A 57,671-nucleotide genomic window follows, 5' to 3' on the forward strand; every position below is an offset into this window, starting at 1 on the left:
GCCGCCCGCTGCGGCGGAGCCGCCGCCTGCCGCTGCCTGCGAACCTTGCGGCAGCGGCAGGCCCATGACCGGATCGGGCACGACGTCGATCCGGTCCTGCGGAACGCCCATCCGCGACAGCAGCGCCGCGGATTCGTCATCGCGCACGGACACGTACGCGCTGCGGGTCATCACATGCCGGATGAGGCCGTCCATCCGGCGGTTCAGCACGGGGCCGATGCCCTGCGCGTAGATGAACACCGGCTTGCGAAGCAGCTGGGCCAGCTTGATGATTCCCGTATAGTAGGGAATCGTCTTGCCGCCCGTCACGTCCTGCAGCAGGCTGCCGCCGCCGCTGATGAGGCCGTCGCAGCCGGCGATGGCTTTCATCAGCTCCAGCGGCTTCATCCGATGCACGGCCTTGACGCCATACATTTGCGTTGTCCAAGCCGGATCTCCGGACAGCACGACAGGATCGATCTCGACGCCCTGGGCTTCCCCCTCGGCGCGAAGAGCGAGCAGGATCGACTTCAGAACCGCTTCGTCGCCGCTGTTGCGGAAGCCGTAGTAGCCGGAGATGACGATTTTCCTGCGCATCGGGGAGACAGCTCCTCCGGACTTAGCCATTCGCAGCCCTCTCCCGCGGCCAGAATCTTCTTACGAGCGTTTCCCCGATCTGCCATGCGGCGATCAGGATCAGGCCGATGACGACTCCGATGCCGAGGCCGAGCAGGATGCGGATCAAGGAGATGTGGATCGGCGTGTGGATATGCGCGAACGTGTCGACCATGGACAGCTGGCCCATGGAGCCTACAATTAGCAATACCCAGGCGGCGCGGTAGCGAAGCGACAGGAACAAGCCGAGCACCATGAGCGGATGCGCCAGCAGGAATTCCTTGAAGCGGGGCCGCACTCCGAAAGTTCCTTCCAGCGTGTTGCGGAACACCAGCTCCAAGGAAGTAGCCGTTCCGGAATTGCCCGTGCGCGACAGATAGTACAGCCCGGCAGCGCCGATGACGGCGACCGCGACGCACCAGAGAATCGTGATCTGCAGCCCGAGCACCCGCCGCAGGCTGAGCCAGACCGATTGGCCTGTGAACAGGAACAGGTAGACGGCGGTCAAGCCGATCGGCGCCAGGTGGAGCAGGCTTACGCCGCGGAACTGCTCCAGCACGAGGCTGTACGTCATGCTGTTGAGCAGCCCGATTACGATCGGGATGGCCAGCATGCTGATCAGCGAGGTCACGGCCAGAATGCTCAGCGCCATCGTCAGGCGCCGTCCGGCCGAGAGGCCGCGGAACACCCAGCGTGTGCCGGCTTGTCCGAGTCCACCCAGCATGCCGCTCCAAGGCGACACCTGGAACGAGCGGTCCGTGCCTTCGCCGGCCGCGGAATTCCATTCGCCTCCTACCGGCCGCCGCTGTCCTTCCGTATGGGAGCGGATCCGGTTGATCGCCCAGATCATCGCCAGCGTCGGAGCGCTGATCGCGGCCCCGAGCGCCAAGCCCTGCTCCATGAGCGAGCTGTTCAGGACGTAAAGCCCGGCGCTGCCGGCGAGGCCGAGCAGGAAGACGATCAAGGCCAGGCCGTTGAAGAAGGCTCCGGCAAGCAGCGCGATCAGGCTGATTGCCCCCAGGGCGACGACCGCTTTGAGAGCCTTCATCCAGCTTGGATAGGAGCGCTCGAACGCGTGGGCTTCCCCTGAAGGAAATCCGAACGAATCCAGCTTGGCGATCGCTCCGTCCGGCCCGTCAAGCGACTTGTAGAGATTGTCCATCGGATCCGTGACGGTCCCTTTGTCCAGGTTGGCGGAGGGAGCCGCGTTCAGATAGAACATGCGGATGTTGCGGTCTTTGGCCGCAAGCAGGAAGCGGTCGGCGATGACGTCCGGCTTCAGGGCGGCAGCGTCTTTGTCCGAGAGGGAATAAAGCCGCGTAACGTTATAGTGCGTCAGATAGGCCAGCGTATTCAGGCCCGACTGGGGTTTTTTGAGATTTTCGATGGCGGTGATTCCGATTCCGTACTCATTCAGCTTCTGGGCAAAATGAGTCAACGTCTTGTCGGCCGCCTGATCGGCGAAGCCGGTGACCGCTCCGCCGTCGAACAGGATGCGGGTGACGCCGAGATTTTTGAATCCGGCCAGCAGCGCATCCATGCGCTCCGTGTCGTAAGGGATCCGGTCCGAAAGTCTCGGCAGCAGGCGGAAGCCGGCGTCATGAAGCTCCGTCAGCGCCAGCGGATCGGGAGCCATCGATTTCAGCACCGCTCCGGCCATCGGCGTCTCCAGCACGAGGCCGCGCTTGCCATCCAGGTCCCACGGACGCACGGCGATGCCGTCGCTTTCGAAGCGTTCGCGGATCATCGGCTCCAGAGCAGCCTGCTCCCTGGCTCCTTCAAACAGCAGGTACGTATAGTTCTGTCCTGCAGGCGAAGGCTTGCCCTGCAGCAGCGCCGCTTCCGCCTCGCTGTACAAGCCCAGCCTCCCTGCGTTCTCGAGCTCGTCCAGCCGGCTCTCGAACACCGAAAGCGTGCCGACGCCGTGAGACTTCAGCTTTTGAAGCTCGCTTTTGATATAGTCGACCGGACGGCTTTGATAGGACGCCACCAGCACGAGATCCGAATAATCGAACACGTACTCGACCTGCTTGGAGGTCTTCTCCATCTGCCACCGGTTAGCTCCGATGGGAATTGCCGCGATGACGCCGATCAGCGCCAGCACCCACATGATTCTGCGGGCCGCGCGGTTCCACTGCTGCCACTTCAACACGTTCCAGTTCGCCCCTTATCCACTCATACTTGAAAAGCCGGGCAGGGCGGGTAGACATCACCCGCCCTGCGGCTCTTTATTGAACTTCAGAGCCGGCTCCATGACGGGCCCGGCTGCTGCACTGCTATTGCCTGCGGGGACGGCATCAAGCCTGCCGGCTCCCCGGCCCGGATCTGCCCGTCTATAGGGTACAGAGCAGGTCAGGCCATCGCGTCCACGCGCTGCATGACGGAGCTTCGCAGCGCGTTCAGCGCATTCTCCGCAGACGGCAGGGAGTCCCCGCGGACCGCGAAGTAGACTTTGATCTTGGGCTCCGTGCCGGACGGCCGCAGCGTGAACCAGGAGCCGTCCTCAAGAATGTACTTCAGCACGTTCTCCTGCGGCAGGCCGTCCAGGCCGAGGCTGTAGTCGAGCACCTGCGACACCTTGATTCCGCCGGCTTCAGTCGGAGCTTCCGAACGGAAGCTGTCCATGATGGCCCCGATCTTCTGGACGCCGTCCAGTCCCTTGAGCGTGCGGGACTCCAGGCCTTCCAGATAGTAGCCGTACTCTCCGTACAGCTCCAGCAGCACGTCATACAGCGTCTTGCCCTGCTGCTTGTAGAAGGCGGCCGCTTCGGCGATCAGCATCGCCGCTACGACGGCATCCTTGTCCCTGGCGTAGGTGCCTGTCAGGTACCCGTAGCTTTCCTCGTAGCCGAACAGGAACGTATGCGAGCCCGTCCGTTCGAATTCGGTCATTTTCTCGCCGATATATTTGAAGCCGGTCAGCGTGTTGATGACCTCTGCGCCGTTGGCCTTGGCGATGTCCGCGCCCATCTCGCTCGTTACGATCGTCTTGATGACGGCGCCGTTTGCAGGCAGCTCGCCTCTTTCGCGCAGCTGGCTGAGCACGTAGTGGACCATGATCGCGCCGGACTGGTTGCCGGAGAGAACAACGTACTCGCCTTCGTTGTTCTTCACGACGGCGCCCATCCGGTCGGCGTCAGGGTCGGTGCCGATGATGATGTCCGCGCCTTGCTCCTGCGCCTGCTTGATCGCCAGCGCGAACGCCTCGCGCTCCTCCGGATTCGGACTCTTCACTGTGCTGAAGTAGCCGTCCGGCTGCTCCTGCGACGGCACGACGGCGACCGACTCGATGCCGATCTCCTTGAGCGCGCCGCGGACCGGATGGTTGCCGCTTCCGTGCAGAGGCGTGTAGATGACCTTGATGTCGCGTCCCGCGCCGCGCTTGAGCAGGTCGCGATTGAGGCTCTGCGCCGCCACGGCTTCGATGAAGTCCCGGTCCGCGTCCTCGCCGAGCCACACGAGCAGCCCTTGCCGCTCCGCGTCTTCGCGGGCCATGCGCTTGATCTCGCCGAAGCTCGCCACCTTCTGGATCGCCGCGATCGCCTGCTCGGCCTCATGCGGCACGAGCTGGCAGCCTTCCGGACCGTACGCCTTGTAGCCGTTGTACTCCGGAGGATTGTGGCTGGCCGTGATGACGACGCCGCCGCTCGCACCGAGCGCGCGCACCGCGAAGCTCAGCTGCGGGGTCGGACGCAGCGAAGGGAACAAGTACGTCTTGATGCCGTTGCCGGCCAGCACGAGCGCGGCTTCCAGCGTGAACTCCGGAGAGTTGTTGCGGGAATCGTGTGCGATCACGACCGAAGGCTTGTCCGTCTGCCCGAGCAGCCAGTTCGCCAGACCCTGCGTCGCCTTGCCTACCGTATAGGCGTTGAGGCGGTTCGTACCGGCTCCCATGACGCCGCGGAGGCCGCCGGTGCCGAATTCGAGATCGCGGTAGAACCGGTCGGTAATCTCCTTTTCGTCCCCCGCGATTCCCCTCAGCTCTTCTTTGGTCGCCTCGTCGATCGTCGGATCCTCGAGCCAGGACTGATAGCGTTGTTGCGCAAGTTCTGTTACGGACATGGACTCATCTCTCCCTTGATCTCTGCATGGTCTCACTTAATAAAGCAGGCCCGGTCCGAATATCCTCGTTTTGTTGACGAATTCGGGCTGCCTTTTGTTTTGGCCTTTTGCTTTTCAGCGATAGAAGCCTACTTCGGATCCGTAAGCGCGAACATGATCTCGCCTTCGGCCACGACCTTGTCCCCGACCTTCGCCGTCGCCTGGCCTTTGCCGATAATGCCTTTCAGCCGGGTGATGGTCACCTCAAGCGTCAGCGTATCTCCCGGCACGACCTGGCCGCGGAAGCGGAAGCCGTCGATGCCGGCGAACATCGCGATTTTGCCGCGGTTCGCTTCCACCTTGAGGATAGCGACCGCGCCTACCTGCGCCAGCGCCTCGACGATCAGGACGCCCGGCATGACAGGGAATCCCGGGAAATGCCCGGCGAAGAAAGGCTCGTTCATCGTGACGTTCTTGAGTCCGACGGCCCGTACGCCTTCCTCGACCTCAAGAATGCGGTCGATCAGCAGAAACGGCTGGCGGTGAGGAATAATCTCCATGATTTCATTGATATCCAGCAAAAAAATACCCCTTCCGCGGGCGAAAGCGCCCTTGTTCGTCAATCGCCGGCCGGGCTGCATGGAACCGGGGCCGGCGGGCTACACTATTCATGTCCTGAGCGAGCCTGCAGGTCGCAAAGGTTGAGATAGGAGGGCAGGAAGCGGACTGAAGCGCCGCCGACTGTCCTTTTTATTGCGCAAAAAAAGGGTCGGAATTCCTCTTTCTGCCGCTGAATGCCTATGTATATCTTCGTTATTATACCTCCGCAGTTCCAAAAAAAAAACCGCCGCCCTTCCTATTTTCCACCATTTGCCTACATAATTCGCATCGATATGCCGTTAAAGGAACTATCATGGTTTGCAAAGGAGTGTCTTTCGTTGTCCTACCGCGTTACCAATCGTCCGCTGCTGTCCCTGCTGCTCGCGGCCGTCCTGGCGCTTGCGCTGCTCGCGCCTGCCGCGCATGCCGAAAATACGGTCACCTCGGTCAAGCTGACCGAAGGCTCCAAGCTTTCCCTCACGTTCGGGGACGACCCTTACGCGCTCGCGCTGTGGGCGTCCTACTCGGGCTCTTCCGCGACCAAGGATGTCAGCGCCTCGGCCGTATGGTCGACCTCCAGCTCATCCGTCCTCAAGGTCACGGGAGGCGTGCTGACGCCCGTAGCGGCCGGAACCGCGACGATTACCGGCAAGTACAGCGGCTATTCCGCATCGATTTCCGTTACGGTCACCTATCCTTATGCCAAGCTCCAGCTTCTGACGGAGGACGGCAGCGCCGCTCCATCCACCCTGAAAGCACAGCTCGGGGACGACCTGACCTTCGGCGTTGTCGGCAAAAACGGGAATGAATCCAAGGATCTCGCCGACGAAGCCGTCTGGAGCAGCTCCAACACGGCGGCCGCTACGGTCGAGGACGGCAAGGTCACTCTCGTCGCGGCAGGCACATCCGTCATCAAGGCTTCCTACCGAGGCGTGTCCGCCTCCATTACGTTAACCGTGTCTTCCCCCTATCAATCGCTCGCGCTGTCGCCAAATTCTCTCCTTGATCTTACGGCGGGCGACGAGGCCAGATCCTTGACCGCGACAGCTGCGCCGGCAGGCGGCGGCACGCCGGTCGATGTGACCGACGATGCTTCCTGGACGACCTCGGCGGCAGCCGTAGCCAAAGTGGACAAAGGCGTCGTAACGCCCGTCGGTCCCGGAACCGCGACGATCACCGCTTCTCTATACGGTTCCTCGACCACCGTCAGCGTCGTCGTGCGCGCAGCCCACGAAGCGCTGAAGCTGAGCGCCTCGGCGGAGCTGAATCTGCTGCTCTCCGACAGCCCGCTTCAAGTAACCGCGTCGGCTCTCGATCCGAACAAGGAGCCGGCCGATGTGACAAAGGCCGCCGAATGGAGCTCCAGCGACGTCTTCACCGCTACCGTGTCCGACGGACTCGTCACGCCGAAGGCAGCCGGCTCCTCCGTCATCAAGGTGGAGTACAAGGGTCTCTCCAGAACGTTGAACGTCACCGTCTACCCGACCCTCCTTTCGATTGAGGCCGGCTCCGAACCCCTGACAAGCATTACGGGCGACAGCGGCAAGCTGCCGGCGGTCACCGGCAAGACGCTGGACGACTCCACGATCGCTGTCGACAAGCTCGTCAGCTGGACATCCGGCGACTCCGACGTCATTGAGATCAAGGATGGCAAATGGTCCGCCAAAAAAGCCGGCAAAGCCGTTCTGAAAGCCGCGGTCGGCGGCCTCTCGGCCGAAGTGGAAATGGCCGTGGGCCTGAAGCCGCTGGCGCTTCTCCCGGAGCAGCAGACAATCAGCCTAATCATCGGCAAGGACACTCCGATCCCGCCTCTGAACGTAACGTATACGGATGGAACGGAAGAAGACGTCACGGCCAAGGCCGAATGGAAAACGACCGGCAGCTCCTTGCTTGTCAAAGGAACGACGCTGCGCGGACTGACCGCTGCGCGGACGTCGCTGACCGCCTCCTACCAGGGCAAGACCGTCTCTCTTCCTGTCGTGATCGAAGAAGAGCTGAGCAAGCTGGCGGTGGAGGAATCCTCGCTCGTGCTGAATCCCGGCAAGAGCAAGACCGTCAAAGTCACCGGCACGTTCAAAAGCGGCTCGACGAGCTCGCTCGCCTCGAAAATGACCTGGACCGTCGACAATGACGATATCGCGAGCATCAAGGGCAGTTCCGTCAAGGGCCTCAAGCTCGGAACGGCCAAGCTCACCGGAACGTACCAGGGCAAGAGCATCACCGTGACGATCGCCGTCAAGCCGAAGCTGAAGAGCCTCGTCCTGTCGGACAAAACCTTGCAGCTTGCACCCGGAGCTTCCGCGCCGCTGAAGCTCAAGGCGTTCTACGACAACGGCACGCAGGCGGAAGTCACCGCGGCGGCTGTCTGGACTTCCAGCAAGGAAGCCGCGGCGACCGTTACCGCAGGCGGAGCCGTCACCGCCGCCGCCAAAGGCACGGCTACGATCAAGGCCGCTTTTGAAGGCAAGACCGTAAGCGTAAGGGTCACCGTAAAATAAAGCCGCATATACAAAAGCCGGAGCGAAAGGCGCAATGCCTTTGCTCCGGCTTTTTTTTGCCGTGGCCTTGAATCGGCGGCCGCAAAAAAATCCGGCCCCGAAAGGAGGCCGGATACATCTAGGAATCCGCGAAGATAAGGTCGTAAATATGCTTGTAGACGCCAAAGTCGAATGCATCGTCCATGCTTCCCTTGCCCAGGACGACGAAGCCCAGATAAAGGCCGCCTGTCAGCGCGCCGACGAACAGCGCCAGCACGATGACCTTGCGGGCGAACCACCACGCGGTGAACCGGCTGCGCCGCTTCGGCTTTGCCTTGGATTTGGTCTTGGCTGCTGCCGGAGCGTCCGGCGAAGATGGTTCTGCCTCCCGGTCCAGGGGAGCTTGGCTGTCGCTCGGCCGGAAATTGTCGGCCGGACGGGACGCCGCCCCTCCTCCCGACATGCGGGTGTGGGATTCATTCTGCACCATGGTCATCATCCTATTCCTCCGGAAGAGAATCCTTCCGTAATCTATTGCGCGGCAGATTCCCACCGCGCCGCAGCATGGAGGAACAGGAATCTAGCCGCGCATGTTGTTGGCCATGCCCAGCATCGAATCGGCGGAGGTCAGCGCCCTGGCGCTCAGCTGATAAGCCCTCTGCACGTTCAAAAGCTCGGTCATCTCATCCACGACGTTGACGTTGGATTGCTCGACATACCCTTGGCGGACAGCGATTCCGCTGTCGGGACCGGCTGCGGCGTCGGTAAGCACGTCTCCCGCCGCAATTCCGTCCGGGACGACAAACAGGTTGTCCTCCACCGGAGTGAGCAGCTCGGGTCGAGCTGGAGATACAAGGCTCAGCTGCCCGAGATTCTCGCGGGTTCCATCCCCATGCACGCCTTCCACGACGCCTTCGCCGCTGATCTGCAGCGTGACGCCGGCCGGAACGACGATCGGTCCAGGCTGGCCCGCGCCTCCCCGAGTGCCGAGAACAGGATACCCCGCTTCTGTCGCCAGTATCGTATCACCGTTGCCTCTCACCGTCAACTGGAAGGCGCCGCTGCGGGTATAGGCCGTTTTGCCGTCCGCCTCCACCTGGAAGAGCGCATTTCCTTCGATCGCCAGATCCGTAGCGGTGCCGGTTTCCTTGAGCGAGCCTTGGGTCATGTCAGGTCCCAGCTGCAGGAAACGGGCGCCCCAGCCCTGGTTGTAGCCCATCGGTCCGATGCGGCCGTCCTTGCGGAACGCCTCGGGCTGCTGCTTGGCGTTCGTGAGCAGATCCTCGAACGTGCCTTGCTTGCGTTTATAGCCTGCCGTATTCACGTTGGCGATATTCTCGGCCAGCAGGTCAAGCCGCTGCTGCAGGGCGTTCATCGTCACCGACGCATTGATTATCGATCCGTTCATCTACCGTTCCTCCTCACACCTTGCCGACTTCGTTGACGGCCTTCTCCAGGCTCTTGTCGTAATACTGGACGACCTTCTGATTCGCCTCGTAGGCTCTCAGTGCGCCCATCATATCCACCATCGCCTGGGTGGCGTCGACGTTGGAGCGCTCCGTATACCCCTGACGGACTTCCACACCGTCCGCCGCCGTCGCCGGAGCCGCCCCGCCCTGCCCGTCAAGACGGAACTTGCCGTCTCCCTCGCGGATCAGGTCCTGAACGCGGTCGACTCGCGTGATCAGCAGCGATCTGCCCGTAGCAACGCCGTCCGCATCCGTGAAATCATAGGCGCCGTTCAGCTTCAGCGAATCCATGGAGGTCCCGGCCGGGAACGTCACCGGGCGGTTGTTCTTGCCGAGCACGGCCGAGCCGTCCGCCGTAAGCAGGGAACCGTCGGCCGCCAAGTGGAATTGTCCGCCTCTCGTGTATCGGGTCTGTCCGTCCGCATCCTGCACGGTGAAGTAGGCCTGCGGCCTGTACGTCACCGTTCCGTCTTCGGCGACGGATTTGCCGGAAGCGTCGAACACGGTGCCCGCCACCTCGATATTGGAGGCGATGGCGAAGTCGGATGCCCGATCCGTCTTGTCGAGATCGCCCTGCACCTGCAGCGCGATGCTTTCCTCCGCCAGCACACCGGTGCTGAGGCGTCCGATCCGGCGCGACGGCTCATTGTTCTTGCCGGTCATGGACAGCAGCATGTCCGGAAAGGAACGGTTCAGCGCATTGCTCTGCTTATATCCCGTCGTATTGAGATTGGCGATATTCGTCGTTACCGTGTCATGCACGCGCTGCTGGGCTACCATGCCTGCCGCTGCCGTGTACAATCCTCTGAGCATCCGGTTCTCCCCTTGCCTGTATGATGAAAGATGAAAGGATGAAAGTCTTATTGTTATATCGGCAGCGGCTGCCCATCCATGAAGAGCGGCCCGCCCTTCGCGCTCCGCAGCTCCGGAAGGAGCGGCTCGCGAGGGGCGGGCCTTCGGTCGCCGGACTCTAGAAGCGCGCCTTCTTGCGCGACATCCGGTCCAGATGGTCCAGCATGAATCCGGTGCCTTTCACGACGCAGTGCATCGGGTCTTCGGCGACGAGCACCGGCACCTTGAGCTCGTCCGCCATGAGCAGATCCAGCCCGTCCAGCAGGGCGCCTCCGCCGGTCAGAATGACGCCGCGGTCGATGATGTCCGCAGACAATTCGGGAGGCGTGCGCTCCAGCACGGACTTGGCGGCAGCTACGATGGAGGCGACGGAATCGTGCAGCGCTTCCCGGACCTCCTCCGAGTGGATGGAGATGGTCTGCGGAAGCCCCGTCACCATATCGCGGCCCCGGATATCAATGGCCTCGCTGCGTCCGCCAGCGTATACCGATCCGATGCGCATTTTGATGCTCTCGCTTGTCCTTTCTCCGACCAGAAGCTTGTACTTCGCCTTGATGTAGCGGGCAATATCGGAATCGAACGTATCGCCGGCTACCTTGATCGAGGAAGAAGTCACGATGTCGCCCATGGACAGGACGGCCACATCCGTCGTGCCCCCGCCGATATCGACGACCATATTGCCGCTAGGCTGATAAATGTCCATGCCGGCACCGATCGCGGCCGCCTTGGGTTCTTCTTCCATATAAACTTCTTTGGCTCCGCAGCGTTCGGCTGCCTCCCGGATCGCTTTCTGCTCCACCGATGTAATGTTGGTAGGAGCGCAAATGAGAATACGCGGACGGCTGTACCAGCTCCGTCCGCCGATGCGGTCGATGAAAGCCTTGAGCATCATTTCCGTAATTTCGAAGTCTGCGATGACTCCATCCCGAAGCGGGCGGATGGCGACGATATTTCCCGGTGTCCGGCCGACCATCCGGTACGCCTCGTCTCCGACGGCCAGCACCCGCTTGGTGCCGGTTTCAACGGCGACTACGGACGGCTCGTCGAGCACGACGCCCCTGCCTTTTACATGAATGGACACGTTGGCGGTGCCCAGATCGATTCCGATATCCTTGCTCAGCATACGTCCGAAGTCCCCTAACGAATAATGTGGAAGTTCATACCCCCATTATTCGCTAATAACCTCGTTTTTCCTCTGATTTTGTCAAAAAATTTTACCAAAAGGCCTCCCGTGAAAGGGGAGGCCGGAATGCGGCCGTTTTTACCTTTTTCCTGCAGCCAGCACCTCGCGGCGCTTGGTGCTTTTCTTGTACTTGATCTTGGTCGCCTCGCCGCCCCTGAGATGGCGGATGGACTTGTGGTACTCCAGGATGTGCTTCACTTGATCGGCCAGATCGGGATTGATTTCCGGCAGCCGCTCGGTGAGATCCTTGTGTACCGTGCTCTTCGATACCCCGAACTCCTTGGCGATCGTGCGCACCGTATGCTTGGTCTCCACGATGCACCGGCCAATCTTGATGGTCCGCTCTTTGATGTAATCGTGCACGTTCCCGCCTCCCTAACTCGTTTTAAGATTGGTACATTATATGAGAGGGGCGGGTAGATATTCTTTGTGGCCAAGCACTAGGTACTAAATCCGTCCAATTTGTTCGCAAATGGCCTTCCGGCGGACAGTCCGAGCCATGAAAAAACAATCCGGCTCCCTTGCAGAAAAAGAGCAGGCTGGCAGCCCGAAAGCGGCATGAAGCCGGTCAGGCGCCAAGGCTTGCCGCCGTCGGCTGGCTGAGCAAAGCCGCACGCCGGACGAAGCAGCGGTCTTTTTCATCGGCATAAAAAAATCCCTGAAGCCGAGGCTTCAGGGATGAGGAACCGCTTATTCGGAATCGTCGCCCGATGCGGCGCTGCTGTCCTGGCTTGCTGCCGGAGCGAGCGCGGGCAGGACCGAATTCGGATTGACATGCTCGTTGTTTTTGAGAAGCGCGAAGTGCAGGTGTACGCCCAGATCTTTCTGCAGCTCGTTTTTGCCTGCCTTGCCGATTACCGTGCTTTGCTTGACGTCGTCGCCTTGCTTGACCGTCACATCGGTCAAGCTTTGGTAGACGGAGACGTATCCGCCCGAATGGGTGATCTCCACGACCGTGCCGTTGGTCGGCTGATCCTGCACCAGCGTCACTTTGCCGCTCAGCACGGCCTGCACGTCGAACGGCTGGTCGTCGCTGCGGGCCAGGTCGATGCCGGTGTTGGCGGAGAACGTGTTGCCCTGCTCGACCATCGCGGCATCCTGCTCGGCAGGAGTCGCGGCGGCATCGAAGTAGCCGCGCTTCACCGTGACGTCAGCCGTGCTGGCTACCGGCCATTTTGCCGTCTCGCCAGGCACCGGCTTCACGGTCACCGGCTCCGGCTGCTGCTCTCCGCCTTGCGCCACTGCAGTCGTATCGGGGATCTCGGTTGTCGAAGTCTTCTTGTCGTCTCCCTGATAGAGCCACATGACGGTTACGATGATTGCTGCCGCGGCGACGAACAGTGCCGGAGAGATCCACTTGCGCGACAGGGTCTTCTTGTAAGCTGAAGATGGAGCGGAGTTTCTTCCTCCCAGATTTGGTTTAGGAGGCTCTTGCTTTTGGTTTTTTTGATCTTGTTCATTCATTTTCTATCACCTCACTAGCCATTGTTGCCGGATCAGCTAGGTTTATACGTAGGGCGATAGAGAATTTGCGAGGAGGGAGGAAGATTCGCCTCCTAGCTGCTCATGCGGGGGAGATCGTTCTCCCTCACGACCGCGGTTCCGGTATAGTAGTGGGACAGAATCTGATAGGCGTTGCTGCCCTTCTTCGCCATGCCGTCGGCGCCCCACTGGCTCATCCCGACACCGTGCCCATAGCCATAGGTCGTAATCTCGATATTTTTGCCGCTGATCTTCCAGGTGAATTGGGAGGAGGCGAGTCCCAGCTTCTCCCGGGCTTCGCGGCCCGTGAACGTGGCGTCTCCCGCCGCCAGCTCGCGGATCCTTCTGCCGTCCGTCGTATCGAGCACCCGCAGGCTGCGGACCGGCGTGCTGCCGCTGAGGCCGAGCTTCCGGTAAAAGGACGCCAGCGGCATCGTCGTCGTCTCCTTGTACTCCGGAGACAGGGACTTGTCCCACGGGCTGGCCACGCTGCGGAGATAGGGAAGGCTGGCGTCCCAGTAATCCTCTGAATTTTCGGTATAACCGTTGCTGGTGGAAAAGAACAGAGCCTGAATCGGGCTTCCCTGATAGGTGACGATTTCTCCCCTCGTCCCTTGGACGGCTTCGTTCAGCTTCGTCAGATTCGCCTCCCGCTCCTTGCCGCTCCAGCGGGCCAGCAGCTGCTTCATCGGGATGTACACCTGATGGGCGGTCGTATCCGTGACATCCGCTCCCTTCACCGGCACGCCGCTGACGTCGCCGGAAGCGAGCCGCCGGACGATATACGTGCGGGCGGCGATCGCCTGCGCCTTGAGCGCTTCCGGCTCGAAGGAGATCGGCATCTCGCCGGCGATGACGCCGCGGATATAAGTCTCCATCGGCACCTTCTCGATGCGCTTCTCCTTCGTCACATAGACGCGCACCTGGGTCAGATCCAGCGCCGTCAGCTTCTTCGGCCCGGTAGAAGGCGCTGGCGCCGATTCCTCCGTTCCGGCCGGAGAACCGCCGCCAGCGCCTGCGCCGATTCCGGATCCTTCCCCCCCATCTGCCGGTCCTGCAGTCCCGCCGGCCGATTCTGCGCCGCTTCCGGATGCTTGTCCCCCATCTGCCGGCCCCGCAGCCCCGCCGGCCGCTTCGTCGGCGGCTGCCTGGCCGGTCTGCCGGGCGGCAGCGCTGCCGCCCGGCAGCTCCTGGCCGGATAGTTCCGGCACCGGAATCAAGGCTTGCTCCTGCCGGGCATTCGTCCGGCCATCCTGCGACTTGGCGACGATAAATCCCGGAATCAGAATCGCCGCCGCCGTAAGGACGCTTACGGAAGCCAGCGCCATTCCCGACATCCCCTGTCCTTCCGCTGCTCTGCCGAAAGGCTTTCCTCGCAGACTCGTCTTCCTCGTTCCTGTCGCGCGCTTCTTCATCTTCGATGAATTCCCTCCTCTATTACCCTGCCAAGGCAAATGCTCACGACCCGTCTCTAAAGACTATGAGCCGAGAAACATAGAATAGAACCGCGATAGGCCGCTTGAGAGAGAAGTCCCGCGAGAAACGAAAAAGCGATGCCGGATGGCATCGCTGCTGAAAGCCCTGCTGTCGGGCCGAGCCTGACGGCCTTTGAACATGCTGCCATGCAGCCGTAAGATCAGGGCTTCCAGGTAAAGAGATTAAGAAATGCCGTGCATTCCAGCCGGCTCCAGGCTTCAATCCTGTTGCTCGTCGGCAGCCGCTTCAGCTCCCGCTCCGCCAGCCGCACGCTGGAGGCAGAAGGAGAAGGAGCTGCCCCGGCCCTGTTCGCTGCGGACCGCGATGCGGGATCCGTGCGCATCCAGGATATGCTTGACGATCGACAGTCCGATGCCTGTGCCGCCGCGCCCGGAGCGGGCTTCATCCGTCTTGTAGAACCGCTCCCAGATGCGCTCCGTCTCCTCCGGCGACATGCCGATTCCTTCATCCCTTACCGTCAGGCAGGCTTGCTCCTCCTGCGCGTCGAGCGTCACATAGACGGTCGACCCTTGCGGCGAGAACGCCATGGCGTTCTGGATCAGATTGACCATCACCTGCTCCAGGCGGTGGGCGTCGCCTACGACCATCACCTTGCCGCTGCCGACGGCAAGGCCGTCGCCGGCTCCCTCGTTTCCCGTCCCGCTCCATGCCCCCTGAGCCTGGCCAGGACCGTCGCCGGCTCCCTCGTCTCCCGTCCCGCTCCATGCCCCCGGAGCCGGGCCAGGCTCGGAATCGACCCGCCCCTTGATCTCGTACCGGACTCCGTGATGCCGGAAGGTGGATTCCATCCGCGCCAGCAGCAGCCTCACCGTCTCGGCCAGATCGAACTCCGCGGGCTGCACGTCGAATTGGCCGGACTCGATCTTGGACATGTCGAGCAGATCGTTCACAAGCTTCATCAGCCGAACGGTCTGCTCCTGGGTAATCCGCAAATAGCGGTCCGCCTTCTCCCCCGGAATCGTCCCGTCCAGAATCGCCTCCACATAACCGTGGATGGAAGTCAGCGGAGAGCGGAGATCATGCGAGACGTTGGCGAGGAAGTCGCGCCGGGTCTGCTCCAGCGCGCCGAGGTCTACGGCCATGCGGTTTAGCGAGCCGGCCAGCCGGCCGAGCTCATCGGGGGAAGCATCGCGGATCGGCGTATCGAAGTCGCCCTTGGCGAAGCGCTCCGCTCCGAGGCTCATGCGGCGGATCCGCGTCGTCATGTAGCGGGAGAACAGCCAGGAGAATACGGCCGATACAGCCAGCGCGACGGAGATGGCCAGCCAGCTCAGATTCTGCCAGCGGCGGAAGTCCCGCTGAAAGCCGGTCGAGAGCGAGACGACATAGCGGTCGATGGAAGGCACGTACTGGGAGCTCACGATCCATTTGCCGGACTCGTTCTCGATCATCTGGGAGCGGAACTGGCCGCTGGAGCCGATATTGGCCTCGCTGATGATGGACTTGATCTCGCTGGCGGGCAGCGGCACGTCTCCGACCTGCATATAGCGGCCGGTGCTGTCGATGACGAGAATGCTCTTCATCTGCGGCGGCACGACGACTTTGAGCGCCGTGCTGACCATGCTCTCGGTCCATCTTTCGGATGCGGCCGTTTCCAGCAGCTTGACCGTCCGCCGCAGCTCCGCCCCTTCCATGCCCTGCTGCCGGTCGAACATGTCGCGCCGGACCAGCTGCGTCGAAACCAGGTTGAAGACGAGGAACGTAACGCCGAGAATCGAGAGAGAAATGATCAGCACTTTGGCGAAGATTGTATTCAGCCCGAGCCTTGCGGCCAGACGGCTCATGACTGGACCTCGAACTTGTAGCCGACGCCGCACACGGTGGCGATGCGCCAGGACGGATGCTCGCCGATCTTGTCCCGGATGCGCTTGATATGCACGTCGACCGTATTGGAATCGCCGAAGTAATCCATGCCCCAGATCTGCTGCAGCAGCTCCTCGCGGGTGAATACTTTGCCCGGCCGGGAAGCCATGCAATAGAGCAGCTCGACCTCCTTGGGAGCGCTCCCGACATCCTGCCCGCGCACCGTCACGCGGTATTCGTTCACGTCGACGACGAGATCCGGGAACACCGCCTGTTCCTTGTACAAGGTCGGATGCGTCCGCTTCAGGACGGCCCGGATCCGGGCAAGCAGCTCCTTCGGGTCGAACGGCTTGACGAGGTAATCGTCCGCTCCCATGGAAAAGCCCTTCAGCTTGTCGTAGCCGTCCCCTTTGCCGGTCAGGAAAATGATCGGCACCGTACTGGTCTGCCGGATTTCCTCGCAGACGCTCCAGCCGTCGCGGCCAGGCATCATGATATCCAGGACGACGAGATCGGGGATCTGCTCGTAGAACTTCCTGAGCCCGGCAGCGCCGTCGCCCGCCGTCGCGTACTGAAAGCCGTATCGCTGCAAGTACAGCTCCAGCAGATCGCTGATCAGGGAATCGTCTTCTATGATCAGGATATAAGGCATTTTCATCTGGCTACCTCCGAGAGCGGAATGTGACTGTCTATCCGTTGGTATGGGAATCAATCATGCCGGAGCGCGTCCACCGGCCGCAGCGACGCGGCTTTGTTGGCCGGGAACAGCCCGAACAGAACTCCGACCGCAGCGGAGAACAGAAACGCATAGAGGACGACCTGAAGCTCGATCTGCGTCGCGGTGGCGAAGTAGGCCGTCATGATCAGGCAGGCGCCATAAGCACAGGCGATGCCGAGAAGCCCTCCGAGGCTGCTGATGGTCACCGCTTCGACGAGAAACTGGAACAGCACGTCGCGCCGCTTGGCGCCGAGAGACTTGCGGATGCCGATCTCCCTCGTCCGCTCGGTGACGGATACGAGCATGATGTTCATGATGCCGATGCCGCCGACGACGAGTGAGATGCAGGCGACTCCCGCCATCATCGTGGACATCGTCTTCGACACGGAGGTGACCGTCTCCTTCAAATCCTCCTGGTTCGTCACGCGGTAGGCGTTCGTATTGCCGCGGAAGATCTCGGTCAGCTTCGTCTCCAGCTGCGCGGTCACGGCGCTCATCTGATCCACCGTGGCGACCTTGAGGGAGACGGTGCGGACGCCGGCGGACTGGAACATGCGCTGCGCCGTCGTAATCGGAATGATGATCTTCTCGTCGTTGGAGCCCGTCAGGGAAGTGCCCTTGGGCTCGAGCAAGCCTACGACCTTGTATTTCACGCCGTTGAGCAGGATCGTCTCGCCGACCGGGCTGACTCCCGCTCCGAACAGCTCCTCCGAGGTGTCGACCCCGAGCACGGCGACCTTGTTGTACGCCGTCAGATCGATAGGGGCAATGAAGCGCCCGCTTTGGGGATGGAAGCTCTGCACATCTTCATAATCGGGAGTGACGCCCTCGACGGTCACCGCGGACTCGGTCTGCTTGCTTCCGTAGCGGGCCGTCACGCTGCCGCTGACGGTCGGAGACAAGCCTTCGATGCCGCCGACGCCGTCGCCGAGCGTCTCGGCTTGCGGCAAGGAGAGGGTCGTGTCGCTTCCCCTTCCGGTAATGTTGACCGACAGCATGTTGGTGCCGAGCCCCTTGAGCTGGCTGCTCACCTCGTTCGCCGAGCCCTGGCCCATCGCCACGAGCGCGATGACCGTCGCGACGCCGATCAAAATGCCGAGCATGGAGAGCACGGTGCGCAGCTTGTTAGCCAGTATGCTCTTCCAGGCCATGCGAATTCCTTGCGAAAGCTTCACGTCCGCCCCCCCCTTTCCTCGCTCAGCAGTCCGTCCTTCATGAATACGGTCCGCTTCGCCCTGGCAGCCACATCGAGATCATGCGTGATGAGGACGATCGTATGGCCCTGGGAGTTGAGCTGCTCCATGAGGCCGAGCACATCCGCTCCCGTCTTCGTATCCAGCGCTCCCGTAGGCTCGTCGGCAAGCAGGATCGGCGGCTCGCCAGCGAGTGCGCGGGCGATCGCGACCCGCTGCATCTGGCCTCCGGACAGCTGGTTCGGCCGGTGATGCATCCGGTCCTGCAGGCCGACCTTGGCCAGCGCCGTCTCCGCAGCCGCCTTTCTCTCCTTCGCGGCGAGCCCGCGATAGACGAGCGGCAGCTCGACGTTCTCGAACGCGCTGAGGCGCGGGAGGAGATGGAAGCTTTGGAAGATGAAGCCGATCTTGCGGTTGCGCACCTCCGCCAGCCGGTTGTCCGACAAACCCTTCACCTCGATGCCGTCCAGCCTGTAGCTGCCGGAGGTCGGCGTGTCGAGGCATCCGATCATGTTCATGAGCGTGGACTTGCCGGAGCCGGACGGGCCGATGATGGCGACGAAGTCTCCGCGGGGAATATGCAGATTCACTCCATTCAGGATCTGCACTTCCTCTCCGGCCATCCGGTAGGATTTCCGGACGTCGCGGATGGACAGGAGCGCCTCTTCATGCCGTTCGGCCGAAGCGGCATCGGCTCTGGTGCCATCGCCTATCCGCTCCTCCAAGGCTCCGTCTCCGGCCTTCCGTTTGTCCCTCTTCATCGGGTTCCCCCTCCTCCGGTACGGGTCGAGCCGGCTCCGCCCATATTGCCGCCGAAGCCGCCCGTACCCATTCCGCCTCCGAAGCCGCCCGCTCCCATTCCGCCAAACTCGCGGGCTCGGGTCGTGCCGCTCTGGCCGGTGGATCCTCCGACGGTGCCGGTCGGCAGCGCGATCAGCACCGTATCGCCTGCGGACAGTCCCGACTTGATCTGCACGTACGTGTCATTGGCAAGCCCGGTCGTCACTTCCTTGAGCTGGCCGCCCAGCGTCATCCGGCTCATCCGGGATTCGGAGCCGGCTCCCGCTCCTGCAGCCCCTGCTCCCGCGCCGGCTCCTGCAGCAGCTCCAGCTCCTGCTCCGGCTTTGGCGCCTGTTCCCGACCGGCTGCCCTGCCCGGAGGCGCCTTCCGTTGCCCATTGGCCGCCGGAGCCGTTCCTTCCGCCTGTCCAGGACTGGCCGGCTCCGCCTTGACGGTTGTCGCCGGACTGGCCGCCCGGAACGTTCCCGGCTCCTTGGCCGCCTTCGGTGCCGGTTCCGATCGCCAATGCCCCTTCCGTTCCTTGAGGCACCCGCACATAGGATTTTCCTCCGAAGGTCACCACCGCATCGACCGGAACCAGGACGGCATTTTCAGCCGATTCCGTCACGATCTCGGCCGAGCCGGACATTCCGGCCAGCACGCCGGCCGCCTCCGCCATGGACAGCGTGACCGGATACGTAGCGACTCCGTTGCTGCTCACGCCTTCTTTGGCAATGGAAGTGATTTTACCCGTAAAGGTTTTATCGGTCAGGGCATTAAGCGTAATTTCGGCCGTCTGCCCGATCTTCAGCTTAGGAACGTCAAGCTCGTCCGCGTTCACCGCAAAAGTCAGCTGCGAGTAGTCCGTAATGACAGCCGCATCTGCGCCGGCATTCGTGTTGTCCCCGACCGTAAGCGATACGGTCGTGACGGTTCCGCCGATCGGCGCCTTGATATCATGGTTCTCGGCGTCCGCTTTCTGCAGATCGGCAATCTCGTTCTCCGTCTGCTGCAGGCTCAGCCTGGCCGAGTCGAGATCGAGCTTCGTCTGCGCCTGCTTCGATACGTCGCTTTCGCTCCAGTACTGCTCCTTCAGGTTCTGGATCTGCAGCTCCTGCTTCTGCTTGTCCAGCTGCTTCTGCCGGATCTGCAGCGAATTGTCGACCGTCTCGAACTGAGCCAGCACCTGTCCTTTCTTCACGACGTCGCCGGCGGAGACCAGCACTTTGCTGACTGTCCCCTGATAGCCGGCTTTCACGGTCGCCGTAGCGGCCGCGGCTACCGTTCCCGTCCCCGACACCTTCACTTCCAGATTTCCCTGCGAAGCCTGCACGCTCCGGGCTTCCGCAGCGGATGCCGTGCCTTCGATTCCCTTCGACTGCAGGAAATAGTATACCGCTCCGCCGCCGGCAATGACCATGAATCCCAATATGAGCAGCCACTTTCTCATTGTTTCCCTCGCCTCTCCTCCGGATCATTTTCCATCCGAATCGTAGCATTCCAGAATGAACCCAGAATGAACGTCTTCCCTGAGCAGGCAAGGGATCGATCCCCCAAGGATCGCCGCAAATAAAAAAAGAGCCCCGATAGCCGGCGCTCCACTCCCTTTCTCTATGCGGGACGGCTGCTGAAGCAAGCCCTCCCGATGCTGCCGATTGAATCTCAGGCCATGGACGCCTCGACGTCCTCGACCTTCACCTGCCGCTTGCTGCTGTAGCTGTCCTCGTCCTCGGACGCGGCGGCAGCCGCCACCTGGACCTCTTCGACTTCGCGCTCCGCGGTCTTGCGGATGGAAGCGAGCACGACCGGCTCCAGCACTTCCTCGGCGGCTTCTTCCTCCGACGTCCGGTAGATGTCGGCGCCCAAAGCGGCTAGCTTGCCCGCGATGTCTACATAACCGCGGTCGACATGATGCAATCCGCCCACTTCGGTCTCTCCGTCGGCTACGAGGCCGGCACAGATCAGCGCAGCTCCGGCTCGAAGGTCCGTCGCCGTCACTTTGGCGCCCGACAGCGGCACTCCGCCCGTGATGATGGCCGTACGGCCGTCCACCTTGATGCTGGCGTTCATCTTGCGGAATTCCTCCACGTGCATGAAACGGTTCTCGAACACCGTCTCGGTCACGACGGAAGTTCCTTCCGTGACAAGCAGCAGAGCCATCATCTGGGACTGCACATCGGTCGGGAAGCCCGGGTGAGGCAGCGTCTTGATGTCGGCGCCCTTCAGCGGACGATCCGCAATGACGCGAATGCCGTTGTCCTCTTCGATGATTTGGACGCCCATCTCCTGCAGCTTGGCGATTACGGGTCCGAGATGGTCGCCGATGGCGCCTTCTACGAATACGTTGCCTCCGGTGATCGCGCCGGCGATGAGGAATGTGCCCGCTTCGATCCGATCGGGAATGACCGTATGCCGGGCGCCGGTCAGCTTCTCGACGCCTTCGATCCGGATGACTCCCGTACCGGCTCCGCGGATGCGGGCTCCCATGGCGTTGAGATAGTTCGCGAGATCGACGATCTCGGGCTCTTTGGCCGCGTTCTCAAGTGTAGTCGTTCCTTCGGCGAGCGCTGCGGCCGCGATGATGTTCTCCGTCGCGCCTACGCTGGCGACGTCCAGGTAGATCTTCGCGCCCTTGAGCCTGCCCGGGGCAACGGCTTCGATAAAGCCTTGGCCCATCGTGATCTCGGCGCCCATCGCCTCGAATCCCTTGAGGTGCTGCTCGATCGGGCGGGTGCCGATGGCGCAGCCCCCTGGAAGGGAGATGCGTACACGGCCCAGACGGGCAAGCAGCGGCCCCATGACTTGGATCGATGCCCGCATTTTGCTGACCCATTCGTAAGGAGCCTCGTAGGAGGTCAGGTTCTCCGCCGAGATCGTCATGGTTTCGCCGGAGAGGTCAAGCTTGGCTCCGAGCGTCTCCAGCAGCTGGCGAATGATCAGGACGTCATCAAGGAGGGGAACGTCGTTAATGACGCTTTCTCCTTCCGTTGCGAGTAGCGAAGCGGCCAGAATGGGAAGAACGGCGTTTTTCGCCCCGTGCACACGCACGGTTCCTTCCAGTCTGCGGCCTCCGCGAACGACAATTTTACTCATAATTCCGTTCCCTCCGGACGCTGCAATTTCTTTTGCGCATATCATGTATTTGGTAAGGATCATATCTGACGGCAACGAGTGTCTGGCATTGGATGGCTTGAAAGGGTTGAAAGGTCAAAAAAGGTGAAAAAGGCAGGAATAAGCCAGATTACCACAGACCATATTAACACTCGTCTACAGAAATCGACAAGCGTTATTTTTATCCCGAATATTCGTCAAAATAAGGGGACTTTAGCCCGGGTCTCTTTCCTCGTGCATGATCGCTCAAAGGATATCATTCGCAGCATGTCTCCGGATTGGTTCCGTCTTATGCGTTATTGTCTGCAAATGTCCGATTCGTTATTCGACGGATAGCTTAGAGCAGCTTCAGCATGGATGTCCAAGACCAGTAATCCAGGATGAAGCGGGCGAACGAGTGCCCGATCACAACGGCAAGAACCGCAATGAAAACGCGGGCTCTCGGGCTTCTCGGCTGCTTGAACCAAGTGTCCAGCTTGAGCTCTTGCAGCAGGTACCAGGCAAGCAAGATGCTTCCGATCGTCACGGCGATGGAGAACAGTCCGTTCCATCCAAGCGACGACCATACTTGATTACTGTTCATTAATAACCCCGTTCCTTTGCCCGTAAACGGCAATAAATTCCTCGGCTCAATTCTATCGGCATAGCAATGTGACTTTCGCCATTTTTCGCCTTTATGCGACGGAAGCAGCCCTAATCGATCGTTCGGGAAAGGAAATCGGCGCAATGCATCTCCTATATCCATCGGAACTTGAGCGCTCCATTAAAAGTCCCATGCTCTTCCGTGTATGTATTCACGGCTTTCCTCTTTTGCCGCCGGAAGCGGCATGCTCAGCCGCCGCGCGTCACCTTGAGCGTATAGTAGCCTGTTGCCGGCGCCGCAGCGTCTTCCCCCGCATCCCATACCTTGATTTCGTAGGTGCCTGGGGTGACCGGTATAAGCGGACTTGTTTCCGCTACGCCTTCCCCGTTGCTGTCCACAGCCAGAGCTTCTCCTCCGGCCCTGCGGTAGGAGAAGGCCGGATCCATCCGCATCGTGCCTGCCTCCACCTGCAGCCGCATCGTGCCTTTCTTGGCGACCCGGATCGAATACCAGTCCACATCCGCCGCTTGATGGAAGGTTCCTTGAAATTCGAGGGAACAGTCGGCCAAAGGATAGGCTTTGCCAGCCGTATCATTGCTCTCCCCCTTGTCGGGCAGCATGCGCAGGCGCGTCGAAAGCAGATAAGGCACCTGCTTCGCACCGCTTCCGGGCTCGAGCCGCAGCATCAGCCGGTTCGTTCCTTTTCTGACGTGCCATTCAAGCTTATGGTTGCGGAGCTTCAGCGGCATTTTCTTGACACTCCCCGCTTCCTCCAGCTCGATCCGGACGGCGGACGCGCCGGCGCCGGGAGAAGTGAGCTGGGTATAGTCCAGGCTGACGATGCCGTCATACGGGCATTCCAGTCGGTACCAATCCCGATCCCCGGTTCCGGAAAGCTGTCCCGACAGCTGCTTGCCCAGAGGGAGCGCCGCGGCTGTCTTGGCCGAGTCGTCCGGTTCATGCGGATCAGCCTTGTAGCGGTCTGCAAGAGCGGAATCGATTCTCAGAAGGCCGTAGCCGGCTCCATAGTCGAATCCCTTTGCTCCCTCGTCTTTGGCCGTCTGCCGCAGCATGGAGCGGATCTGATAAGGCTTGAGAGACGGGTATTTCGCCCATAACAGCGCTGCTGCGGCCGCAGCCTGGGGAGCAGCCATGGAGGTGCCCTCCACGTAATGGTATCCGCCGCCCGCAGCGGTCGTATACACCTTCCACGGAGCAGCGATGTCCAGCTCCGGCCCCTGGTTGGAGCGCGAGTCCGGAAGTCCGTCGGGGCCGACTCCTCCTACGGCCAGCACAGTCGGATAAGCAGCCGGATACTTCACGGCGGCGCGGCTGCCGAAGCGGCGGCCGTCATTGCCTGCGGCGGCAACAAGAAGCACGCCCTTCTGTTCGGCCAGGGCGGCGATATCCCTCATGTATGGCGAGGAATGGTAGAGACCTACGGACAAGACAACGATGCGCGCTCCTTCCGAAATGGCCTTGCGGATGCCTTCGCCAAGCTGGCGTTCGTCGCCATAGCCGTTGCGGTCGAGAGCCTTGATCGGTAGAATGCGGGCTTTCCAGATGACTCCCGCCACTCCCTTGCCGTTGTTGCCCGCTGCCGCAACGACGCCCGCGACGCTCGTTCCGTGGCCGTTGTCGTCCCGCGGAGGCTCATCCGGCTTCAGCAGATTGATGCCCGGAAGCAGATTGGGCTGAAGATCGGGATGATCCAGATCAACGCCTGTGTCTACGACCGCGATTGTAATGGAGGTCTGCTCCGTGACCAGCTTCCAGGCTTTGTTGGCTCCGATCTGATGGAGGAAAGCTTGCTTCGCCAAGCCGGGATCGTTCGCCTTGGGGGCAGCCGGACCTTCTTGCTGGATCCGGGCCTCGTCGTCCGGCTTCGCCGCCATGCCGCTTGCGCTGCCGGGCGGCATGGACGGGGCTGCCGCCAGGGTGACGGCCGCAAGAAGAGCCGCGGCATGGCCGCATCTAAGCGCGCGGCTATGGGCGGCGTGAGCTTGAATCCTTGCTTTCATAAGCCTCAAATCCTTTGCTCGTATCTATCCTATGACGCCCGCGCGCATCTATCCCTGCTTTTCCGCCGTTGATCGAGGAAGCAGCGCGAAGCGCATGATGTGATGAAGGAATTCACTCGCTTAACCATTCTATCAATAATTCGGGCCGCAAGGCGCTATTCCTGTAGCGTTCACAAAATGGATACAACAACAGGCCCTCCGGAAATCCGAAGGGCCTATTTGCACTTGCTATTATCCCGGAAGGCGCTTGCGGCTACGCCAAAAACTTCTCCAGCATCCAGCGGTGCTGGTCCAGCTGCTCCACCATGCCGGTCAGAATATCGCTCGTCGCCGCATCGTCTTCTTCTTCGGCCGTCTCGGCAGCTACCTTCATGTCCTCGGCAAGGGTATTGAAGTCGTCGATCAGATTCCGCACCATCGTTTCGGCATCTTCTTTTTCCGTCGCCTCCTTGATGGAAGACAGATCCAGCATGCCCTTCATGGTGGATACCGGCTTGCCGCCGATTCCGATCAGGCGCTCCGCCGCTTCGTCGAACATAAGGGTAACGGCATTATAGAACTCCTCGAACTTGACGTGGAGAGTATAGAAATTAGGACCGGTCACATTCCAGTGGAAGGAATGGAGCTTCATGTACAGCACGCCCATCGAAGCTACTTGACGGTTCAGCGCATCCTGCGTCTTCGTATTCTTTGCCGCTTTGCCGCGGCTGGCGGTTTGAGTTGCCATTTTTTACATTCCCCTTCCGAATATTCATTTCCCTGCAATCAGGCTTCATGTCTTCTCATTACCCCATCCGGGCCGGGACAAACAGGCACGCCTGAAATCAGCTTGCGCAGCATTTCTGTTCCTTATCCGGCCGGACGCTTTTTTGAGCCAGGGGCATGTCATCCGCACACGTCCGTCCAAGCCTGGAGGCATAAGGTAGGGGGAGAGGTGATCAAGCAGGATGCCAACAATAAAAAAATACATCAAAACCTATAATTCCCGCACCCTTTGGGGAAAACTTCGAGTGAGCCGGATGCTGCGCAGGGATCCGGCTACGGCGCACTTTGTTCCACGGACGGCCGATTTTTCCCGCAAGCAGCTGAAGAAAATGGCTTCGCGCTTTGAAATTCTGTATATCAAGCCGAATATCGGCTCTCTCGGCATCGGAATCCATAAGCTTCGCCGCCGCAATGGGGGCGGATATCAGCTCACCTCCGTGATTTCCCGCAAACAGATTTCCCGCGCGTTCGGAAATCTCGATCAGGTGTACGAACATATCCGGAAAACCCGGAAATTCGGAAAGCTGATTATCCAGCGCGGCATTCCGCTCGACCGAATCGAAGGGAAGCCATACGATATCCGCGCCATGGTGCAGCGCAAGCCCAATGGACCCTGGACCTGCACGGCTTTGATAGCTAAAGTGGCGCTGCCCAATCGCATCGTGACAAACGCCCATCAGGGCGCCAAGCTTTACCAGCTGTCCAGGCTGTGGAAAATGCAAGGAATGCGAGCCGCCCCTGCCCTCGCCAACAACGAGTTCATCGAAGAGTCGGCGCTGAAGATATCCAAGTCGCTGTCCCGCCGTTACGGCGGCATGCGCGAGATGGGAATCGACTTCGCGATCGACCGGAGCAAAAGGCTGTGGGTGCTGGAGGTCAATACGAACCATCCCCAGTACGGGGCGTTCAAAAAAATCGACCGGGCCGCCTACAACCGGGTCAAAAGCTTTGCCCGCAGCTATGGACGCAAGGACGATTGAATCCACCGCTGGCCGTCTCGGTCGGCGCCTTCCCGACGGTCGTTCCGCATGCTTCATTTTACGGCGTTTGCTGTAAATAAAGATCAGAAGAACCTCCAGGAATCAACTGCAATCAGGCGGCTGTTGTCAGACTCGGCGATCTGCGGCGCGTCCTGCAGCCGGTCGCAAATGTCCCCCGGCCGTACATTTCAATTCGTACCAGGAAAGGTGGAGATGGTCCATGTCGGATGCCATGAATGTCAGCCGGCTGCTGGAGCTGCTGGAAGCCCGCAAGGGCGAGGATGTCGATATCGTCAAGCAGGAAGACGGAGATTGGGATAAGGTCCGCATGACGTTCAGCGGAGCGGAGCTGCTGCATAATCCTTCTCCGGATGATTATGTGTCGGGAACGATCCTGCTGCTGCACGGTTCGGCCAGCATCGTCACCGACAAGGGCCGTGAGCCCGTGCCTGGCGACTCCTATGAAATTCCGCTCCAAGCGGATGACTCCCTCATCGAACAGGACGGAGAGATCCGGGTGCAGACGAAGCGGGCGACCTATTCCATCCAGCCGTCCGTTTCAGCCGGCTGAACCAAAAAAAGCTTTGGGCCTGCTCGCGGCCCAAAGCTTTTTTGGTTCAAATTGGCTTCGCCCGCTGTGCCTTCCAATCCCGCAGCCCGCCCCAGCGGGTCTCGTAAGCGCGGCATGCTCAGGAGAGCGGCAGTAACGGCAAGTACGCCCGCGGTAGAAGCACCTCCGTCATAATCGACCCGCTTGGGCCAAACCAGTCTGCTGTTACAACCAAAGGTTCGTTACATGCAAAAGGTGACGGTCCATTTAGCGGCCCCGCCGGCCGAACAAGCTTCTCAGCAAGCCTTGCGGCCTTCCTCCCGAAGCCGCTGCCGCCGGCCGCTGCTCCGCCCCAAGCAGGTCGTCTCCCGCGAGGAGGCTGACCGCATTTTGCATGAAATAAGCTTTGTAGTCTTCCCCGAGCCGTTCGGCGATGGCGGCATAGGCGGCCGCCAAGCGGAATCCGCGGCGCTCCGCATGATGCGCATCGGAGGAGACAAGATGGACGAGACCGGAACGCATCATCGACCAGGAAGCTTTCTCGATCGATCTTCCGTACAGACCCAGCAGCGAATGCGTCGTCACTTGTCCCCAAGCCCCGAGCGAGATGAGCTCTTCCAGAAGAGCGGGCTCGCGCATGGCCTGCTCGTTGCGTTCAGGATGGGCTATGACAGGCCGCACCCCTTGAAGCGTCAGCTCATAGACCAGCTCGGCCATTCCGGAAGGTATCTCCGCGGTCGGCATTTCAAGCAGCATATAAGGGGTATCCGCAAGCGTCAGCAGCTCCCTCTTCTCCCAATTGTCGAGCAGCTCCGCATGGACCCGGATTTCTTGGCCCGGATGCAAAGCAATCGGAATGCCGTGCTGCTGCAGCAGCTCTCCGGTCCGCCGCGTCAGCTCCCGCACGTCGGCTGCCGCATTCCAGTAAGCTCCGTTGGCGTGATGAGGGGTAGCGACGATATCGGTGATGCCTTCAAGCTGCGCAGCTCTCGCCAAGGCGAGCATTTGCTCCTCGTTCCTGGCTCCGTCGTCGATGCCGGGAAGGATGTGGGTATGGATATCAATCATTCCTTGAGCACTCTCCCCGTTGTCATGGATGTAAGGATGTAGGGATTCGTATTGACTTGCTAGGACGTATTGACTGCGATGGCTTTATAGACGGCAACGACTTATTGACTGCGATGGCTTTATAGTCTGCAACGACTTATTGCCAGCATTCAATATCTGCAATGGCAGTCCGATAGCGGCGAATTTAACGTTCTAGCCATACGAGCCTAGGGATCGCTGTAACCGTATAGGTATCTTCATTTTCGAGAATTGCCGTTGATTCTAGGGCTCAAAGGCTATTGGTGAACTCCGTATTGCATGAGATGAAGCTGCTCCTCATGCATTATCATACTTGATTACAGAGACGATCGTCATCCACCCTTGGCTTCATTGTCATCGGACTTTCGGTCAAACATCCCCTGCCGCAGTCCTTAACTCTCTTTATCTCCATTGGCGTCATGCTTAAGAAAGCTGAATATCCCGGTCCACATGCCGGCCAGGATGAACAATCTGCCCAAGAAAGAAGTGGATTCGGATTCCGAAAAGCCCGTCCCCATCAGAACCCCGCCGCCCGCGACAAGCAGGAAGCAAAAGAGCAGATTGTCCCTTATGGACCTCTTTGAATCGAGGCCGTGAATCCGTGCCGTCAATAAAGCTGCCGCCAACATGCTCATAATAAAAAGTGTCCCTACCCTCATTTCCCCTGTCCTCCCCAGGCGATTTCGCCGGTATAGCCGGAATCGATTCAGATCCCAGTAGATTCCATTATAAGAGAATAAAAAAGCCCCTCCTCCGTTATCGTGAGATAACAGGGGAGGGGCTTTGATGACGGAATCAACCTCTGGTGTTCAGACGGTTGAGCGCACGTTGAAGCGCAAGCTCCGCACGATGATGATCGACGGTTTCCTTGTTGCGGTTGCGAATGCGCTCTTCAGCGCGCTTCTTGGCCAGCTCTGCGCGGTCCACATCGATTTCGCCCGGAAGCTCGGCGCTTTCGGCCAGAATGACGACTTTCTCGTGACGAACCTCGGCAAAGCCTCCGCTCACCGCGATGTTTTCATAATTGCTGCCGATTTTCGCCGTTACGGCGGATATCTTCAGAGGCGTAACCGTAGGAACGTGATTAGGCAGAATGCCCATCTCGCCCTCTACTCCGCGGATGATGACCATGTTCACATCCTTGGAATATACGGTACGCTCCGGCGTAACGATTTCAAGCAGTAAGGTGCTCATACGATAACCTCCATCCGCCGAGGATTAAACCTCTTGAGCGAGCTTCTTCGCTTTGGCAACGGCGTCTTCAATCGTTCCGACGTTATGGAACGCTGGTTCCGGAAGATCATCATGCTTGCCTTCAAGAATTTCCTTGAAGCCCCGGACCGTATCCTTGATTCGTACGGACAGGCCAGGCATGCCGTTGAACGCTGCTGCAACGTGAAGAGGCTGCGACAGGAACAGCTGGACGCGGCGTGCGCGAAGCACGACAAGCTTGTCTTCCTCGGACAGTTCGTCCATGCCGAGAATCGCGATGATATCAAGCAGCTCTTTGTAGCGCTGAAGAAGCTTCTTCACGCTTTGAGCCACTTGATAGTGCTCTTCGCCGACGATTTCCGGAGTCAGGACGCGCGAGGACGAAGCCAGCGGGTCGACAGCCGGGAAGATACCCATAGCGGCGATGTTACGCTCCAGGTTGGTCGTGGAATCCAAGTGGGCAAACGCCGTGGCAGGGGCCGGGTCGGTGTAGTCATCGGCTGGAACGTAGATCGCCTGGATCGACGTAACCGAGCCGTTCTTGGTGGAAGTGATGCGCTCCTGGAGCTGGCCCATCTCGGTTGCCAGCGTCGGCTGGTAACCTACCGCGGACGGCATGCGGCCGAGCAGCGCGGATACTTCGGAGCCCGCTTGGGTGAAGCGGAAGATGTTGTCGACGAACAGGAGCACGTCGCGGTTTTCTTGATCGCGGAAGTATTCCGCCATCGTCAGACCGGTCAGGGCTACGCGAAGACGCGCGCCTGGAGGCTCGTTCATCTGGCCGAATACCATGGCCGTTTTCTCGATAACGCCGGATTCGCTCATCTCGTGATAAAGGTCGTTGCCTTCACGAGTACGCTCGCCTACGCCGGCAAATACGGAAATACCGCCGTGCTCGGAAGCGATGTTGTGGATAAGCTCCTGCATCGTTACCGTTTTGCCTACGCCGGCGCCGCCGAACAAGCCGACTTTGCCGCCCTTGGCGTACGGAGCCATCAGGTCGATGACCTTGATGCCGGTTTCCAGAATTTCCTGCTGCGTGGACAGATCCTCGAATACCGGAGCTTGACGGTGGATCGGCAGCGTGATGCTGCGGTCTACGTCCCCGTTGTTGTCGATCGGATCGCCGACAACGCTGAATACGCGGCCGAGCGTGGCCGGTCCGACCGGCACGGTGATTGGCGCGCCGGTATCAACAGCGGCCGTACCGCGCACGAGGCCGTCCGTGGAGGACATCGCGACGCAGCGAACTGTGTTGTTTCCGAGGTGGGTAGCCACTTCGAGAGTCAGCTTCACGTCTTTTTCGGAAGAGTTCTGGGCCTTTTGTTCAATCTTAATTGCGTTCAGGATTTCTGGGAGATGGCCGTTGTCGAATTCAACGTCGACAACCGGTCCCAGTACCTGGACAACGCGACCGTTGCTCATGGGGGTCCCTCCTGTAGTAAAGATAGTTGCACGTGCATCTATGAAGCAGGCCGCAGCCTGCTCTTCTGCGTGTGATTATTGCTGGGCGCTTGCTCCGCCGACGATTTCCGCGATTTCTTGGGTGATCGCAGCCTGACGCGCGCGGTTGTAAGAGAGCGTAAGCTCGCCGATGAGCTTCGTCGCATTCTTCGTCGCATTGCCCATTGCCGTCATCCGGGCGCCGAATTCGCTCGCCTTGCCTTCGAGAATCGCGCTGTACACGACCGTCTCGGCATACTTGGGCAGCAGAACGCTGAGCACGGATTCCGCATCCGGCTCGTACTCGTACTGCGCCGCGGAACCGGTGAACTCATCGGAGCTCAGCGGCAGCAGCTTCTTCATCGTCGGAATCTGGGAAATGGCATTGATGAAGCGGTTGTAGACGATATAGACCTCGTCATAACGGCCTTCCTCAAAGCCTTGAACGGCTTTGTAGGCGACCGGCTTGATATCGCCGTATTTCGGGGAATCGGAGATGCCCGTCACTTCCTCGGCGATGTTCATGCTGCGGCGCGTCAAGTAGGCGCTGCCCTTGCGGCCGACAACGAGAATTTCGTACTCGTCCTTGGACCGGTGTTTCTCGGCGATCGTATTGGACAGCTTGCGCAGTACGTTGATGTTGTAACCGCCAGCGAGTCCGCGGTCCGACGTCACGATCAGGTAAGCTGTGCGCTTCACCTCGCGAGACTGCAGCATAGGGTGACGAATGCTGCCTGCGCCGGCGGCGATGCTGGAGACGACTTCGCGGATCTTGTCCGTGTAAGGACGGGCCGACAATGCCGCCTCCTGCGCGCGGCGAAGCTTCGCCGCAGCGACCATTTCCATCGCTTTGGTGATCTGCTTCATATTCTGCTTGCTCTTGAGCGAGCGCTTGATCTCCCGCATGCCTTTTGCCATTAGTACTCACCACCTTACTTATCGGCCCCATGCCCATAATCAGGCACGGGGACCGGCATCATCATTCCTTGCTATTAAACCGAACGGGAGAAGCCTTTCTTGAAGTCCTGGATGGCAGCTACAAGAGCTTTCTCGTTGTCGGAGGAGAGGTCTTTGGTATCGCGGATGGAAGTCAGAATCTCCGGCTTGTTGGCATCCACGAAGCTCAGCAGCTCGTCCTCGAAACGGCGGACGTCCTGAACCGGGATATCATCCACATGGCCGCGCGTGACTGCGAACAGGGAGACAACCTGGCGCTCCAGAGGCATAGGCTGGTTGATGCCCTGCTTCAGGATTTCCAGCGTGCGCTCGCCGCGGTCGAGGCGGGACTTGGTTACTTTGTCCAGATCGGAGCCGAATTGGGCGAATGCCGCCAGCTCGCGGTACTGGGCAAGGTCAAGCTTGAGCGTGCCGGCTACCTTTTTCATCGCCTTCGTTTGAGCGGAGGAGCCTACGCGGGATACGGAGTTGCCGACGTTGACAGCCGGACGCTGGCCGGAGTAGAACAGGTCGGATTCCAAGAAGATCTGTCCGTCCGTGATGGAGATGACGTTCGTCGGGATGTAAGCGGAGATATCCCCGGCTTGCGTCTCAATGAACGGAAGCGCCGTAAGGGAACCGCCGCCGAGCTCGTCGTTCAGCTTGGCCGCGCGCTCCAGCAGACGGGAGTGCAGGTAGAAGACGTCGCCCGGATAGGCTTCCCGGCCCGGTGGGCGGCGAAGCAGCAGGGACAGCTCGCGGTAAGCGGCGGCTTGCTTGGACAGGTCATCGTAGATGACGAGAACATGCTTGCCGTTGTACATGAAGTACTCGCCCATGGAGCAGCCCGTATAAGGAGCGATGTAAAGCAGCGGGGACGGCTCGGAAGCGCTCGCCGTTACGACGATCGTGTAATCCAGCGCGCCTTGGCGGCGGAGGGATTCGACAACCGTACGAACCGTGGATTGCTTTTGACCGATAGCGACGTAGATGCAAACCACGCCGTTGCCCTTTTGATTGACGATCGTATCGATCGCGATTTGCGTTTTGCCCGTCTGGCGGTCGCCGATGATGAGCTCGCGCTGGCCGCGGCCGATCGGAATCATGGCGTCGATCGCCTTGATGCCCGTCTGCATCGGCTCGAATACGGATTTACGGGCCATGACGCCCGGTGCCGGCGATTCGATCGGACGGCTAGCCGTCGTCGCGATCGGACCGTTGCCGTCAAGCGGCTGGCCCAGAGCGTTGACAACGCGGCCCAGAAGAGCGTCGCCTACAGGAACTTCCATGATGCGGCCCGTACGCTTCACTTGGTCGCCTTCACGGATGTCCGTGTACGGTCCAAGGATAACGACACCGACATTGCTCTCCTCAAGGTTGAGCGCCATGCCTACAACGCCGTTGGAGAACTCGAGCAGCTCGCCGGCCATAGCGTTCTCAAGGCCGTGCACGCGAGCGATACCGTCGCCGACTTGGATAACCGTTCCGACCTCGTCGACTTGGATCTCGGATTTATATTGTTCAATCTGCTGCTTAATCAGCGTGCTGATTTCATCAGGTCTGATGCTCAATTTCTTCACCCCTGTCTACAGTGCTTGGGAATTGATTTGCTTGCTCAGGCGGTCCAGCTTGGTGGAGAGGGATCCGTCATAGATCTTGTCTCCGATGCGGACCTTGATGCCGCCCAGAAGGGAAGGCTCGACGACCTGCTCGCCGATGATGCGCCGTCCCGAGATGACTCCGAATTGCTGGAGCACCTTCGCGAGCTCGGCTTCGCTGAGCGCGACTGCCGTATAAACGGTCGCGCGGGATTCGCCGGAAGCTTCGTCGGCAATTCGGCCGTAGGCTTCGCTGACGCTGCCGACCGCCGACTGGCGGCCGCGTTCGATCAGGAGCGTGACCGTATTCAGAACAATAGAGGACACGCGGTCCCCGATTGCTTTTTTGATGATGTCAAGCTTGACGGACGGCTCGATGCCAGGCGTCGACAGGAAACGGGATACGTCTCCGTCGGATGCCAAGGCTCCGGCGATCAGCTCAAGCTGCTGGCGCACTTCCGCCACCAGGTTTTGCGTGCTCGCAACATCGTACAGCGCCTGCGCGTAACGTTTTGCGATTACTGTGTCGCGGCTCATTTGCTTCCTACCTCTTTGAGGTAGTTGTCAACGATCTGCTCCTGCGATTTCTCGTCGATTTGCTTCTCGACGATCTTGGATGCAATCGCGACGGACATGCTGCCGACTTCGCTGCGCAGGGAAGCGATGGCTTTGTTCTTCTCGCTCTCGATGTCGCGGACGGCATCTTCTTTGAGGCGGGATGCTTCGGAACGGGCCGTATCGATGATGCTGTCGGCCTGCTTCGAGCTCGTGATCCGAGCCTTTTCGATGATATCGTTCGCTTCTTGGCGGGCTTGCGCCAGAGCTTGCTTCTGAGCTTCCATTTCGGCGGAAGCTTCCTTGCGGCTGTTCTCGGCCGCATTCATCTGCTCAAGTACCATTTGGCGGCGCTGTTCCATGATTCCGAACAGAGGACCGAACGCATACTTGTTCAGCAGCCAGTACAGAATGAGGAACGCGACGATCGCGTACACAAAAGACTCCCAATGCCAGGCCATGACCGCTCTCCTTTCACTTGCCATTCACATACATGCGAGCGCAGCCCGCTGCCTATCAGGCGGGGCCGCCGCTCGAATTACCGGATGCCGCATGAGCTCGAAGCTTTGGGCAATCTCCGATTTTATGACGATGGCGTGGAGGGCAATGCCTTCCCCGCCATGTCGAGTTCAGCAAGATTCTGCTGCTATTAGCTGAAGAATGCGAGGAAGCCGATAACGACGCCGATGATCGGCACGACTTCGACGATACCTACGCCGATGAACATCGTCGTTTGAAGCTTGCTGGCCGCTTCCGGCTGGCGGGAGATGCCTTCTACCGTTTTGCTGACGATAAGACCGTTACCTACGCCCGCGCCTACTGCGCCGAGACCAACTGCGATTGCTGCTGCCAATACTTCCATTGTTTAAAATCCTCCTCTAAATTGGGTGAGTGTGGGTTATTTCAACACCGACCGAAGCCGTGCGGTGACGTCCTCGAAATCAGTTCGGACTGCTGTGGATCAGTGCGCGCCGTCTTCGTCGTGAATGGCGGCTTGCGAGATGTACACCATGGTGAGGATCGTGAACAGGAACGCCTGGATGGCGCCTACGAAAATACTGAAGCCTTGCCAGATGATCATGAACGGCGTACCGATGGCGCCAAGCATGAGGATGGTGGCGATCAGCACCTCGCCCGCGAAGATGTTCGCGAACAAACGGAGAGCCAGCGTGACCGGCTTCGCGATCGTCTCGATGATGTTCAACGGGAAGAAAATCGGGTAAGGCTTGAAGTAATGCTGGAAATAATGCTTGGCGTTCATCTTCACGCCGAGGAAATGGACAAGCAGGAAAACGATGAGCGCGAGGCCCGAAGTCACGGAGAGATCCGCTGTAGGCGATTTCCACCATGCCAGCTCCGCGTGTCCGCCGTGGTGGGCGAGCGTGTCCGCCGTCACTCCCCACATCGGTTCGTGGATTTCAGTCACGATGCCGAAGGGAAGACCGAGCAGGTTGGAAACGAAGATGAAGAGAATCAGCGTCAAGCCTAGGCCAAGAAACGGACGAACCCGGTTCAGCGGCATCGTGCTTGCAATGGTCGAATGAACGAAGTCCACCGCCCATTCCATGAAGTTCTGCGTCTTGGAAGGATTGGCCACCGACAATTTTCGCGTCAGCAGCTTGACCAGAACGAACGTCATGACGGCCGATACCGTAATCGCGATAAATGCTGAAACGTCGATGTTGAGCCCGTTCCAATGGTAAATCGGAAATTCATGCATACCTTATATTTCACCCCTTTCCACGGCGTCGCCGGAGATTGACAAAGAAAGCGCATACCAGTATAACAAAAGGCACCGCAAAACATGAAGCCAAGGCGGAGGGAAGATTGAAATAGTCCGGCTTGCGGTACGCGATCATGACGACGAGCAGCACCATCGCGATTCTGCCGGCCATTCCGGTGCCTGTCTTCCTGGGAGCCTCCCCGGAAGCCATGACCCCGATCCACTCCACCCGCCTGCGAAGAAGAAAGGCATTGAACGATCCTGCCGCTATGCCAAGCAGGCAGCCAGCGGCAACCGTGCGCCAGTCCGGAATCAGAACCCAGATCAGCAGCAGTGCGGCTGCAAGCAGCATGACCGCGGACTTGGTCATCTTGAGCACTTCATTCATTGCTGTCCTCCAGAACCTTTCTGACAATAAAGATGACGGAAACAATTCCTGCCGCCAGTCCGGCGAACACCCCGACGATGATCCAGCCTGGAGTTCCCCCGTAACGTGCTGCGAGCCAATAACCGATGTAGGTGCATATGGCGACATCGATGCCGAGCGCGCCTACAAGCGCAAGCGCCTTCAGCGGGTCTTCTCCCTTGCTCTTTCTGGCCATGGTTTGTCCCCAATCAACCCTCATTATTTTATCCAAGCAATCGAAGGTTTGTCAATTTTGATAATAGCAAACTTTCCGTGAACTTGGGCAAAAAAACCTTGAAATGACGGGATTTTTCGCTTTGGCAAACCATACAGTTGAACTGTATGCTGTGCCGTTGTTGGAGTTGACGCTCTTCTCTCGAAAACTATGAACGTTGTGTGAACGGCTCCGGTCTCTCGCCTCTGCCAAAATGATGCAGGATCGCGGCGACGATTCTCTCCGACGCAGCCCCGTCTCCGTACGGATTGGCCGCCTTGCTCATGCGCTCGTACGTTCCCTGGTCGGTAAGCAGCGCGCGGGTCCGTTCATAGACGCGGGTCTCGTCCGTGCCGACCAGCTCCAGCGTTCCCGCCTCGATGCCTTCCGGCCGCTCGGTCGTATCGCGCAGCACCAGCGTCGGAATGCCGAACGAAGGCGCCTCCTCCTGCATGCCGCCCGAATCGGTGAGCAGCAGATACGTATGCGGGAAGAAATTGTGAATCTCGAACACGTCCAGCGGCTCGATCAGCTTGATCCGCGGGTGGTCGCCGAGGATCTCCTGCGCCGGTTCTCGCACGGCCGGGTTCGGATGCACGGCGTACACGATGGCGATATCGTCGAATTCATCGGCGATGCGCTTGACGGCGCGGAAGATGTTGCGATGCGGCTCCCCTAGCGATTCGCGCCGGTGGGCGGTCATCAGGATGAGGCGCTTGCCGGCAGCCCAGTCCAGCATCGGGTGGGTGAACTCCGGATCCACCGTATACTGGAAGACGTCCGTCGCCGTATTGCCGGTCACATAGATCGCGGATTCCGGCTTGCTTTCCCGGCGCAGATTGCCTGCGGACCAGTCCGTCGGCGCGAAGTGCACGTCCGAGAGAACGCCTGCCAGCTGGCGGTTCATCTCCTCCGGGTACGGGGACATCTTGTTCCAGGTGCGCAGGCCCGCTTCGACATGGCCCACCTGGATCTGCTGCAGGAACGAAGCGTAGCTCGCCAGGAACGTCGTCTGCGTGTCTCCGTGCACGAGCACGATATCCGGACGGGCCTCCTTCAGCACGGGCTCGATCCCCTCAAGCACGCGGACGGTCGTCTCGGTCAGCGTCTGGCGGTCCTTCATGACGTTGAGATCATAATCCGGCTTGATGCGGAAAAGCTCCAGCACCTGGTCCAGAATCTCTCGGTGCTGGGCCGTCACGCAGACGATCGGCTCGATCTGCTCCGAATGCTTCTGCAGCTCCAGCACAAGCGGCGCCATCTTGACTGCCTCCGGCCTCGTGCCGAAGACGGTCATCACTTTCAGCTTCTCCATGCGGTTCCTTCTCCCCCTTACTTCGTTCCGAACATCCGGTCGCCGGCGTCGCCAAGGCCCGGAATGATGTAACCCTTCTCGTTGAGCTTCTCGTCTACGGCCGCGGCGTAAATGTCGATCTCGGGATGCGCTTCCTGAACGGCGCGAATCCCTTCCGGAGAAGCGATCAGCACCATCAGCTTGAGCTGGGTGCAGCCGCGCTTCTTGAGCGCCTCGATGGCGGCGTTGGCCGAGCCGCCGGTCGCCAGCATCGGATCGACGACGATGAGCAGCCGCTCCGTCGCGTCTGTAGGAAGATTGATGTAATATTCCGTCGGCAGCAGCGTGTCATGGTCGCGGGAGAGGCCGATATGCCCTACCTTGGCGGCCGGAATCAGCTTGAGGATGCCGTCGACCATGCCCAGGCCGGCGCGCAGAATAGGCACGATGCCGAGCATCCTGCCGGACAGTACTTTGGATTCGGCCACGGCGACGGGAGTTTCCACCCGGATCGTGTCCAGGGGCATTTCCCTCGTGATCTCATAGGCCATCAGCGTGGCTACTTCGTCGACAAGCTCGCGGAAGTCTTTCGTCTTGGTGTCTTTGTCCCGAATATACGTCAGCTTGTGCTGGATAAGCGGATGGTCGCATATGACCAGATTGCCCATGGGGGTTGCCCTCCTGAATTTCGCTAAAATTTGCTTTTCTCCGACAGCAACGGAGCATAATCCCAACTATTATAGCATTCCCCAAGGGCGAGCGCATCAAGCATTGTAGAAGGCAAAATATCGCTGCCCAAAGCAGACGGCTTCAGGCAGCCCCTGCCCTTGCCTCCTCGGCTGCGCATTTCCTGCGCCGGCCGGCCCGGATCCGGTTGCATGGCAGGCATGCGGAAAATAACGAAGTTCGGCTTCTCAGGGCAAGACGGCTGACCCGCTGTCCATGCAAATAACCCCGTCCAGCGGAAAATCCGCCGAACGGGGCTTTTTTTGCCTATTAATACTTGATATCGGTATAGAGCGGGAAGCGGCCTGTGAGCTCGCGCACGATGCCTCGCGCTTTCTCCAGGACGGCCTCGTCCTTCGGACTGCGGAGGGTCATGTCGATGACGTCTGCAATCGTGCGCATCGCGTCTGCGTCCATGCCGCGCGAAGTCGCGGCCGGCGTTCCGATCCGGATGCCGCTCGTGACGAACGGGCTCGTCGGATCGAACGGAATGGCGTTTTTGTTCACCGTGATGCCGACGGAATCGAGCACATGCTCGGCTTCCTTGCCCGTAATGTTCAGGTTGCGGGTATCGAGCAGCATGAGATGGTTGTCCGTGCCGCCGGAGACGATGTTCAGGCCTTTGCCCGACAGGGAATCGGCCAGCACCTTCGCGTTGTCGATGACGTTTTTGGCGTAGGTTTTGAATTCAGGCTGCAGAGCCTCGCCCAGCGCTACGGCTTTGGCCGCGATAATGTGCATCAGAGGGCCGCCCTGCGATCCCGGGAAGACCGCCTTGTCGATGGCGGCCGCCCAGGCTTTGGTCGTGAGGATCAGGCCGCCGCGCGGTCCGCGCAGCGTCTTGTGCGTCGTCGTCGTCACGAAATGCGCGTGCGGCACCGGGCTCGGATGCAGGCCGGCGGCTACCAGGCCGGCGATATGCGCCATGTCGACGAAGAAGAGCGCGCCGACGTCCTTGGCGATCCGGCCGATCTTCTCGAAGTCGATGATGCGCGGATAAGCGCTCGCCCCGGCTACGATCATGCGCGGGCGATGCTTGAAGGCCGCCTTGCGGAGGTTGTCGTAATCGATCGTGAACGTGTCTTCCTCGACGCCGTATGCGACGAAGTTATAATAAAGGCCGGATGCGTTGACCGGGCTGCCGTGCGTCAGATGGCCGCCATGGGCCAGGTTCATGCCGAGAACCGTATCGCCCGGCTTGAGGGCAGCCAGGTAAACCGCCATGTTGGCCTGAGCGCCGGAATGCGGCTGGACGTTGGCGTGCTCGGCGCCGAACAGCTCCTTCGCGCGGTCGCGCGCGATGTCCTCCACGATGTCGACATGCTCGCAGCCGCCATAGTAGCGCTTGCCCGGATAGCCTTCAGCGTATTTGTTCGTCAGAACGCTGCCCATCGCTTCAAGGACGGCTTCGCTGACGATGTTTTCCGATGCGATCAGCTCGATGTTGTCGCGCTGGCGCTGCAGCTCGAGCCCCATTGCCTTCAATACTTCAGGATCCTGCTTGCGGAGATTTTCCATGTTGGATCAAGTCCTCCCTCATAATGGATGCATCAGTGATCAGAACATCAGTCATTGGAATATCTGTGATTGGAACATCTGCGATTGGAACATCTGTGATTGGAACATCAATGGTTGGAATAACGGACTCGAACATCAGGGATCAGACATCAGGGATCAGACATCAGGGCCTAAGAATACTGTGCTTAAGCCATTCGTTCTTTCAGCGTTTAGAACCTCAGCGCCCAGGACAGGCTCGCCCTTCAGTCGCAGCTGCCGGCGGAGCCGGACAGCTCCTCCCCTGCCGGCAGCTCGTAGACGGCGCGCGAGCCCCCGATCAGCTTCGGCCGGGTGAATGCCATCGTCACGCGCGCTTCGCCGATCTGCTTCAGGGAAGGACGCAGAGGCACGGCGACCCGGCGCAAATGCATGCCGATGAGCGTTTCGCCGATATCGATGCCGGCATGGGCCTCCACCGTCTCCACGAGGCATGCATCCGCCAGGCGACGGTAGGCGTAAGCGGCCATCGAGCCGCCGGCGCCAGGCACCGGCACGGCGGCGACCTGCTCCAGTCCGAGCCTCTCGGCAACGGCACGCTCCAGAACGAGCGCCCGGTTCAAATGCTCGCAGCACTGGAACACCGGCGTGAAGCCGATCTCCTTGCGCGCCGCCTCCACGCCGGCAAAAACCGCCGCTGCCGCATCCGTGCTGCCCGAGGTTCCGATGCTCCTGCCGAGCACCTCGCTCGTGCTCACTCCGAGAACGAGCAGCTGCCCTTCCCGCAGGCGTCCGCCGCCGGCGAGCTCGCGCACAAGCGTTTCGACCCCGGCGGTTATCGCCGCCTCCGGCTTCGATCCATTCGTCATTCCAGCATCCTCCTGTCTCCGCCCCTCTTCCGTCTCCGCTGCAAGCGGCTCCCGGAACGAGGGACAAGTTCGCCGTTTCGGTTCTATTATACCGGACCGAAGGCCTTTTAGACGAGACTACCCAAAATGACAAAGAGAGCAACGCGCGCAAAAAAGTTTGCGTGCTTGCTCTCTGCCCAGGCGACCGGCCGTATGTTCCGATGCTCCATCGTGGTTAATCCCACTTCGTCGCCAGTTACACCGGAAACCGTTGTTTCTTGCCTTCATCATAGCTTACACGAAAAGGGAAAGTCAATGATGGATAAGCCTTCTGCAGGGCCTCTTTTTCCCAATGGATGCAAGTCCGGAAAAAGAAGCGGTTCCGCTGCCCATCCCGCTACCCCTCATTCCTTTCGGATGGCCGGGATTGGAATTCCGGACGCTCCAGCAAGCCCGACAGCGCCTCGCGGATTTCCTCCGCGCAGCGGGCGTAATCCTCGTAGGAGCCTCCGTACGGATCGGCGATGTCCGGATGGGGAAGCTGGCGCTCCAGCTCCCGGATCCGCCGTTCCAAAGCGTCGTCGGGACGGCGGCCAAGCGACCGGGCGATCATTCTTTCGCTGTAGTGCCTGTCCAGCTCTCCGCCCGCTCCGTCCCGTCCCGGCAAGGAGTATTCCTTCAAGGTATGGACTTTGCCGGAAGCCTCCGGCCAATGCCTCAGAAGCGCTTGCTTGTGGGAGGAAGTCATCGTCAGCACGAGATCGGCCCATTCAAGCAGGCCTTCGCTCGCAGGCGTCGATGAGCCCTTATGAGCGATGCCGCTGTTTTCCAGCACCTGAAGCGCATGGCGCGATACAGGCAATCCGTCCACGGTCGATACTCCCGCTGAGCGGACTTCAAGCCGCAGCCCCCTCTCGGCCGAAAGCTCCCTCAGGAATGCCTCCGCCATCGGGGAACGGCATGTGTTTCCGGTACAGACAAACAAGATGCGCATGGACTCCCTCTCCTTTTCCCTTGAGCGGCTTCTCCTGCCGCCGGGATGTCCCTACAGCAGGAAGAGGATGCCGAAAGTAAGTAAAATCGCGCCGCCCGCCGCTTCCCCGTAGCTCCCCAGGCTTTTTCCGATGCGCCGGCCGGCCAGCAGTCCGGCTACCGACATCAGCCCTCCGGCCAGTCCGAACAGCAGGATGGTGAGAATCAGGTCGGCCGCGAACATGCCCAGCGAAATTCCGACGGAGAAGGAATCGACACTGACGCTCAGAGCGAACAGCAGCATGCCTCCCGCGGTCCTGTGGTCCGCGAAGGACGGCGACTCGCCATCGCCTCTCCAAGCGGCGAGAAGCATATGGCCGCCGAGCAGGATGAGCAGGATTCCCGCAGCCGCCGTCGCCACGTGACCAAGCAGAAACCTCATGTAATGGCCCGTGTACAAGCCCAGAAGCGGCATGACGACATGGAAAATGCCGATAATCAGACTCAGCTTCAAGATGTCCCGGATCCGGATGCCCCTCATTCCGATGCCGACGCCCAGCGAAAAGGCATCCATCCCGAGAGCTAGCGCCATGATCAATAAAGTGAGCAGCTGTCCTTCATGCAGTCCCGCTTCCAACATTTGCGCAATCTCTCCTTACCTACGCTGGCTTGTTCTATCCAGCTTATGCGGACAAGGAGAGAGAATATGACCTGTCCCGGAGAGGCGGACGAGGCGGCACGCAGGAACTGCTTGCAGAGCGGGACGAGGCGAGGCGAATGATCCTGTCTCGCTGCGCGGGACGGGGTCAGAAGCATGGTAATGGCTCGCTGCGCGGGACGGAGTCAGATACGCCAAAGACATAGCTCGCTACGCGGGACGAGGTCAGATGCTTGGACCTGGATCGCTGTGCGGGACAGGGTCAGATGCATAGACCTGGATCGCTGCGCGGGACGGGGTCAGATGCTTGGACCTGCTCGCTGGGCGGGACGGGGTCAGACGCATAGACCTGGCTCGCTGCGCGGGACGGGGTCAGGCGCATAGTCAGCCATTCGCAATTGAGCACATAGCGGAGAACGCGCCGTTTTATCGGACATATGTTCCGCTATTTTGCCCCAAAGCCGGATTCCTTGCATTTATCGGACATACGTTCCGCTATTTAGGAAGAAACCCGCTGTTTTCAATGTATTTCCTGGAAATAACGGATCCTATGTCCGTTAAAATTACTTTAACGCACAATTTGCCCGAAATAACGGATTGTATGTCCGATAGCCGATGAATCTTCAGGAAAAATAGATCGCACTATGGTCAGCCCGCATCGACCTGCCTGCCGCCGGCGGCCTTCGCCAGCCGGTTAAGAAGTGCAAGACCGATGCCGTCCGACGGGCAGGCTTCGGCCCAAATCCGCTCGGCTCCAAGCTCGTCGAACTCTCGCAGAACGGCGTAAAGCGATCGGGCCGCGCTTTCCAGCTTCCCCAGTGAGCCGCAGGCCAGGACAGCATCGGCCCGGTACGAAGCCGCCGTCTCCTCGTAGGCGAGAACGCCGGTGCGCAGCCCCAGTGCAGATGCCGCATCGGCCTCGGCTTGGATATAGGCGCGCACCGCTTCCGCCGAGCCCGATACGAGGGTCATCTCCCCGCGCGGCGCATAGTGGGCGTATTTCATGCCGGGCGAGCGGGGCGCCGTCGGCTGGGAGGCAGCGGTCTCGGAGACCGCAGACCCGGACGCCGGCTGCCCAAAGGCCTCGATGCCGGCTCCGGCATCGAACTCGACGGCGTATCCCGCCGCTCGAAGCTGCTCCGGCGTTACGCCGCCGGGCCTCAAGATGCGGACCGACCGCTCTCCGACAGCCTCGACAACCGTCGATTCCAGCCCGACTCCGGTCGCTCCGCCGTCAAGCACGCCGCCGATCCGCCCGGCCAGATCCTCCAGCACATGCGAGGCCGCGGTCGGGCTTGGCCGCCCCGAGCGGTTCGCGCTCGGCGCCGCGACGGGACAGCCCGCTTCGCGGATCAGAGCCAGCGCCAGCGGATGGTCCGGCATGCGGACCGCGACGGTATCCAGCCCCGCCGTCACGCGCGGCGACACCGCATCCGGAAGCACCGGAAGCACGAGCGTCAGCGGCCCGGGCCAGAAGGACTTCATCAAACCGCGCTCCGTCTCCGTCAAGCTTGCAGCGAGGCCTTCCAGCTGCCGCTCATCGGCGATATGGACAATCAGCGGATTGTCGGAGGGCCTCCCTTTCGCTTGGAACACGCTTTCTACCGCCGCCGTGCTGCGGGCATCCGCGCCGAGGCCGTACACCGTTTCCGTCGGAAAGGCCACCGTTCCGCCCGACCGCAGAAGATCGGCCGCTTCCTGCAATTCTTTTGCCGAAACGGCTCCCGCCGCTCCGCTTCTCCAATAAACCGTGCTTGTCGTCGTCATTCGGTTCCATTCCTTCTCATCCGGGATTGCCGCGGAAGCCCCCGGCGATATAGCTACAGTATACCTCTCGCGCCGCCGCGTTACCAACCTTCCGATACTGTCCGTCCATGCGGACCCAAGGAGGAACTGGAGACGAAAATACCCTTGCAAAGACTCCACTCATCCGGTCACCGCCTCGTCACTTCGAATACATCAGGGAACGCTTTCCTATTGATTCAACTAGAGTCGGTCATCCCCTTAGGGGCCTCCACTGTCGTTGAGGCTTCTGCTTCAAAGATTATTGTCTCCGCCGTTCGCAGGCAAGGTTCAAAGCATCCTCGCTTACGTATTCGGAATAGCTGCTTACCATCTCTAAGTGTGACAAATGCGCTTCTAACATTTTTTATAATTCCATTAATCAAGTATTACATTTTGCCTTTTTTTCCGATGTATAAAGATGATGAATAAAATCAAAATATGGAGGTTAGTGTTTTTGAAATTAAAAAAGAAATATTTAGTTTCTGTTGTCCTGCTCCTTGTAGTGATTTTCGCAATACAGAATGTTTATGCAGCTAAGAGCGACGCGTCTACTAAAGTAGTTCAAGGTATGGAGGGAGAATCACTGCCACCTGGAACGACGATAACGAGTAAGAATACTTACAGTAGCTATTGGCCGGGAAATGCTATTGATGGAGATTTATCAACTAGATTTAATGCGGACAGCGGCAACTCAACTTTAGAAATAAAGTTCCCTGGATTACTTGAGATTAATTTCGTTCAGATGGCTATCAACAATAACCCTCCAGTCGATAACCGTTTTACTATATACGGTTTAAATAATGGTAACTGGGTTCAAATTGCAGATGCCGTTAGAAAGGCTACTCAAAGGGACATCATTACAGAGCCCATTAATGTTATTCAAGGAAGCTATGAAGGATTAAAGATCGAAATTAAAGCAAATGGATCATGGGCTGCTCTCAATGAAATTACGCTCGGCAAAAAGGAAATTCCTACACCTGAGCCTACCGTCCTCCCTTTACCATCTTCGGAACCATCACCATCTATAGCACCATCACCATCTACAGAACCATCTCCATCTATAGAACCATCTCCATCTATAGCACCTACCTCGACACCTATACCAATTGGTGAAAGAGCAATTTTAACAGTTACTATGGTGAATGGCCTTGATAAAGAATACGATTTGTCCATCCAGGAACTTAACTCATTCATTGAATGGTTTGATGCTAAAGGAAATGGAAATGGCCCTGCAAAGTATTCTTTCAAAAAAACTTGGAATACTGGTCCTTATAAAGCGAGAACTGAATACGTGATTTTTGATAAAATTATGACATTCAACGTTGATGAGTATTAAAAAACAAAGCCCCACCAGCCTTCTGGTCAAGGCTTCATCTAATGGACAGAAGCAGCAAGCTGACGTCGGTACTCCACCGGGATCAGCTTTTTTAGTTTGTGTCCGTTTTTGGTTGTAAGACTGTATGTATCCCTCAATTCGGCTTTGTGCACATTTCAGATATCTTATGGATAGAGCCCTTCCGATCTGAGATATGTGAAGAAGTTCTCCACAGAGGCATTGTCCTAACTGTTGCCTCGTATGTACAGCTGATTCAGGCGCCAACCTTTGACAGCGTACCGTAGTTAGAGAAAGACGCGTAATGAGAGCCTTGATCGCTGTGAATGATCAACCCATTTTGTCTTTCGTCTGTTCAAAGGCCGCGAAAGTCTGAAGAACCCGTTTGTTGTCGTTACGAAAAGCTCATGTACTACACCACAGTATCATGGTTGGATAGATTTTTGATCGTGGAGAGATAGAACCAGGTATCCGCAGCACAATATTCGGTGATCCCCTTAGTCTGTGCCATGAAATCGCGTCGAAACAGATTATCTGCTTTTCGTGCACCTTTTTGTGATTGTCCCCTACCTCGTGATTTTGCAGGGGAAAGAGTTGAATTTGCCATTAGCCATATTTGCCTTCATACAACAGCCCGCTCCATCAGGCGAAGAGGCCGCGCAGGAAGGAAAAGAACGACTTGATCAGCTCCCAGATGAAAAATTTCGCTTCGGGGGCTTGTCCTGCCTCGGCAGGAGCGTCGGCTGCGACCGCAGATGCTTTGCCGGCATCGGCTTTTGACAGCTGGTCCGGCTTGCTGTCTGCGACGGCAGCAGCAGCCTCTGCCTTCGGAGCCGCGTCGCCGGAAGAGGAGTCCAGGAAGCAGAGCGGAGGGAAGAGCACGCACCACCAGTTCTGGCCTTTTCCTTCGCCGAGGGTGATGAGGAGGGCTTCATAGTCGCCTGCCGGATACACCTGCTCGCCGTAGACTTTAGTCGGGAATGCCACTTGGCCGAGCTCGGCCTTGTAACGGTAAGAGAATCCGCGATCCTGCAGCGTGCGGGCCACGATAGCTTCGATCTCTCCCAAGTGGGAGCGCAGCGCGGCACGGGCTTCTTCGATCGTCTGAGGCCCTGCGGCCCAGCCGTTCATCGCCTGCACGACGGCATCGCGCACGACGCGCTTCGTAGCTTGGTCGACGGCGGAATCCGAGTTGGCGAGAATGCGCAGCCGGATGGCCTCGCTTGGAATGGAGCTTTGCGCCAGAGCGGCGTCGTTGCGGACATTTTCCCAGCTCATCATCAGAAAGGCGACACAGACGATGAGGTACAGGTAGGACAGGCGGAACGGGAATCGGTACGAATGGGCTGCTGCCGAATAAAGACGGGAAGCTGCGGTCGGATAAGGGCGGGACACCGAAGTATAGGAATGAACGGACATTGCACAAGCTCCTCTCGGGCACCCGTCGGCACCGCCGCTTGCGTTCCGGAACGTCTCTATGCTCCATTATGTCCGCTCTATATTCTTCTATACCTTGCCTGCAAATCTAATTTTTCAAAGATTGCGAGATTAAGAGGAGCTGTATCGGGGAAGGCTGGCCTGTAACGAAGGCGAATTCAGCCCGGATTCCGTAGCTAGAAACGTTCCGGATGATATATCGCCCTGAACGCAACATTTCGCTCTTCGTATCTATCGTCCTGTTGCTTTCTTGCGCTCTTGGTACCGAATCTCTATCTTCCTGACCTCTGCCTTGCGCTCTTGGTACGAATCTCTATCTTCCTGAACGCTGCCTTGCGCTCTTGGTACCGGCTCTATCCCCTTAACGCAACTTTACGCTCTTGGTACGCACTTTATCGCCCTCCCTGAGCGCAACATCATGCCCAGCGCATCGAACCCTGGCGCATGATCGGGTGCCGTCACTCCGAGCCTGGCGACCTGACCGCGACGACATGGCGCTCGATGCCGCCGTAATCGGTCACGATCGAGATGTCGTCCCAATGCCCGATTTCCTCAAGCAGCGCAGCGACCTGCCGGGCCTGTCCCATGCCGAGCTCGAAGCCTACGACCGACGGAAGCCGCGTCAAAAGCTTGAGCTGAACCGCCATGGCGCGGTAAGGATTGAGGCCGTCCTCTCCTCCGTCGAGAGCAAGCCTCGGCTCGAACTCCCTCACCTCCCGCTGCAGCCCCGGCAAATCGCCAGCCGGAATGTAGGGAGGGTTGGACACGAGCACGTCGATCTCGAGCCCCTCCATGCTTCCCCCGCCGGAAGCCACAAAAGGCTGCAGCAGGTCGCCCTCTATGAACGCGCTCAGCTCCGCTCCGAGACGGAGAGCGTTCCCCTCGGCCGTGCGCAGCGCCTCCGGAGACAGGTCGGAGGCGTGCACCCGCCATGCCGGGCGCTCCGCGGCCAGCGTGACGGCGATCGCGCCGCTGCCCGTGCCGACGTCGAGGACGACCGGCGCGGCAGCGGCGGCAGGCGCTTCCAGTCCCGCAGACCGCAGAGCGGATGCGGCAGGCTTGGCGCTGCCCGGCAATGCCTCGGCCGATGCCTCCGTTCCAGCCGAACCTGCCGCTTGCGGCCACAGCCTGTCCGCCGCCTGCAGCACCGCCTCCACGAGCAGCTCCGTCTCGGGACGCGGAATCAGCACGGCCGGCGTGACCGCGAACGGCCGGCCGTAAAACCACTGCTCCCCGGCTATATACTGGGCGGGCTCGCCCCGCCCCTTGCGGGTGATGGCTTCTTCCCATGCCGCCAGCCGCTCCGCCGGGAACGCCTCCCGGCCGTCGCGCAGCAGCTCCGCCCGGTTCAACCCCAGCACATGCTGCAGCAGTAGCGAGGCATTGTCCCCTGCTTCCTCCACGCCGCAGCGGTCCAGGTAGGTCTCCGCCAGCTTGCGGGCGGCTTGGATCGATGCTCCTGCTGCTTGACGGAATGACTCCGTTTCCCGGCCTTGATCGTTCTCGCTCATATTCCGAGCCTCCTGAAGAGTAATGATCTGCGCATGATGAAAAAAAAGCCCCATCCCGATTAGCGGGCTTGGGGCGTATGTCGGGCACTGTGCATGCTGCGGTGACATGTGAATGCTGCTACTATGCGATGTCCATCAATGTCTTGCCGCAATGCGCTTGCATGCCGCAGTGCACTGTTCATGCTGTATGACCAAGTGCGTGTTTAGATGCATTGTGCAGCTGTGATGACATGCGAATGCTGCTACTATGTTATGCGACCCATATGCATGCCGCAATGCGCTGCAATCCGAAGCCGCCTCAATCCCGCTTAGGCGAGATTTTCGCGCTCCAGCAGCTCCGCCTGCTCGGCGAGCGACAGGGAATTGACGATGTCGCCCATGTCGCCGTTCATGACGGAATCGAGACGATGCAGCGTGAGGCCGATGCGGTGATCGGTGACGCGGCTCTGCGGGAAGTTGTAGGTGCGGATCCGCTCGCTGCGGTCGCCCGTGCCGACTTTGCTCTTGCGCTCGCCGGCAATCTTGGCTTCTTCTTCCTGACGGTGGATATCATAGATGCGGGCGCGCAGAACCTGGAGCGCCTTGGCCTTGTTGTCGTTCTGCGACTTGCCGTCCTGGCAGGTGGCGACGATGCCGGTCGGCACATGCGTCACGCGCACGGCGGACTTGGTCGTGTTGACCGACTGGCCGCCCGCTCCGCTGGAGCAGAATGTGTCGACGCGGATATCCTTGTCGTGAATCTCGATCTCGACATCCTCGACTTCCGGCATGACGGCCACGGTGGACGTGGACGTATGGATTCGGCCGCCGGATTCCGTCACCGGGATGCGCTGCACGCGGTGCGCGCCGCTCTCGAACTTCAGCTTGCTGAACGCGCCCTTGCCGGTAATCTTGAAGATGACCTCCTTGAAGCCGCCAAGATCGTTTTCGCTCGCATCCATGAGCTCGACGCGCCAGCCCTGGGTCTCCGCGAAGCGGGTGTACATGCGGTACAGATCGGAGGCGAACAGCGCCGCCTCGTCACCGCCCGCCGCGCCGCGGATCTCCACAATGACGTTCTTGTCGTCGTTGGGATCCTTGGGCAGCAAGAGGACGCGAACCCGCTCCTCCAGCCCGGCTAGCCGCTCGCCCAGCTCCTCGAGCTCCATCTTGACCATCTCGCGCATCTCGTCGTCGAGCTTTTCGCCTTGCATCGCTTTGGCGTCCTCGTACTGGGCATGCACTTCTTTATATTCCGTATAAGCGCTGTAAGCGCCTTGAAGATCCGATTGTTCCTTCGACAAATCCCGGAGCCGCTTGGGATCGCTGGCTACATCAGGATCGCACAGCAGCTCGCTCAGTTTTTCGTACCGGTCCGCAAGCGCTTGTAAACGGTCCAACACCTGACTTCACCCCTAGTGATATTCTTTAAAAAAAGTCCTGGCATCCATTATACCATATATGAGACTTATTCATAAATGGTTAAGCCGTGGAAAAACGTCGCGGCCTGTCCAAATTCCCGGCGCACCGCAAAACGCCCTGCGCGCCGATAATCGGCGGCAGGGCTGTCTGCTCCAAGGGACGGCCGGATGAATCGGCAGCCCTCGGTTCTTGAATCCGCGCTAAACGTTGAAGCGGAAATGCATGACGTCGCCGTCCTTGACGACGTACTCTTTGCCTTCGAGGCGCAGCTGGCCGCGCTCGCGGGCGGTATTCATGGAGCCTGCGGAGACGAGATCGTCATAGGATACGACCTCGGCGCGAATGAAGCCGCGCTCGAAGTCCGTGTGGATGACGCCGGCAGCCTGGGGCGCCTTCATGCCCTTGCGGATCGTCCAGGCGCGTACTTCCTGTACGCCTGCCGTGAAGTACGTGTACAGGCCGAGCAGCTTGTAGGCGGACTTGATGAGGCGGTTCAGGCCGGATTCCTCCATGCCGAGCTCCTCCAGGAACATCGCCTTGTCTTCGCCTTCGAGCTCCGCGATCTCGGCTTCGACCTTCGCGCTGATCGGTACGACTTCGGCATTTTCCGCCAAGGCGAATTCGCGCACGATCTTCACATACGGATTGCCTTCGGCGTCGGCGACTTCCTCCTCGCTTACGTTGGCCGCATAGAGCACGGGCTTCATCGTCAGCAGGTGAAGGTCGCGGATCAGCGTCTTCTCTTCGTCGCTCAGCTCGACGCTGCGCGCCGGCTGGTCGTTGTAGAGAGCTTCCTTGATCCGCTCCAGCACTTCGACTTCCTGGGCGTACTGCTTGTTGCCGCCCTTCATGTTCTTGCGGGAGCGGTCGATGCGGCGGTCGACGGAGTCGATGTCCGCGAGGATCAGCTCCAGGTTGATCGTCTGGATGTCGCCCAGCGGATCGACCTTGCCCGATACGTGGGTGATGTTCTCGTCCTGGAAGCAGCGCACGACATGGCAGATGGCGTCCACTTCGCGGATATGGGCGAGGAATTTGTTGCCGAGGCCTTCGCCTTTGCTGGCGCCGGCGACGAGGCCCGCGATGTCCACGAATTCGAATGCGGTCGGCACGGTCTGCTTCGGCACGACCAGCTCGGTCAATTTATCCAGCCGCTCGTCGGGAACTTCCACGACGCCGACGTTAGGGTCGATCGTGCAGAACGGATAGTTGGCGGATTCCGCTCCAGCCTGAGTAATTGCGTTGAAAAGCGTCGATTTGCCCACGTTGGGAAGACCGACGATGCCACATGAGAGCGCCAATGAAAACAACTCCTTCAAAGTCTTGTCCGATAAGAAAGGATATCAAGCGCGCATCCCTTCTTCTCTTCTCTACGCGAACGTAATCCGCCGCATGAGGCGGCGAAACCGTTAGGCTTGATCTCTAGGAGCCATTATACATGACATCGGACAATTTAAAAAGAAAAGCCGCGGCTTGGGCGGCCTCTCGGACTTGCAGAAATGGAAGCGAAAGGAGGCGGGCCATGGACGCCCTGCTCAGACTGCGCGGCGGGCGGGCGGCATCAGAGCCAGAATTCCATCCGTCCGGAACGTGCGCGGCTGCCGCTTGGCCAGATCGAATGCCTTCAAATGCTTGCCGCTAAAGCCTTCCACGCGAACGAGCCGGCGGCTCAAGCTGCCCTTCGCGTCCTCGTAAATCATCTCCACTTCACGTCCGATCCACTTCCGGAATTCCATGCCTTGACCCCCTTGGTATAGGAACATATATTCTTATTTTATTATAAACGAGAATATATGTTCTTATACAGTGAAAATTATTCCCAACACCGGAATGGCTGTCGGCCGCAAGAGAAGCAAAAAAGCTTCCGGGCAGAGACGCCGGAAGCTTGAGGAAAAACAAGGTTGGCCAACTTGGATAGGGTTCATCTTGGATGTTTTCATCATGGATATGCTCGGTGCTCGGCATTCTCATCCGTTCGACCCGGCCGCGAATGCCGGACCGAGACGAAACCTGCCGTTTGATCTAAGGCTGTTCGCCTTCCTCCACGCCGAGCGCATCCAGAAGTCCCTGATCGGCAGGCATGACCTCCGGAGCGGTCAGAGCTTCCTTCGGCACCTGCACGGCCTTCGCCCCGTTCCAGCTGCCGTAATTCAAAGCCAGCTCCTGATGGAGCTTGGAGGGATTGCCTTCATCATATTCAATCGTGACGTCCGCATCGGCCTTCAGCCGCTTCAGCAGTCCCGTCTTCTCATCGAATTCAAGCGAATACTCAAGCGAGGCGACCTGGATGGAATCCCGGATCGCAGCATCCATCTCGTCGGTTCCCATCGTGCTGCGGAGCAGATCGCGCACGAGCGCTTGGGCGGCCTCGTCCTTGCCGTCGCCGCTGTAGGCCAGCGTTGTGACGCCTTCCTTGGAGGAAGCCTTGAAGCTTGCTGCATGCGGCTTGATCTTGTCGAGCTCCTTGGAGGGAGCGATCTGGAAGTCCGACAGCGTCGCCTTGATCTTCGGCACTTCGGAGGCGAGCATCCGGCTCCAGGCCGAATTGGAGTGATCGTACATATAGTAGCCGTCCTTGTTCAGGTACGAGTCGATGGTCGACTGCTCGCCCATAAAATCATTGACCGTGACTTGCTTCAGAACGAGCGGCTCCAGGAAAATAGTGCCTTTATTGCTCATGGACATGGACGTCGTCTCTCCGTCCGTCACCATCTGCTGTCTCAGCTCCATGTCCAGATCGAAATTCCGGATTTCCGCCAGCGCCTTGCTGCCGCGATCCAGCATAGAGGAGGACGACGGACCCGCGTCATCCTGCCCGGCGGGCGATGGAGACGGCGTTCCGGTCGTCTGAGCGGCTGACGGCACCGGCCCCCCTTGGTCCTGCGGTCCCGCGCAGCCTGCGGCGATGAGCAGGGAGCCGAGCATCAGGCCGGCTGTCCAATGCCGCTGCCGTCGCTCCAGGCGGCTGCGGATTGGCTTCGAGATGCGATTCATGCTGTCATGCTCCTTTCCGGATGGGCTGTCCGCGGCCTTTTGCCGTATCGGCAGGCCCGTCCCGAACCATACTAACGGCGGGAGGTGAGCCGCTCATGGAGAACAAGTCCCATCAAGGTAACTATAAAGGAACGTCGCACAGCCATGCAAAGAACCAAAATATGGAATTCGTCAACGACGTGGTGGAGGATGTCAAATCCGTCACTAATTTTACGGGCAAAAAGAAGAAAACCGACTGAAGCCGGCATCGTCTTCCGGCGATCCGCAAACAGCCGCGATTCCGGTTGCCGGACAAGGAAACCCGTCCAAAGCGAAAAGCCGCCGAAAGGCGGCTTTTCGCTGAATCAATAAAGAGATCGAATGCTCATGCGGCGGCAAACCGTCCCCTTATGCGTCTAGAGCAGGATGGCAGGAAAGGACAGGCCTCCTATCGTTGTCATTTGCCAGCGGGTTCGGCTGTCAGCACGACGCCATCAAAGCCGACGGCGATAAAGCGTGTTCCATCCCAGATTACACTCTGAAGATCTTTTGATGTCGGGGATTCCTGCTGCACCCAGCCTCGTCCGCCTTCCGACATGTATACGGCGCCATCATTTCCGACAGCCGCTGCCGTTCCGCCGCCCGTAACGGCCAGCGACTTCAAATACGTGTACCTCTTCTTCAAGACCGTCTTCCAGGCCTTCCCGTCTACGGATTCAACAAGGGCATCTTCCGAAATGGCGATGAATTTGGAGCCGGTCCAGACCGCATCGGTGAACCTAGGAAAATAACCGTTGGAGCCGTCCAGGGTCGCGCTCGTTTTTTTCCATGCCGCTCCATCGATGGATGTATAATAATCGGCCTGCCCTTTAAAGCCGATCCATACTTTCCCGCTGGATGCGGATGGAACCGGGTTTCCCGCTTGTACCGAAACCCATGACAAGCCGTCCCGGCTTCTTTTTTCGATCGTCTTGCCATGCAGGCGAAACTCTCCGCCCACCGCTGTAATATCACGGATATGATCCTGCTCCAAGCTGCCCAGTTCGCTGAGCCTGCCGTTCCGGTAGAGGAGGCCAAACCTGGAAAGCCGGTCGTCTGCGGAGGAAAACCCGCCTGCAATAAAGCTGCCTCCCACGTTCTTCAACTCGTACAGCTTGATTTCGGGCTGGATAAGCTCCGGGTCGATATCGGCCCAGTCTTTTCCATTCGCAGAAGCCTTCAATGTTCCTACGCCCGCTACGACATAGTTCCCCTTGAAATAGGCAATGCCATAGAGATCGTTCATGGTCCCGGCGGCTTCGATAGTCCATGCCTGGTCAGGCGATGGAGCCGAACGAACGGTCCCCATGCTTCCAGCCGCCAAGTATGCATTTCCGCTCTTCAGTAAAGCATTGATATTTCCTTCCAAACCTCCGTATTTCACATAGCCGAGCGGACTCTGGAACATGCCTTCCGTCTTCGAGATCTTGTCCCAGTCTACTCCATTCATCGATCGATAGATGGTGCCGTAATCGCCCGCCGCAATGAATTGCTTGCCGTCCCAGACGACGCTGTTCAGGGAGGCGTTCGGATCGCCGACTTTCTTAAAGTGAACGCCATCGGTTGTGGTATAGATTCTTCCGCCAATGCTTCCCTGGCCCGAGCTTCCGTCGTATCCTACCGCGACAGCGATTTGCCCGTTGTCCGCCATGGCATGAATTTCTCCGCCAACGGCGTCCGCAGTCGTGGTCCATGCAGCCAAATCGGCTGAGCTCAGGATATTTCTCCCCATAGCGACAAGCCATTTTTGATGGAAGTTATAAATAAGGACCTTATCGCCTCTTGCAGAGGTTTGGATGGGCTTCAGCGTCCATTGGGTCCCTTCCTTGGATATGGCGGCGACAGGAAACGTGTACGAATAGGAGTCGATCTTGATTCGGGTCATGCCGGCCGCAACGAATTGCCGCCCGTCCCAGACGACATCCTGCCAATCGAAATCGGATGGCTTGAGCGGATATTTCCCTAGCTCTTTATTTTTATAAGAGGGGGAAAAGTCGGCCAGCGTCCATTTTCCGCTGATGACGCCCTTTGTCCAGGCCATGCCGTCCTTCGTCCGGGCAAGCACGCCTTGATCGCCTGCAACAACGGCAGCTGCGCCATTTGCAGCCAGCGCTTGCAGAGTGCTGCGGCCGGGAAAAGCTACCGCTCCCCAGGCCCCGCCGGACTTGCTTCGCAATACGGTGCTGTCCATGCCGACCGCTATCCGGACTCCGCTTTGCAATTCCGTGATGTCGGTCAATTCCGAGCTTTCCTTCCCGGACTGCTGCTTCCATGTCCAGGATGCCGCTGCAGCCGAGACGCTTTCAGCTTGCACCGGCAGCTGCATGCCGCTGCCTGCAGCGATTGCACAAGCGAGTACGACTGCCAATTTTAGGTTTCTAACCATTCCATGCCCCCGCTTCAGCAAATTGGGATCCAAACATCCGTCGATTCCTCCAAATTCTTTCGGAAACCAAGCGCATTTTAATTAGATTTCCCTGCGCTGCACGGCGAAGGCTCCCTGCATCTTTCTGTCGTTCCGTCCAGCGGAGTAACGATCCGGAGCCTTTGGAAGCACAAAAAAAGCAAGGCATCCTTTCTTGGGCGCGACGGCTCCGCCCAGAAAGTCCCTGCTTCAATGAAAAGCTTCAAGCCCGCTTTATCGTCGGGAAAGCCAGGCATGCAGACGTCGGCAACATGGGGGCGTCCTTGCTGGAGTCCCGCTCTCGTCACACCCAGGCGTCCTTGCTGTAGCCCCGCTCCTCCCAGTACCCCGTATGATCGCCTTTGATCAGCTCGATGCGGTTGAGCCATTTCACCGATTTGTAGGCGTACATGCGCGGCACGATGAGCCGGACAGGACCGCCGAGATCGCTCGGGATCGGCTTGCCGTCATGAAGGACGGCCACCATCACATCGTCCATGACCGCCTGCTCGAGAGTCAGCGAGTCGGTGTAGACCCCGTCGCCGGAGTAGAACTTCGCCGTCGCCGCCCCCGCCTTCACGCCGGCCTGCTCCAGAAGCAGCTTCAGCGGAATGCCTTCCCACGTATTGCCGTACACCGACCAGCCCGTCACGCAGTGGAAGTCGCTGACCTGGACGGTCCGCTTCAGCTCGACGAACTGCTCCCAGTTCCAGATGAAGCTTTTCTCCACCAGCCCGTCTATCGTGAACGACCAGTCCGCATTCGTGAAGGACGGAATCGGCGTGACCGTATAAACGCGGAAATTCCCCTTGGCCCCGCCGCCTTGCGGAGGCAGCGATGCCGGCAGCGGCTGCGGAGCGGGGATGAGCCGGTTGGCATCGCGGCTCGCCAGCTCTTCCGAGGTCGCGCCGCCGGCGCTGCCGAGCGCCCTTCCCGCCCACTGCAGGAAGGAAGGTCCGACCGCCAGCGCAATGCCCGCCCCTACGGCTGTGCGGATGAACGTCCGTCTGGACATGAGCGCTTCCGGAGAGGCGGCCGGATGCAGTCCGTCCTCCCTGCCGGTGCGGACCGTTCGGCGTCCAGCCTGCTTGAGCCATTTCAACCGGGTGATGGAATGGTACAGCACATACGGCAAGCCGATCCAGGTCAGCAAATCATGCCAGGTCAAAGCCGGATTCGCCCAGCCGGGACCAAGCTGCCGGTGCAGCCAGAGCACGATTCCCGACAGCAGCCAGCCGCCGAGCAGAGCCAGCACGACGATTACGTTCGCTCTCTGCCAAGGCTTGCCTCTCAGCTGCTTCCAGTGCTTGGGAGCGAGCAGCGCATAGGCCGCCATCGGCAGCAAGGACGCAAGGCCGAGCACGATATGGATTCCTTTCAGCCAGACGCGGCCTTCTCCGAGCACGCCTCTCCAGTAGCCTCCGAACAGCATGAGCCCCGATACCGCCAGCAGAAAGACGATCCATCCGTTCAGCGAATGGATGCCGGCGAGCTTGCGGCCGTAGCCTTTGCGGAGCGTTGCCAGCCAGTTCCCCATTCCTCGGCCTCCTTTCGGCAATGGTCTTCTCTTCAGGTACACGTCCGACATTCCCGGTTGGATGACGCGTCCGCAATATGGATGAATCCTGCTCCTTCATATGAACATAACCCTTCAACCAAACGGCCCGCCGCACGTCGCTTCCTCAAGGAAAACACGCTGGACGGGCCGCAGAATGGCCGGGACAAAAAAGCTACGGATTGATAAATACCGTTTTGAGATGAGCAATGTAGGTCACGCCGAAGCCAAGCCCTTTGGCCACTGTAGCCAGCGGCACATACGTCTTGGATTCCTTGCCTACCTGCTGCAGGTAGGCTGGAGAATCGACCGGCACGGCGACCCCGTTCACGGTCACGGTCGAGGCGCCGATTTTCACGCCGACCGTCAAGCTGCCGTACTTGATGTTGGCCGTCGACGTTTTGGCATCCCATACGGTTTTCGCGCCTACGGCCTGCACGATATCCTGGATGGCGATGTAGTTGACGCCTTTCTTGAGCACCGGCTTATAGGGGGTGTCGAGCTTCTTGCCGACGGCATAGATGTTCATCGGCGAACCGGCCGCGGGAGCAGCCAGATCGATGTTCGCTCCCCATACCGCCGCCGCAAAGGTGCTGGCGATGACCGCGTACCCTTCCTGCGTCGGATGGAAATCCCGGTCCTTGACCATATGGGTGAGGACGCCTTCGCGCCCGACGAATTCCTTGGCGACATGGGCGACCTTGACGTCCGCCCCCTTGGCGGAGTAGCCTGCCGCGAGCTTATCCAGATTGGCCGTAAAAGCATCCGTCGCTCTCGTCAGCTTGGCGTACAGCTCCTTGCCGCCGATGACCGGAAGCGGCTGGTACTGGTCGGCAATGACGACCGACGCATGGGGATTGATTTCGTGAAGAACGTCGAGCACGGCCGTCATATTGCCGGTGTATTCGGTCAGAAGGGAGGCGACCTGCGCCGCCAGATCGGCATCCGACAAGGCGGACGCGCTCGTCAGCAGCGCGGAGACGTCGTTGCCGCCGACCGTGATGGCGACGAGGTCGGCGGACGCAAGCTCCTGGCTGATCTTTGCGGCAGCCGCTCCGAACTCGTTCGTCCTCGGATCGGGAAGGCCCGGTTGAATGGCATCGGCCGTTATCGGCGTCCCCGAACCGATGGCGCTTACAAACGCTTTCAGTCCGGAGCTTTTCAAGCCGGCGATTCCGTAATTGGACAGCGAGGCGCGTCCGTGCAGGAGCGCCTGCTCGTACAGGCGCTCTGCGTAGCCGTAAGGAGGAGAAGCGACCGTGTATTCCACCTTGGGCTCGTACCCGACGGTGATGGAATCTCCCAGGGCAACGATATGATAGTCATCGGGCTGAGCCGCTGTCTCTGCGCCATAAGCGGCGCCCGCGCC

At 59.5% G+C, this 57,671-nt stretch carries 53 protein-coding genes and 1 riboswitch (1 of these 54 running past the window's edge); of the genes, 5 read left to right on the plus strand and 48 right to left on the minus strand.

Annotation, left to right across the window (positions count from 1 at the left end; translation table 11 throughout):
• From PHU01S_RS14980 to fabZ, 4 genes are all read right to left on the minus strand, one after another.
• On the minus strand, window positions 1–606 hold a 606-nt coding region (locus PHU01S_RS14980; RefSeq protein ID WP_174806374.1), incomplete at its 3' end, for a polysaccharide pyruvyl transferase family protein.
• Entirely contained in the window at window positions 599–2,746 is a 2,148-nt protein-coding gene (locus tag PHU01S_RS14985; RefSeq protein ID WP_127508216.1) for a DUF5693 family protein, read from the minus strand. The genes PHU01S_RS14985 and PHU01S_RS14980, both read right to left, overlap by 8 nt.
• A gap of 200 nt (window positions 2,747–2,946) precedes the next feature.
• Window positions 2,947–4,656 carry a phospho-sugar mutase gene (locus PHU01S_RS14990; RefSeq protein ID WP_049868371.1) on the minus strand — a complete coding sequence of 570 codons (1,710 nt, stop codon included), beginning with the start codon at window positions 4,654–4,656 and terminating at the stop codon, window positions 2,947–2,949.
• Window positions 4,657–4,784: 128 nt separating this feature from the next.
• Window positions 4,785–5,216, minus strand: a complete 432-nt coding sequence (gene fabZ, locus PHU01S_RS14995; protein ID WP_048746095.1) for a 3-hydroxyacyl-ACP dehydratase FabZ — start codon at window positions 5,214–5,216, stop codon at window positions 4,785–4,787.
• 357 nt (window positions 5,217–5,573) lie between these two features.
• On the opposite strand from fabZ, the gene PHU01S_RS15000 reads away from it, so the two are divergent.
• Window positions 5,574–7,733 (plus strand): Ig-like domain-containing protein, encoded by a 2,160-nt coding sequence (locus PHU01S_RS15000; RefSeq protein WP_164763077.1) that lies wholly within the window; start codon window positions 5,574–5,576, stop codon window positions 7,731–7,733.
• Between the two features lie 118 nt (window positions 7,734–7,851).
• On the opposite strand, the gene PHU01S_RS15005 is transcribed toward PHU01S_RS15000, so the two are convergent.
• The 16 genes from PHU01S_RS15005 to PHU01S_RS15080 form a co-directional block, all read right to left on the minus strand.
• Window positions 7,852–8,211, minus strand: coding sequence for a DNA-directed RNA polymerase subunit beta (locus tag PHU01S_RS15005; protein ID WP_049868372.1), 360 nt, complete (start codon window positions 8,209–8,211; stop codon window positions 7,852–7,854).
• A gap of 81 nt (window positions 8,212–8,292) precedes the next feature.
• On the minus strand, window positions 8,293–9,120 hold the full coding sequence (locus PHU01S_RS15010) for a flagellar hook-basal body protein (protein ID WP_048746091.1): 828 nt from the start codon (window positions 9,118–9,120) through the stop codon (window positions 8,293–8,295).
• Window positions 9,121–9,133: 13 nt separating this feature from the next.
• Window positions 9,134–9,994 carry a flagellar hook-basal body protein gene (locus tag PHU01S_RS15015; protein ID WP_127508220.1) on the minus strand — a complete coding sequence of 287 codons (861 nt, stop codon included), beginning with the start codon at window positions 9,992–9,994 and terminating at the stop codon, window positions 9,134–9,136.
• A 157-nt stretch (window positions 9,995–10,151) separates the two neighbouring features.
• Window positions 10,152–11,156 (minus strand): rod shape-determining protein MreB, encoded by a 1,005-nt coding sequence (gene mreB, locus PHU01S_RS15020; protein WP_049868373.1) that lies wholly within the window; start codon window positions 11,154–11,156, stop codon window positions 10,152–10,154.
• A 138-nt stretch (window positions 11,157–11,294) separates the two neighbouring features.
• Window positions 11,295–11,579, minus strand: coding sequence for a sporulation transcriptional regulator SpoIIID (gene spoIIID / locus PHU01S_RS15025; RefSeq protein ID WP_021880270.1), 285 nt, complete (start codon window positions 11,577–11,579; stop codon window positions 11,295–11,297).
• Between the two features lie 327 nt (window positions 11,580–11,906).
• Complete coding sequence (locus tag PHU01S_RS15030; RefSeq protein WP_021880271.1) at window positions 11,907–12,680, minus strand: M23 family metallopeptidase; 774 nt, start codon at window positions 12,678–12,680, stop codon at window positions 11,907–11,909.
• 92 nt (window positions 12,681–12,772) lie between these two features.
• Window positions 12,773–14,113 carry a stage II sporulation protein D gene (gene spoIID / locus PHU01S_RS15035; RefSeq protein ID WP_246029245.1) on the minus strand — a complete coding sequence of 447 codons (1,341 nt, stop codon included), beginning with the start codon at window positions 14,111–14,113 and terminating at the stop codon, window positions 12,773–12,775.
• A gap of 279 nt (window positions 14,114–14,392) precedes the next feature.
• A complete protein-coding gene (locus PHU01S_RS15040; RefSeq protein ID WP_127508222.1) occupies window positions 14,393–15,979 on the minus strand; it encodes a HAMP domain-containing sensor histidine kinase in 1,587 nt (528 codons plus the stop codon).
• Complete coding sequence (locus PHU01S_RS15045; RefSeq protein WP_127508224.1) at window positions 15,976–16,656, minus strand: response regulator transcription factor; 681 nt, start codon at window positions 16,654–16,656, stop codon at window positions 15,976–15,978. Before PHU01S_RS15045 ends, PHU01S_RS15040 begins: the two co-directional genes overlap by 4 nt.
• A 50-nt stretch (window positions 16,657–16,706) precedes the next feature.
• Entirely contained in the window at window positions 16,707–17,891 is a 1,185-nt protein-coding gene (locus PHU01S_RS15050; protein WP_021880888.1) for an ABC transporter permease, read from the minus strand.
• The gene (locus PHU01S_RS15055; RefSeq protein WP_246029247.1) at window positions 17,888–18,532 is read right to left on the minus strand and encodes an ABC transporter ATP-binding protein; all 645 of its coding nucleotides are present in this window, start codon (window positions 18,530–18,532) and stop codon (window positions 17,888–17,890) included. Before PHU01S_RS15055 ends, PHU01S_RS15050 begins: the two co-directional genes overlap by 4 nt.
• Before the next feature lie 134 nt (window positions 18,533–18,666).
• Window positions 18,667–20,139, minus strand: a complete 1,473-nt coding sequence (locus tag PHU01S_RS26185) for an efflux RND transporter periplasmic adaptor subunit (RefSeq protein WP_127508228.1) — start codon at window positions 20,137–20,139, stop codon at window positions 18,667–18,669.
• A gap of 212 nt (window positions 20,140–20,351) precedes the next feature.
• A complete protein-coding gene (gene murA, locus PHU01S_RS15065) occupies window positions 20,352–21,782 on the minus strand; it encodes a UDP-N-acetylglucosamine 1-carboxyvinyltransferase (RefSeq protein WP_048745681.1) in 1,431 nt (476 codons plus the stop codon).
• Between the two features lie 355 nt (window positions 21,783–22,137).
• Window positions 22,138–22,383 (minus strand): DUF1146 domain-containing protein, encoded by a 246-nt coding sequence (locus tag PHU01S_RS15070; RefSeq protein ID WP_048745683.1) that lies wholly within the window; start codon window positions 22,381–22,383, stop codon window positions 22,138–22,140.
• Between the two features lie 248 nt (window positions 22,384–22,631).
• Window positions 22,632–24,404 (minus strand): S8 family serine peptidase, encoded by a 1,773-nt coding sequence (locus tag PHU01S_RS15075; protein ID WP_127508230.1) that lies wholly within the window; start codon window positions 24,402–24,404, stop codon window positions 22,632–22,634.
• Window positions 24,405–24,657: 253 nt separating this feature from the next.
• Complete coding sequence (locus PHU01S_RS15080; RefSeq protein ID WP_021880564.1) at window positions 24,658–25,131, minus strand: Dps family protein; 474 nt, start codon at window positions 25,129–25,131, stop codon at window positions 24,658–24,660.
• 220 nt (window positions 25,132–25,351) lie between these two features.
• Here PHU01S_RS15080 and PHU01S_RS15085 point away from each other — a divergent pair, with 220 nt between their 5' ends.
• Both PHU01S_RS15085 and ymzB read left to right on the plus strand, forming a co-directional pair.
• Window positions 25,352–26,149 (plus strand): YheC/YheD family protein, encoded by a 798-nt coding sequence (locus PHU01S_RS15085; protein ID WP_049868378.1) that lies wholly within the window; start codon window positions 25,352–25,354, stop codon window positions 26,147–26,149.
• Between the two features lie 220 nt (window positions 26,150–26,369).
• Entirely contained in the window at window positions 26,370–26,720 is a 351-nt protein-coding gene (gene ymzB, locus PHU01S_RS15090) for a protein YmzB (RefSeq protein WP_021880562.1), read from the plus strand.
• Window positions 26,721–26,966: 246 nt separating this feature from the next.
• Here ymzB and PHU01S_RS15095 read toward each other — a convergent pair whose 3' ends face one another.
• The 19 genes from PHU01S_RS15095 to PHU01S_RS15185 all read right to left on the minus strand — a co-directional run bounded on the left by PHU01S_RS15095 (window position 26,967) and on the right by PHU01S_RS15185 (window position 43,631).
• Entirely contained in the window at window positions 26,967–27,767 is an 801-nt protein-coding gene (locus tag PHU01S_RS15095; RefSeq protein WP_048745688.1) for a tyrosine-protein phosphatase, read from the minus strand.
• A gap of 410 nt (window positions 27,768–28,177) precedes the next feature.
• Complete coding sequence (locus PHU01S_RS15100) at window positions 28,178–28,444, minus strand: hypothetical protein (RefSeq protein WP_164763078.1); 267 nt, start codon at window positions 28,442–28,444, stop codon at window positions 28,178–28,180.
• 136 nt (window positions 28,445–28,580) lie between these two features.
• A complete protein-coding gene (locus PHU01S_RS15105; protein ID WP_076357782.1) occupies window positions 28,581–28,979 on the minus strand; it encodes a F0F1 ATP synthase subunit epsilon in 399 nt (132 codons plus the stop codon).
• Window positions 28,980–29,003: 24 nt separating this feature from the next.
• Window positions 29,004–30,422: a F0F1 ATP synthase subunit beta gene (atpD, locus tag PHU01S_RS15110; RefSeq protein WP_048745692.1), complete on the minus strand. Its 1,419-nt coding sequence runs from the start codon at window positions 30,420–30,422 to the stop codon at window positions 29,004–29,006.
• Between the two features lie 75 nt (window positions 30,423–30,497).
• Window positions 30,498–31,358, minus strand: a complete 861-nt coding sequence (atpG, locus tag PHU01S_RS15115) for an ATP synthase F1 subunit gamma (protein WP_048747625.1) — start codon at window positions 31,356–31,358, stop codon at window positions 30,498–30,500.
• A gap of 74 nt (window positions 31,359–31,432) precedes the next feature.
• Window positions 31,433–32,947 (minus strand): F0F1 ATP synthase subunit alpha, encoded by a 1,515-nt coding sequence (gene atpA / locus PHU01S_RS15120; protein ID WP_048747627.1) that lies wholly within the window; start codon window positions 32,945–32,947, stop codon window positions 31,433–31,435.
• A gap of 15 nt (window positions 32,948–32,962) precedes the next feature.
• The gene (locus tag PHU01S_RS15125) at window positions 32,963–33,511 is read right to left on the minus strand and encodes a F0F1 ATP synthase subunit delta (RefSeq protein WP_049868380.1); all 549 of its coding nucleotides are present in this window, start codon (window positions 33,509–33,511) and stop codon (window positions 32,963–32,965) included.
• Complete coding sequence (gene atpF / locus PHU01S_RS15130) at window positions 33,508–33,990, minus strand: F0F1 ATP synthase subunit B (RefSeq protein WP_048747629.1); 483 nt, start codon at window positions 33,988–33,990, stop codon at window positions 33,508–33,510. The genes PHU01S_RS15125 and atpF overlap by 4 nt, the downstream gene beginning before the upstream one ends.
• A gap of 188 nt (window positions 33,991–34,178) precedes the next feature.
• Window positions 34,179–34,391 (minus strand): F0F1 ATP synthase subunit C, encoded by a 213-nt coding sequence (atpE, locus tag PHU01S_RS15135; protein ID WP_021880553.1) that lies wholly within the window; start codon window positions 34,389–34,391, stop codon window positions 34,179–34,181.
• 99 nt (window positions 34,392–34,490) lie between these two features.
• The gene (gene atpB, locus PHU01S_RS15140; RefSeq protein ID WP_021880552.1) at window positions 34,491–35,249 is read right to left on the minus strand and encodes a F0F1 ATP synthase subunit A; all 759 of its coding nucleotides are present in this window, start codon (window positions 35,247–35,249) and stop codon (window positions 34,491–34,493) included.
• A 10-nt stretch (window positions 35,250–35,259) separates the two neighbouring features.
• Window positions 35,260–35,640, minus strand: a complete 381-nt coding sequence (locus PHU01S_RS15145) for an ATP synthase subunit I (protein WP_021880551.1) — start codon at window positions 35,638–35,640, stop codon at window positions 35,260–35,262.
• Window positions 35,633–35,854: an AtpZ/AtpI family protein gene (locus PHU01S_RS15150; RefSeq protein WP_049868381.1), complete on the minus strand. Its 222-nt coding sequence runs from the start codon at window positions 35,852–35,854 to the stop codon at window positions 35,633–35,635. The genes PHU01S_RS15145 and PHU01S_RS15150 overlap by 8 nt, the downstream gene beginning before the upstream one ends.
• 187 nt (window positions 35,855–36,041) lie before the next feature.
• The gene (wecB, locus tag PHU01S_RS15155; protein ID WP_048747632.1) at window positions 36,042–37,187 is read right to left on the minus strand and encodes a non-hydrolyzing UDP-N-acetylglucosamine 2-epimerase; all 1,146 of its coding nucleotides are present in this window, start codon (window positions 37,185–37,187) and stop codon (window positions 36,042–36,044) included.
• Window positions 37,188–37,204: 17 nt separating this feature from the next.
• A complete protein-coding gene (gene upp, locus PHU01S_RS15160) occupies window positions 37,205–37,834 on the minus strand; it encodes a uracil phosphoribosyltransferase (RefSeq protein ID WP_048747635.1) in 630 nt (209 codons plus the stop codon).
• A gap of 328 nt (window positions 37,835–38,162) precedes the next feature.
• Window positions 38,163–39,410 carry a serine hydroxymethyltransferase gene (gene glyA, locus PHU01S_RS15165; protein ID WP_021881034.1) on the minus strand — a complete coding sequence of 416 codons (1,248 nt, stop codon included), beginning with the start codon at window positions 39,408–39,410 and terminating at the stop codon, window positions 38,163–38,165.
• Window positions 39,411–39,652: 242 nt separating this feature from the next.
• Window positions 39,653–40,255 carry a TIGR01440 family protein gene (locus tag PHU01S_RS15170; protein WP_127508234.1) on the minus strand — a complete coding sequence of 201 codons (603 nt, stop codon included), beginning with the start codon at window positions 40,253–40,255 and terminating at the stop codon, window positions 39,653–39,655.
• Between the two features lie 167 nt (window positions 40,256–40,422).
• Window positions 40,423–40,504, minus strand: a riboswitch (ZMP/ZTP riboswitch).
• A 127-nt stretch (window positions 40,505–40,631) separates the two neighbouring features.
• Window positions 40,632–41,228, minus strand: a complete 597-nt coding sequence (locus tag PHU01S_RS15175; protein ID WP_076357770.1) for a low molecular weight protein arginine phosphatase — start codon at window positions 41,226–41,228, stop codon at window positions 40,632–40,634.
• Between the two features lie 51 nt (window positions 41,229–41,279).
• A complete protein-coding gene (locus PHU01S_RS15180; protein ID WP_127508236.1) occupies window positions 41,280–41,846 on the minus strand; it encodes a manganese efflux pump MntP in 567 nt (188 codons plus the stop codon).
• 666 nt (window positions 41,847–42,512) lie between these two features.
• Window positions 42,513–43,631 carry an L-threonylcarbamoyladenylate synthase gene (locus tag PHU01S_RS15185; RefSeq protein ID WP_127508238.1) on the minus strand — a complete coding sequence of 373 codons (1,119 nt, stop codon included), beginning with the start codon at window positions 43,629–43,631 and terminating at the stop codon, window positions 42,513–42,515.
• Between the two features lie 472 nt (window positions 43,632–44,103).
• Between PHU01S_RS15185 and PHU01S_RS15190 the strand changes: the two genes are divergently transcribed.
• A complete protein-coding gene (locus PHU01S_RS15190; RefSeq protein ID WP_127508240.1) occupies window positions 44,104–44,985 on the plus strand; it encodes a discoidin/SUN/FTP domain-containing protein in 882 nt (293 codons plus the stop codon).
• A 639-nt stretch (window positions 44,986–45,624) separates the two neighbouring features.
• Here the strand turns inward: PHU01S_RS15190 and spoIIR are convergent.
• From spoIIR to PHU01S_RS15220, 6 genes are all read right to left on the minus strand, one after another.
• The gene (gene spoIIR / locus PHU01S_RS15195; protein ID WP_127508242.1) at window positions 45,625–46,401 is read right to left on the minus strand and encodes a stage II sporulation protein R; all 777 of its coding nucleotides are present in this window, start codon (window positions 46,399–46,401) and stop codon (window positions 45,625–45,627) included.
• 476 nt (window positions 46,402–46,877) lie between these two features.
• Window positions 46,878–47,930 carry a N5-glutamine methyltransferase family protein gene (locus PHU01S_RS15200; RefSeq protein ID WP_127508244.1) on the minus strand — a complete coding sequence of 351 codons (1,053 nt, stop codon included), beginning with the start codon at window positions 47,928–47,930 and terminating at the stop codon, window positions 46,878–46,880.
• A 308-nt stretch (window positions 47,931–48,238) separates the two neighbouring features.
• A complete protein-coding gene (gene prfA / locus PHU01S_RS15205; protein ID WP_021881332.1) occupies window positions 48,239–49,312 on the minus strand; it encodes a peptide chain release factor 1 in 1,074 nt (357 codons plus the stop codon).
• Between the two features lie 219 nt (window positions 49,313–49,531).
• Complete coding sequence (gene ychF / locus PHU01S_RS15210) at window positions 49,532–50,632, minus strand: redox-regulated ATPase YchF (RefSeq protein WP_048748243.1); 1,101 nt, start codon at window positions 50,630–50,632, stop codon at window positions 49,532–49,534.
• Window positions 50,633–50,866: 234 nt separating this feature from the next.
• Window positions 50,867–51,067: a hypothetical protein gene (locus PHU01S_RS15215; protein ID WP_127508246.1), complete on the minus strand. Its 201-nt coding sequence runs from the start codon at window positions 51,065–51,067 to the stop codon at window positions 50,867–50,869.
• A 286-nt stretch (window positions 51,068–51,353) separates the two neighbouring features.
• A complete protein-coding gene (locus PHU01S_RS15220; protein ID WP_127508248.1) occupies window positions 51,354–52,325 on the minus strand; it encodes a DUF6612 family protein in 972 nt (323 codons plus the stop codon).
• Between the two features lie 95 nt (window positions 52,326–52,420).
• On the opposite strand from PHU01S_RS15220, the gene PHU01S_RS25825 reads away from it, so the two are divergent.
• A complete protein-coding gene (locus tag PHU01S_RS25825; RefSeq protein WP_021881336.1) occupies window positions 52,421–52,564 on the plus strand; it encodes a hypothetical protein in 144 nt (47 codons plus the stop codon).
• Between the two features lie 197 nt (window positions 52,565–52,761).
• Here the strand turns inward: PHU01S_RS25825 and PHU01S_RS15225 are convergent, their stop codons facing one another.
• The 3 genes from PHU01S_RS15225 to PHU01S_RS15235 all read right to left on the minus strand — a co-directional run.
• Window positions 52,762–54,657, minus strand: a complete 1,896-nt coding sequence (locus PHU01S_RS15225; protein WP_218032456.1) for a beta propeller repeat protein — start codon at window positions 54,655–54,657, stop codon at window positions 52,762–52,764.
• Between the two features lie 394 nt (window positions 54,658–55,051).
• A complete protein-coding gene (locus PHU01S_RS15230; protein WP_127508252.1) occupies window positions 55,052–56,284 on the minus strand; it encodes a molybdopterin-dependent oxidoreductase in 1,233 nt (410 codons plus the stop codon).
• 193 nt (window positions 56,285–56,477) lie between these two features.
• Window positions 56,478–57,671, minus strand: the 3' portion of a protein-coding gene (locus tag PHU01S_RS15235) for an SGNH/GDSL hydrolase family protein (protein ID WP_127508254.1). It continues 66 nt past the right edge of the window; only the last 1,194 of its 1,260 coding nucleotides appear in the window; its start codon lies beyond the right edge, outside the window; the stop codon is at window positions 56,478–56,480.

The sequence above is a fragment of the Paenibacillus humicus NBRC 102415 genome (genome assembly GCF_004000905.1).
GTDB lineage: Bacteria > Bacillota > Bacilli > Paenibacillales > Paenibacillaceae > Paenibacillus_O > Paenibacillus_O humicus.

Bases quoted from the DNA above. Each gene is read 5' to 3' on its own strand.
- PHU01S_RS14990 (WP_049868371.1), bottom strand. From the start codon at position 4,656: ATGTCCGTAACAGAACTTGCGCAACAACGCTATCAGTCCTGGCTCGAG.
- PHU01S_RS15005 (WP_049868372.1), bottom strand. From the start codon at position 8,211: ATGATGACCATGGTGCAGAATGAATCCCACACCCGCATGTCGGGAGGA.
- PHU01S_RS15010 (WP_048746091.1), bottom strand. From the start codon at position 9,120: ATGAACGGATCGATAATCAATGCGTCGGTGACGATGAACGCCCTGCAG.
- PHU01S_RS15015 (WP_127508220.1), bottom strand. From the start codon at position 9,994: ATGCTCAGAGGATTGTACACGGCAGCGGCAGGCATGGTAGCCCAGCAG.
- mreB (WP_049868373.1), bottom strand. From the start codon at position 11,156: ATGCTGAGCAAGGATATCGGAATCGATCTGGGCACCGCCAACGTGTCC.
- PHU01S_RS15030 (WP_021880271.1), bottom strand. From the start codon at position 12,680: ATGAATGAACAAGATCAAAAAAACCAAAAGCAAGAGCCTCCTAAACCA.
- spoIID (WP_246029245.1), bottom strand. From the start codon at position 14,113: ATGAAGAAGCGCGCGACAGGAACGAGGAAGACGAGTCTGCGAGGAAAG.
- PHU01S_RS15040 (WP_127508222.1), bottom strand. From the start codon at position 15,979: ATGAGCCGTCTGGCCGCAAGGCTCGGGCTGAATACAATCTTCGCCAAA.
- PHU01S_RS15045 (WP_127508224.1), bottom strand. From the start codon at position 16,656: ATGAAAATGCCTTATATCCTGATCATAGAAGACGATTCCCTGATCAGC.
- PHU01S_RS15055 (WP_246029247.1), bottom strand. From the start codon at position 18,532: ATGGCCGGAGAGGAAGTGCAGATCCTGAATGGAGTGAATCTGCATATT.
- PHU01S_RS26185 (WP_127508228.1), bottom strand. From the start codon at position 20,139: ATGAGAAAGTGGCTGCTCATATTGGGATTCATGGTCATTGCCGGCGGC.
- murA (WP_048745681.1), bottom strand. From the start codon at position 21,782: ATGAGTAAAATTGTCGTTCGCGGAGGCCGCAGACTGGAAGGAACCGTG.
- PHU01S_RS15070 (WP_048745683.1), bottom strand. From the start codon at position 22,383: ATGAACAGTAATCAAGTATGGTCGTCGCTTGGATGGAACGGACTGTTC.
- PHU01S_RS15075 (WP_127508230.1), bottom strand. From the start codon at position 24,404: ATGAAAGCAAGGATTCAAGCTCACGCCGCCCATAGCCGCGCGCTTAGA.
- PHU01S_RS15080 (WP_021880564.1), bottom strand. From the start codon at position 25,131: ATGGCAACTCAAACCGCCAGCCGCGGCAAAGCGGCAAAGAATACGAAG.
- PHU01S_RS15085 (WP_049868378.1), top strand. From the start codon at position 25,352: ATGCCAACAATAAAAAAATACATCAAAACCTATAATTCCCGCACCCTT.
- ymzB (WP_021880562.1), top strand. From the start codon at position 26,370: ATGTCGGATGCCATGAATGTCAGCCGGCTGCTGGAGCTGCTGGAAGCC.
- PHU01S_RS15095 (WP_048745688.1), bottom strand. From the start codon at position 27,767: ATGATTGATATCCATACCCACATCCTTCCCGGCATCGACGACGGAGCC.
- PHU01S_RS15100 (WP_164763078.1), bottom strand. From the start codon at position 28,444: ATGAGGGTAGGGACACTTTTTATTATGAGCATGTTGGCGGCAGCTTTA.
- PHU01S_RS15105 (WP_076357782.1), bottom strand. From the start codon at position 28,979: ATGAGCACCTTACTGCTTGAAATCGTTACGCCGGAGCGTACCGTATAT.
- atpD (WP_048745692.1), bottom strand. From the start codon at position 30,422: ATGAGCAACGGTCGCGTTGTCCAGGTACTGGGACCGGTTGTCGACGTT.
- atpG (WP_048747625.1), bottom strand. From the start codon at position 31,358: ATGGCAAAAGGCATGCGGGAGATCAAGCGCTCGCTCAAGAGCAAGCAG.
- PHU01S_RS15125 (WP_049868380.1), bottom strand. From the start codon at position 33,511: ATGAGCCGCGACACAGTAATCGCAAAACGTTACGCGCAGGCGCTGTAC.
- atpF (WP_048747629.1), bottom strand. From the start codon at position 33,990: ATGGCCTGGCATTGGGAGTCTTTTGTGTACGCGATCGTCGCGTTCCTC.
- atpE (WP_021880553.1), bottom strand. From the start codon at position 34,391: ATGGAAGTATTGGCAGCAGCAATCGCAGTTGGTCTCGGCGCAGTAGGC.
- atpB (WP_021880552.1), bottom strand. From the start codon at position 35,249: ATGCATGAATTTCCGATTTACCATTGGAACGGGCTCAACATCGACGTT.
- PHU01S_RS15145 (WP_021880551.1), bottom strand. From the start codon at position 35,640: ATGAATGAAGTGCTCAAGATGACCAAGTCCGCGGTCATGCTGCTTGCA.
- PHU01S_RS15150 (WP_049868381.1), bottom strand. From the start codon at position 35,854: ATGGCCAGAAAGAGCAAGGGAGAAGACCCGCTGAAGGCGCTTGCGCTT.
- wecB (WP_048747632.1), bottom strand. From the start codon at position 37,187: ATGGAGAAGCTGAAAGTGATGACCGTCTTCGGCACGAGGCCGGAGGCA.
- upp (WP_048747635.1), bottom strand. From the start codon at position 37,834: ATGGGCAATCTGGTCATATGCGACCATCCGCTTATCCAGCACAAGCTG.
- glyA (WP_021881034.1), bottom strand. From the start codon at position 39,410: ATGGAAAATCTCCGCAAGCAGGATCCTGAAGTATTGAAGGCAATGGGG.
- PHU01S_RS15170 (WP_127508234.1), bottom strand. From the start codon at position 40,255: ATGACGAATGGATCGAAGCCGGAGGCGGCGATAACCGCCGGGGTCGAA.
- PHU01S_RS15175 (WP_076357770.1), bottom strand. From the start codon at position 41,228: ATGCGCATCTTGTTTGTCTGTACCGGAAACACATGCCGTTCCCCGATG.
- PHU01S_RS15180 (WP_127508236.1), bottom strand. From the start codon at position 41,846: ATGTTGGAAGCGGGACTGCATGAAGGACAGCTGCTCACTTTATTGATC.
- PHU01S_RS15185 (WP_127508238.1), bottom strand. From the start codon at position 43,631: ATGACGACGACAAGCACGGTTTATTGGAGAAGCGGAGCGGCGGGAGCC.
- spoIIR (WP_127508242.1), bottom strand. From the start codon at position 46,401: ATGTCCGTTCATTCCTATACTTCGGTGTCCCGCCCTTATCCGACCGCA.
- PHU01S_RS15200 (WP_127508244.1), bottom strand. From the start codon at position 47,930: ATGAGCGAGAACGATCAAGGCCGGGAAACGGAGTCATTCCGTCAAGCA.
- PHU01S_RS15215 (WP_127508246.1), bottom strand. From the start codon at position 51,067: ATGGAATTCCGGAAGTGGATCGGACGTGAAGTGGAGATGATTTACGAG.
- PHU01S_RS15220 (WP_127508248.1), bottom strand. From the start codon at position 52,325: ATGAATCGCATCTCGAAGCCAATCCGCAGCCGCCTGGAGCGACGGCAG.
- PHU01S_RS25825 (WP_021881336.1), top strand. From the start codon at position 52,421: ATGGAGAACAAGTCCCATCAAGGTAACTATAAAGGAACGTCGCACAGC.
- PHU01S_RS15230 (WP_127508252.1), bottom strand. From the start codon at position 56,284: ATGGGGAACTGGCTGGCAACGCTCCGCAAAGGCTACGGCCGCAAGCTC.